The 56476-nt window shown below is 68.4% G+C and carries 49 protein-coding genes and 14 pseudogenes (1 of these 63 cut by a window edge); 28 read left to right on the top strand and 35 right to left on the bottom strand.

The features are described 5' to 3' along the window. From ACIF8T_RS34965 to ACIF8T_RS34945, 5 genes and pseudogenes are all read right to left on the bottom strand, one after another. Nucleotides 1–129, bottom strand: partial view of a hypothetical protein gene (locus tag ACIF8T_RS34965; protein WP_400040800.1) — the 5' end (the start) only. The gene continues 213 nt to the left of window position 1, outside the view; 129 of the gene's 342 nt are visible here — the first part of the coding sequence; the start codon lies at nucleotides 127–129; its stop codon lies beyond the left edge, outside the window. Nucleotides 130–786: 657 nt separating this feature from the next. After that, nucleotides 787–1056: a hypothetical protein gene (locus ACIF8T_RS34960; RefSeq protein WP_400040799.1), complete on the bottom strand. Its 270-nt coding sequence runs from the start codon at nucleotides 1054–1056 to the stop codon at nucleotides 787–789. Nucleotides 1057–1061: 5 nt separating this feature from the next. After that, nucleotides 1062–1649, bottom strand: coding sequence for a DUF5994 family protein (locus tag ACIF8T_RS34955; protein WP_400040797.1), 588 nt, complete (start codon nucleotides 1647–1649; stop codon nucleotides 1062–1064). A gap of 180 nt (nucleotides 1650–1829) precedes the next feature. Continuing rightward, complete coding sequence (locus ACIF8T_RS34950; RefSeq protein ID WP_400040796.1) at nucleotides 1830–1967, bottom strand: hypothetical protein; 138 nt, start codon at nucleotides 1965–1967, stop codon at nucleotides 1830–1832. Nucleotides 1968–1999: 32 nt separating this feature from the next. Beyond that, a pseudogene (locus ACIF8T_RS34945) lies at nucleotides 2000–2355 on the bottom strand (PRC-barrel domain-containing protein). A 525-nt stretch (nucleotides 2356–2880) separates the two neighbouring features. Here ACIF8T_RS34945 and ACIF8T_RS34940 point away from each other — a divergent pair. The 4 genes from ACIF8T_RS34940 to ACIF8T_RS34925 all read left to right on the top strand — a co-directional run bounded on the left by ACIF8T_RS34940 (nucleotide 2881) and on the right by ACIF8T_RS34925 (nucleotide 5699). Then, a complete protein-coding gene (locus ACIF8T_RS34940) occupies nucleotides 2881–4584 on the top strand; it encodes a SpoIIE family protein phosphatase (RefSeq protein ID WP_400040794.1) in 1704 nt (567 codons plus the stop codon). A gap of 252 nt (nucleotides 4585–4836) precedes the next feature. Then, nucleotides 4837–5298 (top strand): hypothetical protein, encoded by a 462-nt coding sequence (locus ACIF8T_RS34935; RefSeq protein ID WP_400040792.1) that lies wholly within the window; start codon nucleotides 4837–4839, stop codon nucleotides 5296–5298. 29 nt (nucleotides 5299–5327) lie between these two features. After that, entirely contained in the window at nucleotides 5328–5507 is a 180-nt protein-coding gene (locus ACIF8T_RS34930; protein ID WP_400040790.1) for a hypothetical protein, read from the top strand. A 42-nt stretch (nucleotides 5508–5549) separates the two neighbouring features. After that, complete coding sequence (locus ACIF8T_RS34925; protein WP_400040788.1) at nucleotides 5550–5699, top strand: ATP-dependent DNA ligase; 150 nt, start codon at nucleotides 5550–5552, stop codon at nucleotides 5697–5699. 285 nt (nucleotides 5700–5984) lie between these two features. Here ACIF8T_RS34925 and ACIF8T_RS34920 read toward each other — a convergent pair. Then, nucleotides 5985–6220 (bottom strand): annotated as a pseudogene (locus tag ACIF8T_RS34920) (hypothetical protein). Nucleotides 6221–6896: 676 nt separating this feature from the next. Here ACIF8T_RS34920 and ACIF8T_RS34915 point away from each other — a divergent pair. Further along, nucleotides 6897–7199, top strand: a complete 303-nt coding sequence (locus ACIF8T_RS34915; protein WP_400040786.1) for a hypothetical protein — start codon at nucleotides 6897–6899, stop codon at nucleotides 7197–7199. Between the two features lie 78 nt (nucleotides 7200–7277). Here ACIF8T_RS34915 and ACIF8T_RS34910 read toward each other — a convergent pair whose 3' ends face one another. The 6 genes and pseudogenes from ACIF8T_RS34910 to ACIF8T_RS34885 form a co-directional block, all read right to left on the bottom strand. Next, on the bottom strand, nucleotides 7278–7826 hold the full coding sequence (locus ACIF8T_RS34910) for a replication-relaxation family protein (RefSeq protein ID WP_400040784.1): 549 nt from the start codon (nucleotides 7824–7826) through the stop codon (nucleotides 7278–7280). Further along, on the bottom strand, nucleotides 7823–8032 hold the full coding sequence (locus ACIF8T_RS34905; RefSeq protein WP_400040783.1) for a hypothetical protein: 210 nt from the start codon (nucleotides 8030–8032) through the stop codon (nucleotides 7823–7825). Before ACIF8T_RS34905 ends, ACIF8T_RS34910 begins: the two co-directional genes overlap by 4 nt. A 516-nt stretch (nucleotides 8033–8548) precedes the next feature. Further along, nucleotides 8549–8920 (bottom strand): STAS domain-containing protein, encoded by a 372-nt coding sequence (locus ACIF8T_RS34900; RefSeq protein ID WP_400040781.1) that lies wholly within the window; start codon nucleotides 8918–8920, stop codon nucleotides 8549–8551. A 3-nt stretch (nucleotides 8921–8923) separates the two neighbouring features. Continuing rightward, on the bottom strand, nucleotides 8924–10393 hold the full coding sequence (locus ACIF8T_RS34895; RefSeq protein WP_400040780.1) for a PP2C family protein-serine/threonine phosphatase: 1470 nt from the start codon (nucleotides 10391–10393) through the stop codon (nucleotides 8924–8926). A gap of 209 nt (nucleotides 10394–10602) precedes the next feature. Next, nucleotides 10603–10998: a hypothetical protein gene (locus tag ACIF8T_RS34890; RefSeq protein WP_400040778.1), complete on the bottom strand. Its 396-nt coding sequence runs from the start codon at nucleotides 10996–10998 to the stop codon at nucleotides 10603–10605. 64 nt (nucleotides 10999–11062) lie between these two features. Beyond that, a pseudogene (locus tag ACIF8T_RS34885) lies at nucleotides 11063–12066 on the bottom strand (IS5 family transposase). A 201-nt stretch (nucleotides 12067–12267) separates the two neighbouring features. Here ACIF8T_RS34885 and ACIF8T_RS34880 point away from each other — a divergent pair. The 3 genes and pseudogenes from ACIF8T_RS34880 (at nucleotide 12268) to ACIF8T_RS34870 (ending at nucleotide 14426) form a co-directional block, all read left to right on the top strand. Beyond that, complete coding sequence (locus ACIF8T_RS34880) at nucleotides 12268–12972, top strand: Mu transposase domain-containing protein (RefSeq protein WP_400040776.1); 705 nt, start codon at nucleotides 12268–12270, stop codon at nucleotides 12970–12972. Between the two features lie 2 nt (nucleotides 12973–12974). Then, nucleotides 12975–13765: pseudogene (gene istB, locus ACIF8T_RS34875) on the top strand (IS21-like element helper ATPase IstB). A gap of 79 nt (nucleotides 13766–13844) precedes the next feature. Continuing rightward, nucleotides 13845–14426, top strand: coding sequence for a suppressor of fused domain protein (locus ACIF8T_RS34870; RefSeq protein WP_400040774.1), 582 nt, complete (start codon nucleotides 13845–13847; stop codon nucleotides 14424–14426). 277 nt (nucleotides 14427–14703) lie between these two features. Here ACIF8T_RS34870 and ACIF8T_RS34865 read toward each other — a convergent pair whose 3' ends face one another. Further along, nucleotides 14704–15204, bottom strand: coding sequence for a hypothetical protein (locus tag ACIF8T_RS34865; protein ID WP_400040772.1), 501 nt, complete (start codon nucleotides 15202–15204; stop codon nucleotides 14704–14706). A gap of 306 nt (nucleotides 15205–15510) precedes the next feature. On the opposite strand from ACIF8T_RS34865, the gene ACIF8T_RS34860 reads away from it, so the two are divergent. The 5 genes from ACIF8T_RS34860 (at nucleotide 15511) to ACIF8T_RS34840 (ending at nucleotide 19914) form a co-directional block, all read left to right on the top strand. Beyond that, nucleotides 15511–16107, top strand: coding sequence for a TetR/AcrR family transcriptional regulator (locus ACIF8T_RS34860; protein WP_400040770.1), 597 nt, complete (start codon nucleotides 15511–15513; stop codon nucleotides 16105–16107). Between the two features lie 85 nt (nucleotides 16108–16192). Continuing rightward, a complete protein-coding gene (locus tag ACIF8T_RS34855) occupies nucleotides 16193–17410 on the top strand; it encodes an MFS transporter (RefSeq protein ID WP_400040768.1) in 1218 nt (405 codons plus the stop codon). A gap of 622 nt (nucleotides 17411–18032) precedes the next feature. Continuing rightward, the gene (locus ACIF8T_RS34850; protein WP_400040766.1) at nucleotides 18033–18932 is read left to right on the top strand and encodes a macrolide 2'-phosphotransferase; all 900 of its coding nucleotides are present in this window, start codon (nucleotides 18033–18035) and stop codon (nucleotides 18930–18932) included. Between the two features lie 55 nt (nucleotides 18933–18987). Then, complete coding sequence (locus ACIF8T_RS34845) at nucleotides 18988–19299, top strand: hypothetical protein (protein WP_400040764.1); 312 nt, start codon at nucleotides 18988–18990, stop codon at nucleotides 19297–19299. Between the two features lie 264 nt (nucleotides 19300–19563). After that, nucleotides 19564–19914, top strand: a complete 351-nt coding sequence (locus ACIF8T_RS34840) for an HNH endonuclease (RefSeq protein WP_400040762.1) — start codon at nucleotides 19564–19566, stop codon at nucleotides 19912–19914. A gap of 560 nt (nucleotides 19915–20474) precedes the next feature. On the opposite strand, the gene car(A) is transcribed toward ACIF8T_RS34840, so the two are convergent. Beyond that, nucleotides 20475–22130: an ABC-F type ribosomal protection protein Car(A) gene (gene car(A), locus ACIF8T_RS34835; protein WP_400040760.1), complete on the bottom strand. Its 1656-nt coding sequence runs from the start codon at nucleotides 22128–22130 to the stop codon at nucleotides 20475–20477. 341 nt (nucleotides 22131–22471) lie between these two features. Beyond that, nucleotides 22472–23722 (bottom strand): annotated as a pseudogene (gene hflX / locus ACIF8T_RS34830) (GTPase HflX); the annotation flags it as partial. Between the two features lie 156 nt (nucleotides 23723–23878). On the opposite strand from hflX, the gene ACIF8T_RS34825 reads away from it, so the two are divergent. From ACIF8T_RS34825 to ACIF8T_RS34805, 5 genes and pseudogenes are all read left to right on the top strand, one after another. Next, nucleotides 23879–24514, top strand: a complete 636-nt coding sequence (locus ACIF8T_RS34825; RefSeq protein ID WP_400040759.1) for a helix-turn-helix domain-containing protein — start codon at nucleotides 23879–23881, stop codon at nucleotides 24512–24514. A gap of 71 nt (nucleotides 24515–24585) precedes the next feature. After that, nucleotides 24586–25402: pseudogene (locus ACIF8T_RS34820) on the top strand (IS5 family transposase). Nucleotides 25403–26046: 644 nt separating this feature from the next. Beyond that, entirely contained in the window at nucleotides 26047–26817 is a 771-nt protein-coding gene (locus ACIF8T_RS34815; protein ID WP_400040757.1) for a transposase, read from the top strand. Between the two features lie 175 nt (nucleotides 26818–26992). Beyond that, nucleotides 26993–27883: a hypothetical protein gene (locus tag ACIF8T_RS34810; RefSeq protein ID WP_400040755.1), complete on the top strand. Its 891-nt coding sequence runs from the start codon at nucleotides 26993–26995 to the stop codon at nucleotides 27881–27883. An 826-nt stretch (nucleotides 27884–28709) separates the two neighbouring features. Continuing rightward, nucleotides 28710–28871 (top strand): annotated as a pseudogene (locus ACIF8T_RS34805) (IS701 family transposase); the annotation flags it as partial. A 42-nt stretch (nucleotides 28872–28913) separates the two neighbouring features. Here the strand turns inward: ACIF8T_RS34805 and ACIF8T_RS34800 are convergent. The 3 genes from ACIF8T_RS34800 to ACIF8T_RS34790 are packed head-to-tail and all read right to left on the bottom strand — an operon-like array spanning nucleotide 28914 to nucleotide 32555. Beyond that, nucleotides 28914–31709, bottom strand: a complete 2796-nt coding sequence (locus ACIF8T_RS34800; protein ID WP_400040753.1) for a M48 family metalloprotease — start codon at nucleotides 31707–31709, stop codon at nucleotides 28914–28916. Next, nucleotides 31681–32214, bottom strand: a complete 534-nt coding sequence (locus ACIF8T_RS34795; RefSeq protein WP_400040751.1) for a hypothetical protein — start codon at nucleotides 32212–32214, stop codon at nucleotides 31681–31683. Before ACIF8T_RS34795 ends, ACIF8T_RS34800 begins: the two co-directional genes overlap by 29 nt. Next, on the bottom strand, nucleotides 32211–32555 hold the full coding sequence (locus tag ACIF8T_RS34790) for a hypothetical protein (RefSeq protein ID WP_400040749.1): 345 nt from the start codon (nucleotides 32553–32555) through the stop codon (nucleotides 32211–32213). The genes ACIF8T_RS34795 and ACIF8T_RS34790 overlap by 4 nt, the downstream gene beginning before the upstream one ends. A gap of 4 nt (nucleotides 32556–32559) precedes the next feature. Between ACIF8T_RS34790 and ACIF8T_RS34785 the strand changes: the two genes are divergently transcribed. Continuing rightward, the gene (locus ACIF8T_RS34785) at nucleotides 32560–32688 is read left to right on the top strand and encodes a hypothetical protein (RefSeq protein ID WP_400040747.1); all 129 of its coding nucleotides are present in this window, start codon (nucleotides 32560–32562) and stop codon (nucleotides 32686–32688) included. Nucleotides 32689–32767: 79 nt separating this feature from the next. On the opposite strand, the gene ACIF8T_RS34780 is transcribed toward ACIF8T_RS34785, so the two are convergent. After that, nucleotides 32768–33121 carry a hypothetical protein gene (locus ACIF8T_RS34780; RefSeq protein WP_400040745.1) on the bottom strand — a complete coding sequence of 118 codons (354 nt, stop codon included), beginning with the start codon at nucleotides 33119–33121 and terminating at the stop codon, nucleotides 32768–32770. Between the two features lie 810 nt (nucleotides 33122–33931). Here ACIF8T_RS34780 and ACIF8T_RS34775 point away from each other — a divergent pair. The 4 genes and pseudogenes from ACIF8T_RS34775 to ACIF8T_RS34760 form a co-directional block, all read left to right on the top strand. Next, nucleotides 33932–34357 (top strand): hypothetical protein, encoded by a 426-nt coding sequence (locus tag ACIF8T_RS34775; RefSeq protein ID WP_400040744.1) that lies wholly within the window; start codon nucleotides 33932–33934, stop codon nucleotides 34355–34357. Nucleotides 34358–34410: 53 nt separating this feature from the next. Next, nucleotides 34411–34785, top strand: a pseudogene (locus tag ACIF8T_RS34770) (transposase); the annotation flags it as partial. Nucleotides 34786–34837: 52 nt separating this feature from the next. Next, a pseudogene (locus ACIF8T_RS34765) lies at nucleotides 34838–36468 on the top strand (ISAzo13 family transposase). Nucleotides 36469–36519: 51 nt separating this feature from the next. Beyond that, nucleotides 36520–37332 (top strand): annotated as a pseudogene (locus ACIF8T_RS34760) (IS701 family transposase); the annotation flags it as partial. A gap of 173 nt (nucleotides 37333–37505) precedes the next feature. Here ACIF8T_RS34760 and ACIF8T_RS34755 read toward each other — a convergent pair. From ACIF8T_RS34755 to ACIF8T_RS34705, 11 genes and pseudogenes are all read right to left on the bottom strand, one after another. Next, nucleotides 37506–37817: pseudogene (locus ACIF8T_RS34755) on the bottom strand (transposase); the annotation flags it as partial. A gap of 462 nt (nucleotides 37818–38279) precedes the next feature. Continuing rightward, nucleotides 38280–39776 (bottom strand): FG-GAP-like repeat-containing protein, encoded by a 1497-nt coding sequence (locus tag ACIF8T_RS34750; RefSeq protein ID WP_400040742.1) that lies wholly within the window; start codon nucleotides 39774–39776, stop codon nucleotides 38280–38282. Between the two features lie 332 nt (nucleotides 39777–40108). After that, nucleotides 40109–40981, bottom strand: a pseudogene (locus tag ACIF8T_RS34745) (L-threonylcarbamoyladenylate synthase); the annotation flags it as partial. 708 nt (nucleotides 40982–41689) lie between these two features. Next, a complete protein-coding gene (locus ACIF8T_RS34740) occupies nucleotides 41690–42412 on the bottom strand; it encodes a cation transporter (protein WP_400040741.1) in 723 nt (240 codons plus the stop codon). Between the two features lie 2 nt (nucleotides 42413–42414). After that, entirely contained in the window at nucleotides 42415–42750 is a 336-nt protein-coding gene (locus tag ACIF8T_RS34735) for an ArsR/SmtB family transcription factor (RefSeq protein WP_400040740.1), read from the bottom strand. Between the two features lie 27 nt (nucleotides 42751–42777). Beyond that, nucleotides 42778–43047: a hypothetical protein gene (locus ACIF8T_RS34730; RefSeq protein ID WP_400040738.1), complete on the bottom strand. Its 270-nt coding sequence runs from the start codon at nucleotides 43045–43047 to the stop codon at nucleotides 42778–42780. Between the two features lie 746 nt (nucleotides 43048–43793). Beyond that, complete coding sequence (locus ACIF8T_RS34725; RefSeq protein WP_400040737.1) at nucleotides 43794–44075, bottom strand: STAS domain-containing protein; 282 nt, start codon at nucleotides 44073–44075, stop codon at nucleotides 43794–43796. 523 nt (nucleotides 44076–44598) lie between these two features. Beyond that, nucleotides 44599–46059 carry an aminotransferase class I/II-fold pyridoxal phosphate-dependent enzyme gene (locus ACIF8T_RS34720; RefSeq protein ID WP_400040735.1) on the bottom strand — a complete coding sequence of 487 codons (1461 nt, stop codon included), beginning with the start codon at nucleotides 46057–46059 and terminating at the stop codon, nucleotides 44599–44601. 434 nt (nucleotides 46060–46493) lie between these two features. Beyond that, nucleotides 46494–46946, bottom strand: coding sequence for a DUF6098 family protein (locus ACIF8T_RS34715; protein WP_400040734.1), 453 nt, complete (start codon nucleotides 46944–46946; stop codon nucleotides 46494–46496). Between the two features lie 26 nt (nucleotides 46947–46972). Next, entirely contained in the window at nucleotides 46973–47200 is a 228-nt protein-coding gene (locus ACIF8T_RS34710) for a DUF5133 domain-containing protein (protein WP_400040732.1), read from the bottom strand. A 121-nt stretch (nucleotides 47201–47321) separates the two neighbouring features. Then, complete coding sequence (locus ACIF8T_RS34705; RefSeq protein ID WP_400040730.1) at nucleotides 47322–47738, bottom strand: CBS domain-containing protein; 417 nt, start codon at nucleotides 47736–47738, stop codon at nucleotides 47322–47324. Between the two features lie 572 nt (nucleotides 47739–48310). Between ACIF8T_RS34705 and ACIF8T_RS34700 the strand changes: the two genes are divergently transcribed. The 3 genes from ACIF8T_RS34700 (at nucleotide 48311) to ACIF8T_RS34690 (ending at nucleotide 51301) form a co-directional block, all read left to right on the top strand. Beyond that, a complete protein-coding gene (locus ACIF8T_RS34700; protein WP_400040728.1) occupies nucleotides 48311–48889 on the top strand; it encodes a dienelactone hydrolase family protein in 579 nt (192 codons plus the stop codon). A 713-nt stretch (nucleotides 48890–49602) separates the two neighbouring features. Further along, entirely contained in the window at nucleotides 49603–50823 is a 1221-nt protein-coding gene (locus tag ACIF8T_RS34695) for a PP2C family protein-serine/threonine phosphatase (protein WP_400040727.1), read from the top strand. Between the two features lie 58 nt (nucleotides 50824–50881). Beyond that, on the top strand, nucleotides 50882–51301 hold the full coding sequence (locus tag ACIF8T_RS34690; protein ID WP_400040725.1) for an STAS domain-containing protein: 420 nt from the start codon (nucleotides 50882–50884) through the stop codon (nucleotides 51299–51301). 93 nt (nucleotides 51302–51394) lie between these two features. Here ACIF8T_RS34690 and ACIF8T_RS34685 read toward each other — a convergent pair whose 3' ends face one another. The 4 genes from ACIF8T_RS34685 to ACIF8T_RS34670 all read right to left on the bottom strand — a co-directional run bounded on the left by ACIF8T_RS34685 (nucleotide 51395) and on the right by ACIF8T_RS34670 (nucleotide 54621). Beyond that, complete coding sequence (locus tag ACIF8T_RS34685) at nucleotides 51395–51640, bottom strand: DUF5133 domain-containing protein (protein WP_400040723.1); 246 nt, start codon at nucleotides 51638–51640, stop codon at nucleotides 51395–51397. 740 nt (nucleotides 51641–52380) lie between these two features. After that, complete coding sequence (locus ACIF8T_RS34680; protein WP_400040832.1) at nucleotides 52381–53013, bottom strand: transposase; 633 nt, start codon at nucleotides 53011–53013, stop codon at nucleotides 52381–52383. Next, complete coding sequence (locus tag ACIF8T_RS34675) at nucleotides 53010–53549, bottom strand: winged helix-turn-helix domain-containing protein (protein ID WP_400040721.1); 540 nt, start codon at nucleotides 53547–53549, stop codon at nucleotides 53010–53012. The genes ACIF8T_RS34680 and ACIF8T_RS34675 overlap by 4 nt, the downstream gene beginning before the upstream one ends. 289 nt (nucleotides 53550–53838) lie before the next feature. Beyond that, nucleotides 53839–54621, bottom strand: coding sequence for a TetR/AcrR family transcriptional regulator (locus ACIF8T_RS34670; RefSeq protein WP_400040720.1), 783 nt, complete (start codon nucleotides 54619–54621; stop codon nucleotides 53839–53841). An 88-nt stretch (nucleotides 54622–54709) separates the two neighbouring features. On the opposite strand from ACIF8T_RS34670, the gene ACIF8T_RS34665 reads away from it, so the two are divergent. Together ACIF8T_RS34665 and ACIF8T_RS34660 are read left to right on the top strand one after the other, a co-directional pair. Continuing rightward, complete coding sequence (locus ACIF8T_RS34665; protein WP_400040719.1) at nucleotides 54710–55621, top strand: alpha/beta fold hydrolase; 912 nt, start codon at nucleotides 54710–54712, stop codon at nucleotides 55619–55621. Between the two features lie 382 nt (nucleotides 55622–56003). Beyond that, a pseudogene (locus ACIF8T_RS34660) lies at nucleotides 56004–56289 on the top strand (transposase family protein); the annotation flags it as partial. On the opposite strand, the pseudogene ACIF8T_RS34655 reads toward ACIF8T_RS34660, so the two are convergent. Further along, nucleotides 56269–56476: pseudogene (locus ACIF8T_RS34655) on the bottom strand (hypothetical protein); the annotation flags it as partial. The pseudogenes ACIF8T_RS34660 and ACIF8T_RS34655 overlap by 21 nt on opposite strands.

The following is a 56476-nucleotide window of genomic DNA, read 5'->3' as shown; positions in this document are numbered from 1 at the left end:
GATGCCGGCGAGCGCTCGGGGGCCGCTGTCCTTCAGCAGTTGGTCGGCGCGGCGTCGTGCGTCGGCGGCGACGCGGGGGTGGCGGGTCAGTTGGAGGGCGATCTGCTGGTAGTCGCGGGCCGTGAGCATGTCTGGGCCGGTCCACGCGAGGACGGCTTTGACGAGGCTCTCGCACAGTTCGCGCTCGAGCGTGAGTTCCCGCTTCGAGCAGGCCGTCGGGGTCGTGCCGGACCGTGTGCATGCTGATGTGCAGGGTGGGCCTCGCTGCTGGGCCGTCCTCGCGCGGGTGGCCAGCGGCCACCTCTGGGTTTCCTCAGCGCCGTCGGCCCCGTCGTCCTGGTCCTCGGCCCGCGTGGGCTGGCAAGGCCAGGAAAAAGGGAAGCGGTAGACAGGCGGCTGGAGGCCGCGGCCCTCAGGGCTGGGGCGGTGCTGTCAATGTATGGGCGCATGAGACCCCGCCAGTCCGGCTGTTGGTCCGCTGGAGCCTTCCTGCTGGGTATGCACGTCGGCATCGCGGTGCTGCTGGGCTTGCCGTCTTCTCAAGCGGCATGATCATCACGGACGTCGTGTTCCTGCCCGATCGCTTCTGCACCTCCCTGCTCCGCCTGGGACGACGTACGGCCCGACGGCTCGGCGTACGGCTGCCGAGGTCCCGCAAGCACGCGGGAGCCAGGTCCGCGCCCCGGGCTGCCGAACAGGCTGGCACCCGGGGCGAAGAGGCCTGTGGGAGGCGTCGCCGCATCCCGCTGCCTGGCGGTGGAGGTACGCGGTGCCGGTCGGCCGGGTTTACGTCGGGCTCTTGCGGGTGCGGCGAGGACGCAGCGGTCCGCATCCGCCGTCGCGGTGGTCCCGGCGTCCGTTGGTGTCGTTGGCTCCGTGCGCCCGGCTGCGGGCCTTGCGCTCGGTCGGCGGGGCCGGGCCCCGGGCGGCGGAGCCGGAACGGCCGTAGGGGAAGGCACTGATGCGCTCGCCGTGCTGCGCGTTAAGCCGGTGGATCAGGAACGCGCCCAGCACGATCAATGCCAGAAGCGCCATCACCGTCACGAAGGTGTCCATGGTCCTCACGCCCTTGGCGTCCGGTACGGCGGCACGGCCGTGGCCGCCCGGCTCCGAGCGGGCCCGACTGGTCTGGAGGTTTCGTGCCCTCCCTCGGAGTCCCAGGCCGCTTCCACGGTCCGGTCGGTCTCAGCGACGTCCCCCAGATGTGCGGCCTCCTCCATCAACGTGCTCGCGGTGGAGGTGCGCGTCGGGTCGCTCGCGGCGGCCATCAGCCATGCGGCCTCGGCGGGAGGTGTCTGCGGGGGCACCACCAGCAGGTTCCAGCGGCCCACGTGGTAGGAGAGCAGCAGCAGCTCGTGCGGGTCCTGCTCGGCGCGGAACCAGCCCACCTTCACCACGTGCCCGGTGAGGGGCACCTTGCGCGGTATGACTGGCCACTGGCCAGGATTGACGGTGATCCGGGTGATCCGTCCCCACAGCGGATCGAGAACGGCCGCGAGTGCGGGCAGTTCGGCGTCGAGGTCGCGCGAGCGCGGCCACCAGGCGCCGTCCAGCAAGGCCGGTGCGGAACCGGTGGGAGCGAACGAGAGGCGAGGTGAGGGCGCGAGCCCGTCTTCGGGTGTCACCGGGCGGGAGATGGTCGCAGTCATGACGCGAACCCTGCCTCGGGCCGATCGGAACCGGCCCGGCGTATTGGATCACCGAGGACGACACAGGCATGGAGGCCGGTGTTCGAAGGGTCCTCGGTAACTCCAGCATACTCCCCCCGAACGGAGTGTGGTCACGCCCTCGCTTCGTCAGCGGACGGGCCGTCGGCGCAAGTGCCGCGATCAGCGCACGGCGGCGACGGCGACAGCGGCCACGAAGACCGCGATGCCGATGATCAGCAAGTAGCCCAGCCCTTCCGCCATGGCGCCAATGATCCCGAGTACGACGGCCACGAGGACCAGGAAGAGAAAGATTGCCATCAGGGATTCGTCTCCTCGGTGGATGCCTGCGGTCAGCGGCGTGCCAGCTGGCGTTCACCGGCCGCGCCGGGCTGATACGGCATGCCGTAGTACTGGAAGATCGCCTCTTCCTGCTCAGCGGGCAGGACGTCGTCGGTGCCGACCGACGGGGCTTTTCGCACGAGTTTCCTGTCGTACGCGGTCCTGACGTAGCCGGGCCCGAGGACCACGTCCATGAGGGGCAGGAAGACCAGACGATGCCGGGTGGGCAGCCCAGTCTGGACGGTGGCCATGGCCGGTTCGTCGGTCGTGGTGTCGACATAGACCGCTTCGAGCCGGCCGATCTTGCCCCTTTCGGGTCCACGACGTCGTGATTACGCCACTCCTGGATGTCGGCGGGACGGATCATGTCTCTGCATCCTCTGCGGGCCACCGGACCGGTGCGATCCGCTCCCGGCATTCCCCGTCGGGAAACCGGCGGCCTCCCCACCCGCCTGCCCTGGATCGCCCGGCGCAGGCCCCGCCTCCGCTGTCACGAGCCGGTACCGTCCCGACGGGGGAACGAGCCGGGGGGCCGGTTCCGAAGAGCCCGGCTCCTGGCGGCTGCGCGTGGCGCGCACTGACAACCACAACAACCGTGAGGGGCCGAACGGTGAGCGAGCGGGATCACACCTCGACCCCGAAGCATGATCCGTCGGACAGCACACCTAGCGGGTGATGGCCGCCTCGCGCAGTGCCATGAAGCGGTAGGTCAGGACGACTTGGACCGGTCGAGGCCGACCCCGTTCCCTGCCGCTCGGACAGAGCGTTGAAGCAGGTCGTACGGATCGTTGTCAACTCCGGAGTCGTCGATCCGCTGGTGTGTCGGCCTGCCAACGCGTCCGCGGTTTCCGGCGAGGGTTTGCATGACTGGAAAGGCGGCATGGTGGAGGACATGGGAGATCAGGGGCGGTGCCGATCGGCGGCCGAGCCGGATTTCTGGCGGCAGGTCGTCCGACGGCTGGGCACGGCCCTCATCGTGGTGGACCCCACCGGACGAATTCTCGCGGTCAACCCGGCCGCCGAGCGCCTGCTGGGCCGTGCGGCCGCCGCCATGCAGGGCGAGGACGCACACGACCTGCTGCACCGGGACGCGGCCGGCGGCCCGGTTCCCCGGGGGCAGTGCCCGCTGCTGCGGTCCCTGGCCGAGAGAGCCGAGGCACGGGGGGAGGGTGAGATCTGTCTGCGCGGTGACGGCCGTCTGACCGCGATCTCCTGGTCCGCTTCCCCTCTGAGGGACGACGGCGCCTTCCAGGGCATGGCCGTGCTGTTGACCGACGCCGCCGGCGACCGCAGCACGCGCCGGGAGCGTGCGGCCTACACGCGTGCTCTGGAGGACCGCACCGAGCGGCTGACGCTGGTGGCGGAGATCACCGACGTGCTGGGGCAGACACTGGAGGTCGACGAGGCCCTCGCCCGGCTGGGCCGCCTGCTGGTTCCCCGCCTGGCCGACTGGGCGGCGGTGGACCTGCGGGTCGGTACCGGACAGGTCCACCGTGTGGCGGTGACGGGCCCGGGGGGCCGTCACGCCGCGCAGGAGGACTGGCGCGAGCGCCTGCCCCAGACGGAGGTGGGGGCCCGCTCTCCGCTGGTCCAGGTGCTGAACGGCGGTGATCCCGTCCTGCAGCGCGAAGCTGACGTCGCCGCGCCGGCCGGCTCTGCCCTGACCGCCGCCCACAGCGGCTTCCTGCGGGCGGTGGGCGCGACGTCCGCCATCACGGTGCCGCTGGGCTCCGCTCGTCAGGTCACCGGCGCCCTGACGCTGGTGCGCACCGACCCGGCGTCCCCCTTCGACACCGACGACCTGAAAGTGGTGGGCGACATCGGCCGCCGGGTCGGCCTGGTCATCGACAACGCCCGCCGGTTCGGCCGCCAGCGTGCCGTCGCCGAGGCCATGCAGCGCAACCTGCTCGCCCCGCTGCCCCGGCTCGGCCGCCTGCAACTGGCCGCCCGCTACCAGCCCGCCCCGGCCGGCTCCCAGGTCGGTGGCGACTGGTACGACGCCTTCGAGTTGAAGGACGGCACGCTCGCTCTGGTCATCGGCGACGTCGTGGGTCACGATCTCACCGCCGCGGCCGGAATGGCACAACTGCACGGCATCCTGCGGTCACTGGCCTGGGACCGTACCGGCCCGCCCGGTGTCGTCGTCGACCGCCTTGACGACGCCCTGCCCGCTATCACCACCGTTCCCATGGCCACCCTCGTTCTCGCCCTGCTCGAAGGCAGCCCGCACACCGGCCCATGGACGCTGCGGTGGACCAGTGCCGGGCATCCGCCGCCCCTCCTGCTGGCCCAGGACGGGCAGGCTCAGTACCTCGAAGCCGGGCAGGGGCTCCTCCTCGGCGCCGGTTCAGGCACCGTGGGCAGCCGGCCAAACGCCGCGCAGTCGCTGCCGCCGGGTTCCACCCTGCTGCTCTACACCGACGGCCTGATCGAAATCCCTGGCAGCGACCTCGACACCGGCCTTACCCGTCTGCGCCACCATGCCCTCGCTCTCGCCCACGAACCGCTCGACACCTTGTGCGATCAGCTGCTCGACCGCATGCCGCCCGGCAGCACCGACGACGTGGCCCTGCTCGCCCTGCGGCTGCCGTCCTAAAAGGCCATGACGTGCACGACTCTCGACGTGAGCGTTAGGTTTTGAGGATCGGTCGCGGAGCCTTACCCCACTGGTCGATGGGTAAGAGACGGGTTCGCGTGAGACCGCGCACACCGGCTCTTCTTGGTGAGAGGGATCCGGTGTGACGTGGACGCTGCACCGGAGCCGATGCTGAGCGCCCCCGTCTCACGCCGGATCTGAGGCCAGGGTGGGCGGGCGAGCCGAAGTGGGACGGGGTTCCGGGCGGCCGTCTTGGTCGACGCGGACCGGATAGTGCTGCGTTCCAGGCGCGGCACGGAAATGGGGCCGGCGTCTCCGGAGATCGCGGCCGGGGCCGTGCATCTGCCGGATGCGACCGTGATGGACGGCGAGCTGGTCGTATGGGACACGGCGGGTTGCCTCGCGTTCGAGCGGTTGCAGAACCGGCTGGCCCGGCGTGGTGCCGGGCCAGTGCGGGCAGCCGAGGAGTGGCCGGCCCACTTCGTGGCGTTCGATCTGCTCAGGTTGTCCGGGACGGAGACGACCGGGTGGCCGTATCGGCGGCGCCGGGCAGCGTTGGAGTCCGTGTTCGCCGCGCGCCGGGTCTTCGCGCCGTGGTCGCTGTGCCCGTCGACCACCGATCCGGCCGCCGTGCGCGAGTGGCTGTCGTGGGCGTCGGTCGGGATGGAGGGCGTGGTCTTCAAGCGGTTCACCGATCCCTATGGCCGTCGGTGAGGGTCTGGTAGAAGTACAAGATCCGCGAGATGAGCGAGGCGGTCGTCGGTGCGGTCACCGGCTCGCTGGCCGCTCCGCGGACGCTGCTGCTCGGCGGGTACGACGACGAAGGCCGCTTCCAGTACGTCGGCCGCACGACCACGCTGGCCCGGATGGCGGGCGCGGCTCTCGCCGACCTGCTCGCTGAGGAGCGAGGCGGGCATCCGTAGACGGGTTGGTCGTTCTCTGCCGGGTGGGGCAGCCGGGAGTAGTTGGACGTCACGCTGGTAAAGCCCGAGCTGGTGGTGGAAGTCGACGTCGTCCGCGACGCCCCCGGCCGGTGGCGTCACCCCGCCCGCTGGCACCGCACCCGCCCCGACCTGTCCCCCGCCAACGCTCTCTGGCTGACGTCGCCGGGCTGACGGTGGCGCGGTGTGGTGGCCCGGCCGACGCGCGACCGGCTGAGCGCGCCCCGGTCTCCGGCCGCAGCCGTGCCGCCCATCCCGCCCGTCCCTTATTCCTTCACTCAAGCCAGGGGACATGGGCGAAAGCGGTTGCAACGGAGATGTCAGCGCCCTGACCACAACGAAACTGCGTGGTGACTTGCACGGACACAGGAAGGGCTCTCTGGGGCGCGAAACAGTAGGCGTAACCCCAGTCGCAACAGATGGCGCAACCTCGTGCTCCTGGTCGACCGAGGCGTCCGGTCACGCGGCCCGGACATCTCCCCGGTCACGGGCCAGCTGGCGCAGCTCGGAGCGGGCCGCTGGCACCGAGGGGATCGTCTCCCAGTAGGGGTTCCACCACAGTCGCACGGACAGGAGCAGCAGGCGGCGGCGCAGGGTGGTGGTGTCGCGGGGGCGGGGTGCTGCGAGCGCTTGGTGGGGGCGTTCCAGACTGCTTGCGTCTGCACCAGGTCGTTGGGGAAGTCGCTCACATCCATACCAGCATGATTGCTTGTTCGATTTGCGTGTCACTTCGGACACGCTCCGGCCGGAGACGTGGCCGGGGTTGCGCCAGCTATGGCCGGCCTCACGATCGGGCCTGTGGCGTCCCACCATGGCGGCCCCGGCCTGCTCCGGATCGGCAGTCGATCGGGGGATTTTCCCTTCGCGTACGCGGGCGCAGCCCTAGCGATGCGCGACCAACTTGCCTATTTGAACACAATTTTGACAGCTTTCCAGGTGTTCTTCGGGTCCTGTGCGCTGCTTCCGGCGAACGAGCGAGAGGTGATCTCATGCGACGAACCGAGTACGACGCGGGGCAGGCCGCCAAGCGCCTGAAGGTGCTCGCAGCGGCCTTCCGGTGGGCCCGGCACACCGGCTTGATCCCCGCCCCGGACACGTCGTCCTGCCAGTGGTCCCGGGCCGCCGTGGAGGCGCTGGACGCCGACGCCATCCGGGCCGCGATGCCCTCCCCGCCGATCTCCGGCGGCGCGGCGGCGGACCGAATCGCCGGCGCGCTCGGCACCCCGAACGTAATCGGCGTGAAGGCGAACGTGACGGCGTTCGTGGTGCGCCGGTTCGTGGACCGCGGACTGCTGGTCGATCTGAGCGCGAACCCCAACGGGACGCCGCACCCGTCCCGGCCAGGTCGGCCAGGTCTGCTGGCGCGAGGACTTGGCGGACCTGGTCGCCGCCGACACCCCGCTCGGGCCCGAGCAGGCCGCCGCCCGGCTTGGGGTGCGCAGGGTCGAGTTCGATTGGATGATGCGGCTCGGCCGGGTCCGCTCGCCGCAGTCGATCGAGGTCCGCTTCGGCACGAGCCGGGCCGGGGCCATCGACGTCGCGCTCTACACCACCGCGTCCGTCGACGCGGTCGTCCCCGCATACCCGGAGGTCGGCAGGGAGCAGCTGCGCGCGGTGGAGAAAGGCCGGCGCTCCCCACTCGCCGTGCTGGCGAAGCAGGCCGCCCCGGCCTGACCGGCGCGGCGTGGTCAACGAGGGCGCTCCCCCACGGCTGCGGTGTTGGGGAGTGTCGCCGTCTCCGGCAGCTCTGTCTCAGCGGCCGGGCGGTTTGGGGTAGCGGGCGCGGCGCCGGTCCGGGTCGTCGACGCCGATCTCGTAGCAGGCATCGCCGCGCTTCAGCCGGGGCAGGTTGTTCACCCAGACCGCGACGTTGATGCCCTCCACGTCGTCGGCGAGCGCCTTCAGCCGGTTGTCGAGCAGGTGCTCCGCCTCGCCCGCCAGGGCGACGTGCAGCCGGGGGAAGGCCTTCGAGCGGGTGCAGCGGTGGCGCTGCCAGAACGGGAGCGTCGTGCCGATCGTACCGCGGGCGCCTTCCCAGACGCGGTGCCCGGCGTAGCGCTCGTAGTCCCAGACCTCACGTGCGAGGCGGGCCTGGGACATGGTGCCGTTGTCGAGCTCGAAGAGGCGCACCTCGCTGGTCTTGGTCGACCACGCAAGGACGGCATCGGTGTTGAAGCTCAGGCCGGTCTCCTTGATGGCGTGGTTGACCTCCGCCTGCCAGTCGGTCAGGTGCTTGCGGCCGCTGTAGGCGAGGATCATGTCCGTCACCGCGAAGCCGTGCGGACCGAGCCCGGCCTTCACCCCTTCGCTCCGGTGTCGGCCTTCGGGCGGAAAGGCAGCTCGTTGCCGTCGGCCAGAGCCTTCTGCTCCGCCGGGGTCAGGTTCCAGGTCGGGTGCCTGCCCGCTTTGCCGTTCGTCTCCGCCAGTCCGAGCTCCACCGGCTTGTTCATCGCCCTGCGCACGTACGACCGGCCGTCGGCATCCTCCGCCGTGATCACCCGGGCCATCTGCCTCACCGTGGCTATCCGCACACATCCCAGCATCCGCAGCACATCGGCCCGCACCTTGGCCGCGAGTGGACTTCTTCCCGTTCGCCGCCGTCTCAGGGGAAGGGAGAAAGGTGTCAGCGTGCCGGGAGGCCCCCTGGCGGGCGATGTGAGCTGCGGTGATCGGGACGACGTGGAATCGTTCGCGGCACTGGTCACGGCACTGGATTTCGGGCCGCCCGAGGGCCGATCGGCACCCCTTGACCGGGCCGGGCGCGGCTCCGGGTCGGGCTGCCGGGCGCTGCTGGTATAGGTCATGGCAAGGCTCCTCACGCAGGTGGCGCGGGGGTTCGAATGGAATCCTCCCGTCACCTGCTAGAGGTGCGGCGAAAGGCGGGGGTGTGACACTTGCCTGAGCGCCGTTACCGCTCCGTGATCGTCAGGCGGGCGCGGCTGTCCTGTGTCGTTGATCTTGGACGGTTTGTCACTGAAGTTGGATCGGGCCGCTGGGGCGGTGTGGCCGCTGGATTGGCCGGGTCACGCGGGCTCCGGCGTGGCAGTGAGGCGGGCGTTCATCGCGGCCTCGGTGCTGGGATAGGACGGCATGAGGGTGCTCAGGCCGGTGAGATCGAGCATTCGGGACAGGCGGTCGGGGACTGCGGCCAGGGTCAGGGAGCCGTTTGCGGCCGTCGCGCAGCGCATGATGCCGATCAGGGCGTTGAAGCCGGAGGAGTCGCAGAAGGTGATCCCGGTCAGGTCCAGGATCAGGTGCGGGTGTCCTTGGGCGATGACGTCCAGTGCTTCTTTGCGCAAGGCGGGAGCGGTGTGTGTGTCGATCTCTCCGCCGACGCACAGGACCGCCAGGTGTCCGTCGGTGTGGGTGGTGGTGAGGGTGAGGTTGTCGATCACGCGTCAGCGCTCCTGGTCGGCGCAGACGGCGCCAGCGACGGGCGTGGCCAGGTTGCGGGCCGTGGATGCGGCGGCCGTCTGCTCGGTGGCCGGTGCCAGGGGTACGGACAGCGCGAGTAGGGCGACGTCGTCACCGGTCCCGGTGGGCAGATCGGTGATCCCGGTGGGCAGATCGGTGATGAGGGCGATGGTGTCTTCGATCAGGCGGCCGGCGTCCGGGGTGGTGCGGGTGGCGAGAAAAGCGGCCACGCCTTCCTCACCCAGCATGGTCCCGTCCGGCAGGCGGGCCTCGGTGAGCCCGTCGGTGTAGAGCAGCAGGCCGTGGCCCGGGGCAAGGTGGAAAGTGTGGGAGGCGAAGCGGGCGCCTTCCAGTGCGCCCACGAGCATGCCGCCCCTGGGCCGTATCCCGTTCACCACCATCGCGCCGTCATCCCCGTGCTGCATGTGGAAGACGGGGGGATGGCCTCCCGTGGCCACACTCACGGTGAAACCGCCGCCCGGGGCGGGCTGCAGGGTGCCGAAGACACAGGTGCAGAACCGGCTGCCCATCGACGGATCGAGCAGCAGGGCGCTGTTGAGGGTGTCGAGGACTTCGGTGGGATCGTCGTGGTGCTGGGCGGCTGCGCGCAGGGTGTAGCGAGTCAGCGAGGTGACGGCGGCGGCTTCGGCGCCCTTGCCGCACACGTCCCCGAGGAAGAACGCCCAGCGCTGTCCGCCCAAGGAGAAGACGTCGTAGAAGTCACCGCCGACGTCCCGGGGCGAGTCGGTCTGGTAATGGCAGGCCAGCTCCAGCCCCGGAACCGGCGGCAGCGCGGGAGGCAGCAAGGTGCGCTGGAGGGTGGTGGCGAACGCGGTGATCGCCTCCGTGTCCCGCTCGGCCCGCGCCCGCGCCTCCTCCTCCGCCTTGCGGCGTTCCTGCTCCTCGCGCAGCAGCCGCAGACCCGAAAGTCGCAGCTCCATGGCGTCCAGAACCACAGCGGCCAGGTCGGCCAGTGTCGCGGTGTCGGCCTCGGTGATCAGACGCGGTTTGGTGTCCAGGATGTTGACCGTGCCCAGCCGGTGGCCGTCGGCGGTGATGATCGGCGCCCCCGCGTAGAACCGCACCCCCAAAGGACCGGTGACCAACGGATTGGTGCAGGCGGTCGGATCGGTAAGGGTGTCGGGGATCACCAGCGCGTCATCGCGCAGGATCGCCGACCCGCACAGTCCCGGGTCCCGGCCGATCTGCCCGACCCCTTCCAGGCCGTGAATGGCCTTGAACCAGATCCGGTCGGCATCGACGATCGTCACGCTGGCCACAGGGACATCGAACAGGCGGGCAGCCATCGCCGCGACCCGGTCGAACGCCCCGTCGGGCGGCGTGTCGAGGATGTCGTAGCGGCGCACCGCCTCCATCCGCGCCGCCTCCACCTCGGCCGGCGGTACCCGCCCCAACCGCGACTCACCCGGCAAAGCCTCAGGCGCACCTGCCATCGCTCAGCTCCTGTCTTCTAAGACGGAACCGGCCCCAGCGCCCAGTCCTCGACCACCGACCCTACGACAGCAGGCAAATACCGAAACGCCTCTGCCTCCCGCGCATCACCCACTCATCCACGCTGTATCTCTACATGAACACGCCAAAATCCAGCAATCTTCAAGATTTTACCGGCCCGACTTCAACGGCAATCGGACCACGTCCGATGTCACAGGACAGCGGCGCAGAGCTCGGAGACGATCGCGAACGAGGTGGTCACCATCTCCGCCGCCATGGCCGGCGGCATCACCGCGTGCGTGGTCTGGCCGTGCGCCATGCCGTTGCGGATCTTCCGGCTGTAGCCGAGGTGCTTCGCCTGCCGTTCCGTCAGGATGCCCACATCGGTGCCCTGCTTGATGAGCTGGAACAGCGGCTTGGTGCCCGCGTCCGGGATCCGGTCGCGCAGCACGGTCTCCACCGCGATCAGGGAGTGCATGACCGCCACGGTGGAGAACTCGTAGCAGTAGTACGACTGGCGCAGCAGCTCGCGGGCCGCATGCAGGGCGGTCGCTGCGGCCTCGGGCACGCCGGTGGGCACGACCAGGTCCCAGGCGAGGTCGTGCATGCCGACGTAGCTACTTCCGCCGCAACCACTTCGTCCCCGTCCTAGGCCCTGTGTGATGTCGTGATCAATCGGCTGCTCGCAGGAGGTACTCGAGCCAGATCATTGAGGCGCGGAGTTCGAGACCGGCGAGGTAGCTCTCGGGTGTCTTGTCGAAGCGGGTGGCGATGCCGCGCCAGTCCTTCAGCCGGTTGATCAAGCGCTCGACGGTGTTGCGTTCCTTGTAGAGGTCGGTGTCGTGGCGGACGGGCCGCCCGCCCCGGCTGCCTCTCTTCTTGCGGTTGGCGGCCTGGTCCTTCTTCTCCGGAATGACCGCCTTGATGTGGCGTTTCCGCAGGTGGGCGCGGTTGGCGCGGGACGAGTAGGCCTTGTCCGCGGCGACCGCGTCCGGGCGGGTGCGGGGCCGGCCGACCGGCAGGCGGACGCGAACCTTGTTCAGCACGGGGATGAACTGCGGGCTGTCCGCGGCCTGCCCGGCGGTCAGGACGAACGCCAGCGGCCGGCGTCTGCGGTCGGCGGCGAGGTGAATTTTGCTGGTCAGCCCGCCACGGGATCGGCCGAGCAGGGCTTCCTTCAGGCGGAGCCGGTGTCGCCGGCGGACGCGTCGGCGTTCTTCCCGCTCCGGCCCGTTTCCGCCCCGCTGCCCGTTGTGTTCCGCCTCGCCGCCCCTTTTTGCCGGGCCTGTTCCTGCTCGGCGGCGGCTTCTTCCAGAGCCTCCATGACGTCCTCGCCGACGAGCATCCCGGCGGCGTCGTGATGGGCGCGGACGGTCGTGGAGTCCACGCTGACCAGGGACAAGTCCGTCCTGCCCCGGCGGGCGGCCTCAGCGATCAGGCCCTCCAGCAGGGCGGTGAAGACACCGGCGTTCCGCCAGACCCGGAAGCGTCCATAGACGGTCGGCCACGGCCCGAACTCGCCCGGCATCTCACGCCACTGCGCGCTGGTCCTGAACCGCCAGATCATTCCCTCGAACTGCTCCCGCAGCCGCTCGGGGTACGGGCCGTACTCGCCTATCGGCAGGTACGGCTCGATCAACTTCCACTGCTCGTCGGTAAGTTGCCTGCGCGTCACGACCGTCTTCCTACCGGATCCGTCCTCCAGACGGACCCGGATCGGTGAGACTGATCACAACATCACACAGGCCCTAGGTCTCCTCGCTCGCCGAGCTGAACGGGATGGTCGAGCAGTGGGACCGATAGTGATGACGCCCGCCGGATCGGCTCCAGGTCCCGGACCATCGCCGAGGACTTCACGCTCGAACAACCGCTGCTGATGCCATTGCCGGAGGAGCCGTTCGAGACCGGGCTGCTGTTCACCCCGCGAGTCGACCGCTACGGCCAGATCCCGGTCCGCACGAACCGCTACTCGGTCTCCATCCGGCTGATCGGCAAACGGGTTCGAGTAATCCTTCACGCCTCTCACCTGGTGACTTACGACCAGAACGTGGATGTGGCACGGCACGAGCGGTTGATCGCCAAAGGCGCCGTCCGCTTGGAGATGGACCACTACCTGGAGGTCCTGGTCCGCAAGCCCGGAGCCTTCCCCGGCTCGACCGCTCTCGAACAGGCCCGTTCGGCCGGCAAGTTCACCCCGGTCCACGACGCCTGGTGGGCCCAGGCCATGAAGATCCACGGCGAGCGGGACGGCACCCGCGTGCTGATCGAGGTGCTGCTTCTTGGACGCCACATGACGCACGAACATGTCGCCGCCGGCCTGGCCGCAGCCCTGCGGGCCGGGGCCATGACCGCGGATGCAGTCGCTCTGGAGGTCCGCAAGGCCGCCCAGGCCGAGACCGAGCCCACACTGGACGCCCGGCCCCTCGGCCAGCTGCCGGCGACGGTGACTTCCCTGCACGAGTGGCGCCTGGCGCATCTTCCGCCGGACACCAGGCCGCTGCCCTCGGTGTCCCACTACGACCAGTTGGTCCGACGCCGCCGCACCAGCGGCAGCGGCCACAGTGAGGGAGAAGCGCAGTAACCATGCCCCGCCAGCGAGGCTTGACCGAGCAGGCCGCCGACGCCTCGATCGACTCCGCCTGCCGCTTGCTGCGGCTGCCGTCGATCCGCAACGAGTTCTCCGACATCGCCGACCGGGTGATCAAGGACCAGATGACCTACCGCGGCTTCCTCGCCGAACTGCTGATGGCCGAGTGCGACGACCGGACCCGCCGCAGGTCGGAGAGGCGGATCAAGGCAGCCGGCTTCCCGCGGGAGAAGTCCCTGCGGTCCTTCGACTTCGACGCCAACCCGAACATCGACCCGGCCACCATCCACACCCTCGCCAGCTGCGAATGGATCAAGAAGAGCCAGCCCCTCTGCCTCATCGGCGACTCGGGCACCGGCAAGTCCCACATGCTCATCGCGCTGGGCACCGAGGCCGCGATAAGGGTTACCGCGTCCGCTACACGCTCGCGACGAAGCTGGTCAACGAGCTGGTCGAGGCCGCGGACGAGAAGCAGCTGAACAAGCCCATCGCCCGCTACGGCCGCGTCAATCTCCTCTGCATCGACGAACTCGGCTACATGGAACTCGACCGCCACGGCGCCGAACTCCTCTTCCAAGTCCTGACCGAACGCGAGGAGAAGAACAGCGTGGCCATCGCCTCCAACGAGTCGTTCGGCGGCTGGACCAACACGTTCACCGCCCCCCGCCTCTGCGCGGCCATCGTCGACCGGCTCACGTTCAACGGCACCCTCATCGAGACCGGCCCCGACTCCTACCGCCTCGCCAGCACCCGAGCCCGAGCCGAGGAGCCGGTCAATGCCAGCTGAACCATCCGAGTCCGCCCTGCCTGCAGCGGGGCGGACTCACAGCCAGGACACCTGGGCCAGCCGTGAGATCCTCTCCATCATGTTCGAGAACGAGCGCAACCAGCGGGCGATAGCAGGCGTAGAGGCCCACGTTCGCGAGTTCTTCACCGGCCACATGATCACGGTCAGCGACTACGACCTGGGACCTGGACGCAGGGAAGCTGTTCCCGACCTGCGGATTCTCACCGTCAGCCCAGGACCGCGCGCCGACAGCTGGGCCTACATCACCGCCGGCTGCTGGTCCACGGTTGAGACGGACGGCCACGGACTCGAATTCGTCCTCACCGCTCCCGTCCGCGACGAACGCTTCGCTGCTCTCCTGGCCATGACCGCCTACTACCACTCCGATCACCACCTCGATCTCGAGCACAGCCTGCCCATCGGGGAGCCGTGGCTGCCCGGGTCCCGCTGCGACCACCTGCTGGTCAGCCTTCCCTACCTCCACGGACCTGACCTCGAGCAGTGCCCACTGCCGGACGGCGATGCCCGCATCCTCTGGGTTCTGCCGGTCACCGCAGCCGAGATGGCATACCGCCGCGAGCACGGCCACGAAGCCCTTGAACAACTTTTCGACGAGCACGCGATCGTCCCGACCGATCCAAGGCGTCCATCCGTCGTCTGACCTAGTGAGCTTCTGGGACGCAAGCGGCAGCCACGGAGTCTTCCAGTGCCGTCAAAACTCGTCGACATGTCGAGGCGCAGTGATCACCGACTGCCGCCCAAAGCCATCGACAATCGCTGTCCGTTTTCATCAGCGAAGCCAGTAGTGGTTGTTGACGGTCTCGGGAGGAAGCCGAACCGCTTCGGGGCCGGTGCTCGTGAGAACGGCAGGCGCCTGGCAGCCCGCCTTGCTCCCGGACGTCGCGGCGATCCTTTCGGTGACGGAGCCACGGTGCACCTCAGGTTGTTCGCCAGCGCGGGGCCTGGTCATCGGGGGTGTCCGGGGAGGCGAAGTGGAACGGCACCTTAAGGGAGTCGGCCAGGGCCCGGCCCGCGGCTGCGGCAGCAAGGCCCGGTGGGTGTCCGCCAGGGTAGTGGTGGACGGTCGCCAGATGGCCTTCCCCAGCCGGGTCTTCCAGGACCGCAATCAGTACCACGAACCAGTCATGGACGGTGTCGCCGTCCCACAGGGCCTCGATGGCGGCCACCTGGCCTGGGAGTGCCGTGGTGCGGGCTGTGAGTGTAGGGAGGTCGAGCGGATCGGGTGGCCTGTGCCGTACACGGTCTGCGAGGGCCTCGTAGCGCGCGTGGACCACCTGCTCAGCCTCACGCAGGCCCGGTCCCAGTGGTCGCAGGGCCTCCCACACGGTCTTGACTGCCATCAAGCGGCGATCACGCAGCACACTCGCGTCGGCCTCCCGGCGGGTCTGCTCCTCCAGATAGGCCCACCAGCCGCTCATCCGGCGTCCGGGTGGGATTGCGTGGCGCGTGTCATGGCCCGACCGTACGGCAGCACACCACGAACGCCCCAGCCGGCTCCGGGAACACAGAATGCTGCCGGTACCCGTGAACATCCCGCCCCGGTTCCGGGTGCCTTGTGTCTTTCGAGCCGGTGTCGAAGCGCTGTCCGTCCTCATGGACGAAGCCGACTCTGCTTCTCTTTTCCGGACTACGCGCCCCACACCAGTAAGGCTTCAAGGTCGCGGTAGGAGCGGGCTTCCAAAAGAGTATTGCAACGTGCGGTCCAAAACGGCTAAGGTCGCGCCATGGCCCGACCGAGGACGTTCGACGAGGAAGGTGCCCTGGATGCGGCGATGCGCACGTTCTGGGAGAAGGGCTACGAGGCCACCTCCACGCAGGACTTGTGTGACGCCACAGGGCTGGGGCGCAGCAGCATCTACAACACGTTCAAGAGCAAGCATCACCTCTTCGAGCGTGCACTTGCCCGCTACATCGACTCCATGACGGCCGCCCAGCTGGCCGTCCTGGAGGACACGCAGCTCAGCGCCGCTGACCGGCTGCGCGCCTTGTTCGCCATGGTCGTCGACGGCGAGACGGTGCACCGGACGGGCGGACGCGGCCTTGGCTGTCTGACGGTGAACACCACGGTCGAGCTGGTCGCCCGGGACCCGCAGGCAGCGGAAATGCTGGAGCGCGATACGCGACGTCGGCTGACGGCGCTGCGCGGGGTGCTCGAGGAGGGGCAGCGGGACGGCAGCATCACATCCCCCCACGACGCCGGGGCGCTTGCCCACTTCGTCAACGCGGCGATCGGCGGCATGCGCATCTCCAGTCAGGGCGGTGCCGACCGGGCTGTGCTGGAGGCGATCGCCGAGATCACCTTGGACGCACTCGCCGGCTGATGGCACTCGCCGCCGGAGGCCGCGTCCACGCGTACTCAAGTTTTGTACTGATCAATCCACAACGGACTTCGAAGGAGAACGAGCCGTGCCTCGTGCCGTATATGTCCTGGGACTGGGCATCTTCGCCATGGTGACCAGTGAGTTCGTGGTCGCTGGGCTGATGCCGCAGATGGCCGAAGGACTGGACGCAACCATCCCCCAGATCGGCTACCTCATCACCGCCTTCGCGGTGGCCATGGCCGCCGGCGGCCCCTTCCTGACCGTGGCCCTGATGAAGTTCCCACCGCGCACGGCGCTGATGGTCCTGTTCGGCATCTTCCTCGCCGGCAACGTACTGGCCGCCACCGCGACCGGCTACAGCACAATGATGGCCGCGCGGATCATCACCGGCATCGCCTCCCAGGCGTTCTTCGGCGTGGGCATCTCGCTGTGCGCCCAGATCACCCGCCCCGAAATCCGTGGCCGTGCAATCGCCGTCGCGATGAACGGCCTCATGCTCGGCACCCTGCTCGGACTGCCCATCTCCACCCTGGTCGGCGAGCGTTTCGGCTGGCGCGCCGCGTTCTGGACCATCACCCTGATCACCGTGATCGCGGCCGTGGCCACCCTGTTCGGCGTGCCCCGCATCGAACGGGCGGAAGGCGGCGGCGGCTTCCGCCAGGAGATCGGCGTCTTCAAGAGGCCCAGGATGTGGCTGGTGCTGTCCAGTAGCACACTGATCATCGGCGCCACCTTCTCCGCCTTCAGCTACTTCAACCCCATTCTCACCGACGTCACCGGCTTCTCCACCGGCACCGTCCCCCTGCTGCTCGTCGCCTACGGCGCCGCCACCGTCATCGGCAACAACGTGGTCGGCCGCTTCGCCGACAGGCACACCCTCCCGGTGCTCACCGTCGGGCTCGTCCTCAACACGGTGTTCCTGACCGGCTTCGCCCTCCTCGCCGACGCGCCCGCCCCAGCCGTCATCTGCATGATGGGCATCGGCCTGGCCGGCGTCACCATGAACCCGGCCATGGTGACCCGCGTCCAGCGCACCGGCAACGCCGGACCGCTGGTCAACACCGTGCACTCCTCCTTCATCACCCTCGGCATCATCCTCGGTTCCTCCATCGGCGCCGTGGCGATCGAAACCTGGGGCCTGCGCGCTCCGCTCTGGCTCGGCGCAGTCTTGGCGCTGGTCGGCCTTGCCACCGTCCTGCCCGACCTCGCCCGCCGCACCACCCTGTCCGGCGGCCCCGCCCCCTTGTCCGACCTGCCCGGCGAAGAGACCGAGTTTGCCCCCGTTGATCAGTCGGCAAGGTAGCGATCACAGATGACGGCTGCGGCAATGTCAGTGAAAGCAACGAAGTGCTCGGTCTTGCACTCGTAACGACCTCCTGGGCATGAGGGTGGAAGTCTTCCAGGTCGAGGACGTCGCGGGCGGCGGCCGGATCGGGGGCGGCGGTGTCGCATCGTGACCGTGGTCGGGCCTTCGTGGTCGACGGTCCGGGCGGGGCCGGCTGCTGACCTGTGCGTACCTGCGACGCCGGACAAGGGCGGCGCCCTGTACCCGAGGGAGCCGACGATGGCAGACGTCGACACCGCCAGCCGGGACCGGTTGGCACTGGCGGTGCTGGTCCAGTACCGGATGTTTGGTCAGGTAACCACCGCCTACAACCACACCGCGGTACGGCTGCGGGTCGGGTACAGGCTGACCGAGACCGCGTTCGCCTTCCTTCAAGACGCCCGCCCAGGTGCCCAGCAACGTGACAGCTCCCTTTCACAGCCTCGTCCCCATTCAGGCCGAGCTGGTTCGCCAGTCCGTCCCACGAGGTGGCCGCCGCGATCCGGTTGGCCGCCGTAGTAGTGGACAGCTGCGCCGCCGACATGGCTGGTGAAGGGAAAAGAGCTGGAGGTGGTGCAGGCGCAGGTGAGAGCGTGGCCCTATGAGCATGATCGATGACGTCATCGCCCTGGCCGCTGCCCACGGCCCGCGCCTGTCCGCGCAGGGCGCTACCGTGAACGAGGCGGGTCTGGACTACCGCGTCGTCATGGCCTCCGACGCGACCGGCCAGAGGTGGGTGCTGCGCATACCGCGCCGCGTCGACGTCTCCGAGGGCATGGCCGCCGAGGCGCGCGTCCTCGACCTGGTCGCTCCCGTCCTGGCCGAGGACGGTGTCGCGGTCCCCGACTGGCAGATCCGCTCCCCCGAGCTGATCGCCTACCCGGCCCTGCCTGGCTCCCCGGGCCTGATCCTGACCGACGCCGGGGAGCCCGACTGGCACATGGACCCTGCCAGCCCGGACTACGCCGAGCGCCTAGGGCGCCTGCTGGCCCGTCTGCACTCCATCACCCCGGAGCAGGCCGAAGCCGCGGGCGTCGAGGTCCGCACCCCGGCCCAGGTGCGTCAGGCGTGGCAGGACGACATCGCCCGCGTGAGCGAGGCCTTCACCGTCCTCCCCGCCCTGACCGAAGCCTGGCAGGCCTGGCTCGAGGACGACACCTGCTGGCCCGAGCAAACCGTGATGACCCACGGCGAGATCTACCCCGCGCACGTACTGTTCGACGAGGAGGGCACGATCACCGGGGTCCTAGACTGGACCACCGCCCGCGTGGACGACCCCGCCCGTGACCTGTCCGCCCAGTACGGCGCCGCGGGCGAGGAGATGCTCCAGGCCACCCTCACCGCGTACGAGCAGGCAGGCGGGCACGTCCACCCCGGCCTGGCAACCCAGACGAAGCACCTGTGGAACGCCTCCCCCATCGGGTATGCCCTGTACGCGCTGACCACCGGCGCCGAGACCGACCTGGCCACCGCGGCGGCAATGCTGAACCCCAAGGCCTGATCCTCAGCCGCGGGCCCGACCCGCTTCACCTGGCCGTCATCAGTACACACCGCAGGTGATGGTCACCGACGACTTCCGCTCCCACGGCGCAGCCCACCACCAAGCCATGCCGGGCGTGGAGCACCGCACCTCGAAATACCCGAACAACCGGGCCGAGAACTCGCACCAGCCGACCCGCCAGCGCGAACGGGCGATAAAACGCTTGTCCTCGCCCGGCCACGCGCAGCGGCTCCTGTTCTCGTTCAGCGGCATCTCACCCCACTTCCGCCCTCGACGCCACCGCCTGGCCGCAGCCCAGTACCGCGCCGAGATGAACCAGCGCCTCACTGGCCAGCGGCCGGCTACCGGCGCCACCGCGGCGGCCTGACAACGGAGATCCGCGCGGGCGAGCCATTACCCCGACGAGCCGTCAACACCGCCCGACCCAACAACGTGACAGTGCCACCTGCGGGAATGCAGGGCGGTGCGGAGACGGCAGCGAACAAATACGGGAGGGAATGTCGGCCGGGCCCACGGCGATGTTGTCGCATCATGACCGTGGTCGGGCCCGCGTGGTCGGTGGTCCGGTCGGGGCCGGCTGCTGCCGTGATCGGTAAGCGCGGCATCGGGTCAGGCGGTGCCGCGCCCACGGATGCGGAAGCAGATCGGCAATGCGGAATGTGGACGCGGGCGGCACGGACCGCCTGGCTTTGGCGGTGCCAGCGAAGCCGTCATCCCCGACGCACCCCTCTACTACCAACGCCACCACGCGGACGGCGCGAACTGCCCTCTCTGCAAGCAGGCACTGATCGTCGGAGCCGAGTACGAGCCGGACAGTCCACGCGAGTGGATCAACTGGCTCGCGGCCTCGAAGAAGATGCTCCACAAGCATCACTTCACCTACCGACGGGCCGGCGGCACGGACGAACGGAACAACCTTCGCCTCGTCCACTCCGAATGCCACCGCCAGCACCACGCTGGCGACGGGGAACGGCCCACATAGCCCTGCTGACCTACGAAGCCCTCGTGGCTTGCTTGAGCCGGATGCGCTGAAAGGTGCACGTCCGGTTCTGAGGGGGCCGAGTCGCCGCAACGTGATCCGGCTACCCGACCACACTGATACGGTCCGGGGCGCGCCGCCCACGGCGGCCCGCTGCAGGATGGCGCTCCCGTTCCTCAGCCTGGTTGACTGCGCCGAGGGGACGCTCTGGCACCGGTCCTTCGGGCTCGGACGGTCAGCGCATCACACAGGATGCCGTCGAACGCGCGCGCCGCGTGTGACAGTTCGAATTTTCGCCGATGCGAATCCCTGCCGCTGACATCGTTCGAAAAACGGTGGCTACTCAGGCTGAGCAGGGTTCGGAAGGCAGCCCTGCCGGGTCCTCCGGGACACCAGTCCCGGAGGACCCGTCGCATAGTCACGTGTGCCCATTGGACGGATGCCGAAAGGAAAGACAGCCCTTTCCGAACGCCTGGTGTCTGAAAAGCCTGCCGGTCCGCCTCTGACACTTCGGAGGAACGGCCTCCCTTGCGTGCCGCCCCTCCCCTACACGGCTCCGGCAATCAGGCGGTGGTGAACTCGGCGACGTGCCCGTTCTGCAACCTTAGATGGGCGCCGTTGAAGCGGGACCGCATGCGCCGGTCGTGGGTGACGATGACGACCGTGCCCTGATAGCCGGTCAGCGCTTCCTCCAGTTCCTCGACGAGCGCGGGCGAGAGGTGGTTGGTGGGTTCGTCCAGCAGCAGCAGGTCGACCGGCTCGGTCACCAGCCGGGCGAGCTCGATGCGACGCCGCTGCCCATACGACAGGTCCTGCACACGCTGCCGAAGATCGTCCGGGCTGAACAGCCCCAGGGAGAGCAGCGCCTCGGTGTGTTCGCCGATGTCGCCGGCCCGTCCGCTGCTGAACGCCTGAAGGACCGTCGTCCCCTTTTGCCATGGAGTTTGTTCCTGTCGTAGGTGTCCCACCCGGCCCGACACTCGCACCGATCCGCTGTCGGGTGGCAGCTCCCCGGAGAGCACCCGCAGCAGCGTCGTCTTGCCCGCCCCGTTGGGACCGGTGATCAGCAGCCGTTCACCGGGCCCGAGGCGCAGGAAGTCGACGCTGAGCCGGTCGCCGACCCGGATGCCGGTGAGTTCGGCCACCGTCTCCTGAAACTGCGCGGCCTCGGTGGTGATCTCCGCTGTGAAGGTGAGCGGCTCGGGCGGTGGCGCGACTGGGTTCTCGGTCAGCCGCGCGACCCGTTCCTTGGCGTTGCGGATCCGCACCATCGCCCCGTGGCCCCGCCCGCGCATCCGGAATTGTCCGGCGCCGAAGACGGCGAAAGGCAATTTGCGCGGGATGGCGTCCAAGCGCGCCACGTTGGACGCAATCAGCTCGCGGCTGCGGTCCAGTTCGGCGCGCCACTGCTCGTACTCCAGCAGCCTGCGCTGCCGTTCCGCCGCCTTGGCCGCCAGGTAGCCCTCGTAGCCGTTGCCGTAGCGCATCACCTTGCCGGAGTCGACCTCCAGAATCGTGGTGGTGAGCCGGTCGAGGAAGAGCCGGTCATGGGTGACTGCCACAACCGTGCCGCGGTGCTTGCGCAGATGTTCCTCCAGCCAGCTCACCGCCCGGTCGTCCAGGTCGTTGGTCGGCTCGTCCAGCAGGAGCAGCTCGGGTTCCGAGGCCAGCGTGGCAGCCAGAGCGAGGCGCGAGCGCTCGCCGCCGGACAGGGTACTCAGCCGCCGGCCGCGTTCCAGCCCGGGCAGCCCGAGCCCGTGCAGCGCGATTTCCACGCGGGAGTCGGCCTCGTAGCCGCCGCGGGCCTGGTATCGGTCCACCAGTGTGGCGTAACTTTCCAGGAGGCTGGCGAGTTCGGGGTCCTGGCCCGCTTGGTAGGGCCGTTCGGCCAGCTCGGCCTCGGTCCGGCGCATGTCCTGCTCTAACTCCCGCAGGTCGGCCAGGGCCAGATCGACGGCGTCCTGGACCGTGGCGTCCAGCGGCAGTTCCAGTGTCTGGGCCAGATAGCCGACGCCGCCGGGTGCGACCACCGTCAGCGCACCGTTGTCCGGCTGTTCCTGCCCGGCGATGAGTTTGATCAGCGTGGACTTGCCGGATCCGTTGTCCCCGATAACACCGACCTTCTCGCCCGGCTTGATGGTGAAGCCGATCCGGTCGAGTACGACGTGGTCCTGGTAACGCTTGGTGATGTCATGCAGAGCGAGTTGCGCTGTCGACATGCAGGAGTCCTCCTGATCTGGGGTGAGTGATGTCGCCGCGCACACAGCAGACCGTTGAAAACGCAGTCGGTTGAAAACCCGCACCGTCAGGGTGGTTCCGTCCGGCGGAAACAGCGCAGGACGAAGAAATCGCAGCGCGTCCGTCTTCTCAGGCGTGCACGGCCGGGTGCGGTGACGGAGCCAGGCTCGACGTCCCACACCCTCGCGGACCACACGTATCGATCACAGGGAACCCATAAAGCCATCGTAGATGGTATGAAGCTGCACCGGCAACTGGTCCGGCCGGGACAGATGGGAGGACGGGTTCGTCCTGCGGCCCTCCCGCCAGGGTCACGGCTGGGATAGGCCCGCGGCGTGGCCGCCGGTTCCGGCCCCGCCCTCGCCTTCAGGAGGGGGCTTGCTCGGTGTGCTCGGCGGACAACACCTCGCCCTCCCTGGGGGTCCGGAAAACCAGGCTGTCCTGGGGGTAGGGCGCCATGGCCTCGTTTTTCACCTCGGGACGCGGCAGCAGGACGTCGATGAAGTCCCGCAGTGCCTCGATACCGTCTCCGGTGCGCGCGAAGACCGCGATCGAGCCCGGTTCCGCGGTCAGCCGCCGGAACAGCACGTCTGGGTCGGCGCCGTCCGCCTTGTTGACGACCACGACCTTCCTGATCTCGTCCGCGCCGACCCCGTCAGGGCTCCCGGACGGAGACGAGTTGCGCCTCTGGGTCCGAGTGCGAGCCGTCCACCGCGTGCAGCACCAAGTGCGCGTTCGTCACCTCGTCGATGGTCGAGCGGAACGCTTCGACGAGGTGGTGCGGAAGGTGCCGTACGAAGCCGACGGTGTCGGCGATGGTGCAGGGACGGTCGCTCGAGGTTTGCGCGCGGCGCACGGTCGTCTCCGGGGTGGCGAACAGCGTACTTCTCCAGCAGCACTCCGGCGCCGGTGAGCCGGTTCAGCAGGAAGGAGTTGCCGGCGTCGGCGTACCCTGCGAGCGCGATCGACAGCACTCTGTTGCGCCCCCGTTTCTCGCGCTTGGTGTCCCGTCCGGTCTTCAACTGGGGAATTTTGCGGCGTAGTCTGGCCACCCGTTCGCGGATCTGCCGCCTGTCGGTTTCGATCTTCGTCTCGCCGGGTCTGCGGGTCGCCATGCCGCCCCTGCCACCGCCGTCCATCTGCCGGGACATCGACTGGCCCCAGCCGCACAGCTGGGCAGCATGTACTGCATCTGGGCCAACGACACTTGAGCGTTATTCTCCCGGAACTTGGTGTGCTGCGCGAAGATGTCCAGGATCAGCGTGGTACGGTCCACGACCTTGACGCGTACGACGTCCTCCAAGTGGACCAGCTGGCTCGGGCTGAGTTCGCCGTCGCAGAGGACCGTGTCGGCGCCGGCCTCCTCGACGATCTCCCGCAGCTCTTCGGCCTTGCCTGATCCGATGGAGCTCGCCGGGTCGGGCTTCTGCCACTTTTGGATGACCCCATCGCACACCAGAGCGCCCGCCAGTTCTTCCAGCGCGGCCAGTTCGGCGAGTGAGGCCTCGGCGTCGTCAGCGCTGCCGGATGTCCCGACTCCGACGAGTACGCCGTCGCCCACGTGCAGACCCCGTCCCCGCCGCATGACCGCGCACACCCGAACACCGCTTCGGCCCGCGTGATCACGGCCCTGCGCAACACGCTTTAATATGCGCGGTGCGGAGGTGGACGGCACGTGAGGAGTTATACAACACAACGGGGTGTCCGAACCGGCGCGACGATGTGGCGGGTGCTCTCGGACGGCCCCGAAAAACGCATAATCCCCGACGGCGTGATGGACCTGATGTGGTTCCGGGAACGTTTGGTCGTAGCAGGCGCCGACACTCGGACGTTCACCGCGCGGACGCATGCCGGCGAGGTGACCTGGGGTCTCCGACTCGCTCCGGGCGTGGCCTACGCACTTCTCGGTGTGCCCGCACACGAACTGACAGACCAACGCGTTGAGTTGTCGGAACTGGTCACGCTCCCCGGGCACGATGGCTGGTCATTCGAAGACAATGCGGCCGATGCCCTCGAAAAGGTCTTCATCGCCCTGTGGACGCGGGCCGACCCGGAGCGTTCCATTCTTCGTGTGGCGGCTTCTCTTGACCGTGCCGCTCGTGCAGGTCTGAGCGTGCGGGAGACAGCAGAGCTCCACGGCCTGTCGGAACGGTCGTTGCGTCGGCTCAGCAACCGGCTCTTTGGCTACGGCCCCAAGACGCTCATGCAGATTCACCGTTTCCAGCATGCACTCCACTTGGCACGAGCGGGCCTGTCGTTGCGTGATGCCGCGGCCACAGCAGGCTACGTCGACCAAGCCCACTTCAACCGTGAGAGCAAACGGCTCACCGGCCAGACACCCGTCACGCTCACATGTGTCGCTTAGCTGTTCCTAAGAGTTCCTAACAGAAGTTGTTGATCAAGTAACCATCGGTCTGTCTGCTCGTTGGTCGGGTCGTGGGGAAGCGTCAGTCGCGGCCGTGGATCGTGTCGGACGAACTGTGGTCGCTCGTCGAGCCGTTGCTGCCCGGGCCGGGTCCGAAGCTGGTGGCGGGCCGGCCTCGGGTGCCGGACCGGCAGGCCTTGTGCGGGGTCCTGTTCGTGCTGCACACCGGCATTCAGTGGGAGTACCTGCCCCAGGAGCTGGGCTTGGCTCCGGCGTGACCTGCTGGCGGCGGCTGGCCGCCTGGAACGAGGCCGGCGTGTGGGAGAAGCTGCACCTGGTGCTGCTGAAGAAGCTGCGGTCGGCGAAGCAGCTGGACTGGTCGCGGGCGGTGATCGACTCCTCCCACGTCAGGGCGGCCCGCCGGGGCCCAAAAGCGGTCCCGGCCCGGTCGACCGCACACGACCGGGCAGCAAGCACCACGTCCTCACCGATGGGCAGGGCATCCCGCTCGCGGTATCGCTGACCGACGGAAACCGCAACGACGTCACCCAGCTCCTGCCCCTGCTCGACAAGGTCCCACCCGTGGCCGGTGTGGTCGGGCGGCCACGCAGACGGCCGGACATGCTGTTCGCCGACCGCGGCTACGACCACGACAAGTACCGGCGCCTGCTGTGGCAGTGAGACATCCGGCCTGTGATCGCCGAACGCGGCCAACCGCACGGCTCCGGCCTGGGCATCTTCCGATGGGTCGTCGAACGCACCATCTCCTGGCTCCACGGCTTCCGCCGCCTGCGCATCCGCTGGGAAAGACGCGACGACATTCATGAAGCCCTCCTCGGCCTCGCCACCTGCCTCATCACCCACCGACACGCCCAACGCCTTTGTTAGGACCTCTAAGGGCTGTCCCGCTACTCCACCTCGGACAGCCTGCGAGGTTGAATCCTGCGGGGTGGGTCGCTGCACGTGCGGCTTCCTGGCTGTCGACGACCGTAGGCTGGCATGATGATGTTCATGTCCACGTACCGAAAGGCCTATGCCGCGTAAGCGGCCCGGCGCGCTGCGCGCTGAACAGTCCCTCCGTGCCGTGTGGAGCTTGCCTCTGGAGCGGATCCACGGCCTCTCTGCTCGAACCAGCGTCGCGATAGATCGAGCAGAGAGACTCTCGGGCGACTACTACGTCTACCCCGGCGCCACCGACCGTGCGCTGCGGCGGTATCGAGCGTTTCTGCAACCACCGGGCCGACGGCCCCTTTATCCGCAGGACGCGGAGTGTTCGTGCCGCGGTTGTTCCTTCGACGACGTGCGGCACGCCCGCGACGTGCTTGAGAAGGTCCTGCGGCAGTTGCCTCGCAGGCCTCGCGCCGAGCTTGAACGCCGAGTGCATCTCCTGGATGCCAGGTACGTCAAGCGTACGCTGCCGGATCCATTTGCCACTCATCGGCAGTGGCGTTCTGACCTCTGGTGGCGGCGCCGTCTGGCCGGCGGCCGGGAAGCCGGCTGAAGGGCCCAAGCTGCGGTGAAATGATCAATGCGTGGCTGGTGTGATCACGGCGTCGCAGCCGTCCTGGATAGGCCCGTTCACTGGGCTGAGCCCGCGCTGCTTCGCCAAGCTGGTGACCGTCCTGCGCCGTGAGGGAGCGGACGCGGTCCGCCGAGGCCGACCGTGGAGCCTGCCCCTGGAAGACCGCATGCTGCTGGTCACGGCTTACTGGCGCACGAACTTGACACTGCGCCAGCTCGCGCCGCTGTTCGGAATTTCGAAGTCTGCAGCCGACCGCATCATCAACCGCCTCGCACCGCTGCTCGCGCTGCGGCCGCGCCGACGGTTCCGCAAGGGCACCGTGCTCATCGTGGACGGCACCTTGATCCCCACGCGTGACCATGCAGTGGCCGAGCAGTCGAAGAACTACCGGTACTCCACCAACCACCAGGTCGTCATCAACGCCGATACGCGACTGGTCGTCGCGGTTGGCCAGCCTCTGCCGGGCAACCGCAACGACTGCAGGGCATGGGAGCTGTCCGGGGCGAAGGCTATCGTCGGCAACATCACGGTGATCGCTGATGGCGGCTACCGCGGCACTGGCCTGGTAATCCCGCACCGCCGCGAACCCGGTCAGGCCGGACTCCCCGCATGGAAAGAGGAGCACAACCGCTCTCACCGCAAGGTCCGTGCCCGCGTCGAGCACACCTTCGCCCGCATGAAGAGCTGGAAGATCCTCCGCGACTGCCGCTTGAAGAAAGACGGCGTCTATCACGCCATGCTTGGCACAGCCCGCCTCCACAACCTCGCGCTGGCCGGATAGACCGGCCCAAGGCGGGCATCCCCATGCTGGTCATGCCAAGACAGCTGATCATTGCGGGACAACCTTAGCAAGATGGCGCCCTTTCAATGCTCGCTCTTCACGGCTTCAGGTTCCTTCCCCTCGTCTGGCCGTTTCGTCCAAGCCTGACGTAGCCGACGGATGGCAGGGTCCTCGTATGAGCATCAACCTAGGTCGCGCGAAAGCGTTCATGGCCTCGCACGCGCGAGTCCTCGATCGGCGGCGCTTCGAGGCCGTCATGACCGACAGCGACGCGGCTCGTCAGGCCATCATTCACGGACTCGACGCCTACCGAAACCCCGATGGCGGCTACGGGTGGGGACTCGAACCAGATCTTCGTGCACCGGAGAGCCAGCCGGCAGGCGCCCAGCACGCGCTCGAGGCGCTCGCCGACGCCGGCCCTGCGACCTCGCCGCACACTGCAGCCCTCCTCGACTGGCTGGACTCGGTGACTTTGCCCGATGGCGGGCTGCCGTTCGCGCTCCCGATCAGCGACCCCGTGGCGTGCGCCCCGTTTTGGGGGCAAGCGGATCCCATGGAGTCATCGCTGCAAATCACGGCCGCGGTGGCGACGCAGGCGTATCGCGCCGCGCGCTGGGATGTGACCGTACGAGACCATCCATGGCTGGCAACGGCGACGCGGTACTGTTTCGACGCGATCCGTCGGATCGACGAAGTTCCCTTCGCGTACGTGCTCTCCTTCGCGCTCCAGTTCCTCGACATCGCATCCGACACCCACCCGGAGGCACGTGATCTGCTCGACCACCTCGGACAGTTCATCCCAAAGGACGGGGCACTCGCCGTCGTCGGCGGGGCCGAGGGCGAGATGCTTCATCTTCTCGACTACGCGCCCGAGCCCGGGCGGCCAATCCGCGGCCTGCTCGATCCTCATGCCGTGTCGGACGACCTCGACCGCCTGGAACGCGGGCAGCAGCAGGACGGCGGATGGGCAGTCGACTTCACCAGCTATTCGGCCGCCGCATCACTCGAATGGCGCGGCTACATGACGGTCGGCGCCGTCACTGTGCTGCGCATGAACGGGCGCTGATCCCAGCTCGCTCCGGCCGCGGAGCACGATTCGACCCCTGTTTCCCACAGTTGCCGCTACCTGACAAGTAACTGTCGGTGGTCGTCGCTGCAATGTGACGCCCATGTTTTCGAAGAGGTGCCGTAGTAAATTTCGGATTCACTGCGGCAGCACCGGAACGGCCCCAGCACCTCGCCGGCACCTCGCGTGTCCGATCGAGCATGTCACCAGCGGCGGAGACAAAGCATGCGCACCTACTGCGGCAGAGCCGAAAGGGGTGAACAGGCGGCCATCGACCAGCCGACCGGCCGCGCTGAAGAAGACGGACACAGTGCGGATGCCGAGTCCGGGCCGTGCCGCCACCGACGTACGCCGCGGCGGCCGAACGTCCCTCACCGGTGCGGGCATCGCACAGTTCTTTCCCTGGACCCACCGGATCTCGCTCGCCATCCGGGGCGGACGCTGCACGGCGAGCCGGCGCCGATCAAACCGGCTCGCCGTCGCGCCGGATCAACCGGCACCCTCGGTGCCAGCGGCCTTCGAAAGCCACCCCCGTCCCGTTCGGCCACACCTGAGTTCTTTACACCGCGCCCACCCAGGACGTCGAAGAGAATCTCCTCGAACAGCCCCTCTGACACCAGTGGCAGAGATCGAAGTCCCGCTGCTTTGCGGTGATCTCACAAGGTCACAACCGGTATCCGTATTGGGTTCGAGATGGCTGGTGCGCCGCAACGGCAAGCCGTCCGTTGGCCTCCGGTAGGTTGCGGCGCGAACTCGACTCCCTGCGAACGAGATCCGATGTGAGCACGTAGAAGCAGACGAGGCCCCGCAGCACCTGGCGGCGTCGTACCAGGTCCGTCGCTACCCCGGCTGGCACCGCCACATGGCCCTCGCCCTGGCCGCCCACGTCTGCCTGACCGTTCTGCGCGCCCGCTAGCTGGACACCTGGAAAGCAGAAACGGACCCTTCCAGCTCATCCACTCCAGCCTCGCCGAGATCCGACGGCTGATCACCCACCAGGCGACTGTTCATGTGTGAGGCCCGGAAGACGTCATCCCCTCCGCCTGCCCTGGATCTCCAGGAGCCGCGCGTCCAGTTGCGGATGCATCTCTCCCGTCGACAGCAGGAGGTCGGTCCCCTCCGTGAGCGCGTGAGACGACTCTCCGGCTCCCCGCACGCACAGGGCCGCTCCCTTCCTGGTGCGGGACAGGATGTCCTGCCACAGTGACTGGGCGCGCTCGTCCGGAATCGGGATAAACCGCTCAGCCGTCCGCGCCTGCCGCTCCAGCGCCGAGCAATTACGCTTTACCGTGGGCACCTCTTCCGGGTGAGCGTTGATGATGTTTCCCAGGTCGGCGTCCTCCGGGGCCCTGTTCGCCATAGCCTCCCGGACCAGCGGCGTGAGGTGCTTGGCGTATGCCTGGACCCTCTCCTCGAATCCCAGCAGCAGTTCGTTTCCACCCGCTTCCAGCCACGACTGGGTGCGCAGTCTTGTGCCACTGGAGGAGTCGATCGTGCTGGTCTGTCCGCTGTCGTCGACGGCGTCCGCCACCGCGTACCCACTCAGGACGCACGTCGCGAGCACCATCGCGGCGAGGACGATCGTGGGGGTCTTACTGGGGGAACGGCCCGCCGTACGAGGCGCGGGGACGGGGATACGGCCGCGCACCCGGCGCCGGGGCGCGGTGAGCACGCTCAGCAGCTCCCTTCCGCATGCCGCCCAGGCGGCGACCGCCGCCACGACGAACACGCCGAAGGAGAGGACGGGCCGACTCGCCGAGCCCAGCACGAGCAACGAGCCGGCCCAAGCCGGGGTGCAGGTGTCGCCCCAGACAGCCAGGGGTGTCACGCACCCGTCGAGTGCCGTCAGCGCCCACACTCCCGCGAGGCCACCGAGTAGCGCCCCGCCGCCGGCCACGAGGCCGTCGAGCAGGCCGGAAAACGGCCGGGCGGCGGCCGCTGTCGCTGCCACGAGGGCCGCGGGCACGAGGAGGGCAACGGTCAGCCAGCCGTAGAAGGTGGCCAGTTCGAGCTCGTCCCAGGAGGCCGGCGGCGGCTGCACCCTGTGCACCACGACGTGGACCCACGCCGCCCAGAGCGTGCCGGCCACGCCTCCCACGGCCGCGAGCAGGAGCGGCCGCCGGGGGACGGAACCGCGCGGACGGCTGCGGAGGGACCGCCACAGCACCGCCGCCGCCGGGGCGAGCCACAGCAGCGTGGCACCGACGACGGCGACCGGGTCGTCCCGGACCCGGTCGGCCAGCGGCAGCCAGAAGACCAGTTCCGGAGGCAGCGGCACCCAACTACCGTCCGGAGCGGGGACTTCCCCCAGGAGCGGGATCACAGCCATCCGGTCGGCCGACAGGGCTATGTGGCCCCATTTCATCCAGTAGGCGAGCCACGTTCCGAACGCCGTCACAGCGGTGGCCAGCGCGAGCGCGAGCGCGGCCGGGCGCCGCGGCAGGACCTGGGTGATCTGCGCGGTCCACACGCCCAGCGGCAGCGCGCCCACCAGAAGCAACAGCAGCAGCCACGGCCGCTGCGGCAGCACCGAGTTTCCGATGTTCCGGCCGATGACCAGCTCCCCCGCGATGAGGCCGGAGCCGAACCACAGGCCCTCCCTGAAACCCTTCGGCACCGGCTGGCCATGACGCACAGCGTGCCGTACGGACCGCCAGATCATGATGACGACGAGGCCGACGGCGAGCGTGGTGACCGTCCATGCCACGACGGTCTGCCGGAAACCGGTGATGAGGAACGTCGGAACGCGGCTGGAGGCCGCCACGGCAAGGACACCTGTGGTGAAGAAGGGAACGGCATTAGTGCGGAACAGGATGGACGGCTCCGCCAGCGCACGCAGCCGGTCCGCGTCACTGGGATGGCTCCGCCAGATCCGGCCACGTCGGTGCTCACCCGTAAGGGATGGTGCGACGTCCGCTCCCCAAGGCTCCGGAAGGGCGTCCGCATGGAACTCGCGGGTGCGCAGGATGTCGGCGCGTACGAGGTACATGATTGCCGCGATCACCCCGACCAGGACCATCGAGGGGATCATGTAGGACAGGTTGGCGCGCCAGTAGGCCATGCTGTCGGCGAACGACCCGATACCCAGATACGGATGGAAATCGACGACGGTCACGGGGAGCAGGATGGCGGCGAGGAAGGCGCGCCACAGAGCGATCGTGGCGTACGTCAGGCTCACGTCCCGGTTGACCACGTGGTTCAGCTCGTGCAGCACTACGCCCCGGAACATCCCCGGTTCCGCCTGCCGGCGGCTGACCAGCCCGGAGTGGAGGCTGACGGTGCAGCGTCCGAACCGTCCGAAGACGACGGCACTGCTGCGCACGTTATAGGGGTCGAGCATGAACCGCACACTGTGCGCTGGAAGGCCCGCCGTCCGGCGCAGGTCGCCCAGCTCCTCCTCCAGCGTCACCGTCCCGGAGGAGCGGAGTGGAGGGTCGGCGGGGACGTCGAGTGCGACGAGACCGCGGCGGATCCGCTTCCAGGTCGGCAGGAAGGCGTAAATGGCCAGTGCCAGAGCGAGGACAGCGAGCACCCCGAGGAGCGTCCACATCCGGTTGGGCGGCTCGACCGAGCCCATGCAGCGCCGGTAGGCCGCCGTCGGGTCGCCGTCCACGTCCGGCAGCAGCAGGCCGGAGGCGACCTTGCAGTAGCCGTCCTTCTTCACGGCGGCCTGCGACCAGTGGGTGACAAGGTTGTCGAGCCAGAAGAGGCCAGTGATGACGATCAGCGTGACCAGCAGCGCGAAGCGGAGCGTGGTGCTGACCGGCAGACGACCCCGGGACGCCTCGGCCGTCGGCTCACGACCGACCGTTACCGGCGCGGTCATCCGCCTCCCCGCCCTCATCTCGAGACCCGGACTCCACTTCGGCCGGCGTCCCCAGCGCGAGCCGCCCCGCGACCCGCTCGGCCAGCCGCTGAGCCTGCTCTGGGGAGAGCCCAATCTCGGTGAGCTGCTCGACCACCACCTGCGCCACGGCGTTCAACTGCTCCCGGGTCAACGCGGGAAGCTCCGGTTGGGGATCAGGACGCCGGAACAACCTGCGCAGCAAGCTCCGAAGCCGCTCGGACAGCGACTGAACCGCCTGCCCTGTCGCACTGCGCACTGCTTCGTCGACCGCCAGCCACAGTACAGCCGCCAGGACGCCGACGATCTCTCCGGTGCCGAAGCCGAGCGGTTCGCCGCGGGTACGACGGCGCCGGAGCCTGCGCAGGACCCGGCGGTCGTCGGGCTCCTCGGCCAGGGCCTTGAGAATGAGCAGCTCATCCGGGGTGACGTACTCCTCGCCTACCGCGAACTCCACGCAGTCCTGGACGACTTCCCGGATCCTCACAGCGAGCCACCTCCGTAGGCGCCCTTGTGCAGGAGATCCACCTGTCCTCCGGTCCACTTGATCATGAGCAGCTCCCTGCCGTACTCCTCGAGAGACTTGGGGACTTCGCTCACCACATCCACGAGTCCCTTGTACTCGGGCAGTTTCAGGTCTCCGGCTCCGGGTGGGGGGGACTCCGTCAGCTCTCCGGTGTCGAGGCAGCTGAGCTTCACCGTGGTCGGCAAGGACAGGGAGGCAAGCTCCCCGCTGCAGACCACCATGCTGTCCTGCGTCACACGCCTCGCCACAGGCTCACCGAACGTGCTGACGTCGCCGTTCTTCTTCACCTCGAAGATGAACATGTCGGTGTCGGAGAGAAAGAGCGGGGTCCAGGAACCGACTGCCGAGTACTTCTTCGTGGGCGTCGGGGAGGGCGACATGGACGCGGTCCTGGTCGCGGCCGACTTCTTCGGAGCCGGGTCCGACTTGCCGTGACCCGCCGAGCATCCCGCGCACAGGGCCGTCCCGACGGCGACGGCAAGAGCTCGTCCCAAGTGGTTGACCATGCTTCCCCCTAGATGTTGCCAGGGAATAGGTAGTCCGTCTTCCCGTTGGCCCAGTCGATGATCAGTGCCTCGTCCCCGTACTCCTCAAGGATCGACGGCGGTTGTCCCAGGTGGAGCATGCCGGCGTGCCGCCGCACGTGGAGGTACCGGCCGTCTTCGTCCGTCTTCGCGTCCGCGCAGGTCAGCGTCATCTCCACTGGTGTGGACTTGAGATGGGCCGTCCCGCCGCAGATGCGGAACACCTCCATGGAGTCCCGGACGGCGAGCGGCTCGCCGACCGTGCTGGCCGCTCCGTCCTTCTCGATCTCCAGTGAGTAGTAGTTGTCGCTGGCGGATCCCGGCGAGATTTCCCAGGTTCCCACCAACTTGCTGGTATCCAGCGGTTGTTGTCTCCTGAAGCTCGACGAGGGAACCGGCTCCTCGGGCAATTCAGTTGCTGGCGCGGTGGACTCACCGGTCTCCGAGGCCCGAACGGTGGCGGCGACAGTCGGCTCGTCCGCCTTGAACGATTGCCCCGGGCTGCACGCCAGGAGGGCAAGGAAGCAACTCACAGCAGTGGCCGCGCTACTGAGAACACGCCCCCTGCGCCGATCCGTGACCTGGCACCCTTTTAACCGCATGGCTTCGTCGGACACCTCCCCCGTTGTACAACGCCTGCCACCCGTGGACGTTACGACTTCTGGGAATACTCCACGCGCGACTTCATCCCAACACACCAATGGGCCGGCCTCCGATCCCGACGGGTACGCTGGCTGTGGGACCAGGCTCGCACTTCGCCCACGCCACGGACAGCTCCGCGGCAGTCACACAGCGCTGCACTCCGCCCTGCGGTGGCTATACGAGAGCAGGGCCCTCACGTCTGCCTTCCCGTACTCGATCTGCTGCGGCCCCGAGTTGGCCAGCGCACTGGCGAGGGCGCGGAGCATGTTGCTGCTGCGGGGTCACGTCGTGGCCTGTGGCGCCGACAGGGAGGCGGCGATGGCTGGCATCGTCCTGGCCATCACGTCCCTGGAGGACGTCACTGCGGACCGGGTGATCGGTGCGCTCAACGAGCTTGGGGCGCCGGTGGTCCGTGCGGACCCGGCCGACATCGGCTCTGCTCTGGCTTTCGGTGCACGCATGAGGCCGGGGCACCGGTCCGGGGCGGTCAGCTGCGGACGGCCAGCTGCGAGGTGGAGCTGGGGGAGGTGGCGGCGGTCCACTACCGCCGCCCCACCCCTCATGCAGCCCGCTACGAGCATCTGCCAGCTCAGCAGCGCGCCTTCGCCGCCGCCAAGGCCCGCCACGGGCTCGGCGGGGTGCTCAACCACTTGCACGGCGTCCGCTACGTCAACCACCCCGACGCGATCGCCGCCGCCGACTTCAAGCCCGCCCAGCTTCAGACTGCCGCCCAGCTCGGCCTGACCATTCCGCCGACCCTGGTCACCAACGACGTCGAGGCTGCACGGAAGTTCGCCGCCGAGTATGGGGCCGTAATTTATAAGCCGTTCCGCGGCCTGCCCAGGGGCGAGGACGGGCACACCGGCGCGATCTGGGCCCAGCGTGTCGACCCCGGCACCTTCGACGAATCCCTGGCTGTAACCGCACACCTGTTCTAGTACTGCAACGGTGCTTGCCGTGACTGCTGGCCAGGTCGGTCGTTGGTGTGGTCATGGGTGGGGACCTTGCTGATGTCAGGCTGTGGGCGAGCGAACTGGACGCTCTACATGAGCGGTTCGTACACCGGTTCAACCGGGAGGAGCCGCGTCAGTCGGCGCTGGCGTACATGCGGGGACTGATCGCGCCACTGGAGCGGAAGAACGGCTGGACGCTTGCGGAGGAGGCCGGGCACGCGGGCCCCGACCGCATCCACCGGCTGCTGAACCGCATCGAGTGGGGCGCCGACGAGGTCCTGGATGACGTACGCGACTACGTCGTGGAACACCTCGGAGACCGGGATGCCGTCCTGATCGTCGACGACACCGGGTTCCTGAAGAAGGGCGTCCGTTCGGCTGGGGTGCAAAGGCAATACTCCGGTACCGCCGGGGCTTGTATTTCAATTACTGCTTGCTCTGGTGGAGTTGGTGGGATGGTGGACCATGCCTGTGCGTCCTCCGGTCACCGCCTTGCGGGCCAAGTTCGATCGGATCCTGCCGCATCTCGACGAGCGTCGTCGTCGGCTCTACCTGGCCAGCGAAGCCGCAGCGATCGGCCACGGTGGAATCGCCCTGGTGGCTGCCGCATCCGGGACCAGTACCATCACCGTCGCGCGCGGCGTGACCGAGCTGGCCGGGGACCCGGCGCCCACACGGAGGGTTCGGGCTGCGGGAGCCGGCCGTAAGCCGTTGACGGTCACCGACCCCGGCCTGCTGCCGGCACTCGAGGCGTTGATCGAGCCGCACACCCGAGGTGATCCCGTCTCGCCGCTGCGATGGACCACCTTGTCGCTGCGTGCTCTGGCCTCGACCCTCACGTCGCAGGGCCATCGGGTCAGTGCCGCAACCGTCGGGCGTCTGCTGCACGGCCTGGGCTACAGCCTGCAGGGCACCGTCAAGACCACCGAGGGCGCCGGCCATCCGGACCGCGACGCCCAGTTCGCCCACCTCAACGCCACGGCTAGCGTCTTCCTCGACGACCGGCAGCCGGTGATCAGCGTCGACACCAAGGCCAAGGAATGGCTCGGCAACCGCGACCGGCCCGGTCGCACCTGGCGGCCGGGCAAGGAGCCGATCAAGGTCGACTGCCACACCTTCACCACCAGCGACCAGCCCGTCGCCATCCCGTATGGGATCTACGACATCGCCACCAACACCGGTTGGGTCAACGTCGGGACCGACCACGACACTGCCGAGTTCGCGGTGGAGTCCATACGTCGCTGGTGGCAGCGCCGCGGACGGGTGCACCACTCAAACGCCACCCGGTTGCTGATCACCGCCGACGCTGGCGGCTCGAACGATCCACGCCGCTGGACCTGGAAGAAGCACCTGGCCGCCTTCGCCCTGGAAAGCGGCCTGGAGATCACGGTCTGCCACTTCCCGCCGGGCACGTCGAAGTGGAACAAGATCGAACACCGGATGTTCTGTCACATCACCGCGAACTGGCGCGGCCGACCGCTGACCAGCTACGAGGTCGTCATCGAGACCATCGCTGCGACGACCACCCGGACCGGGCTGACCATCGGCGCCGAGCTGGACACCGGTAGCTACCGCCTGGGCTCCACGGTTACCGCTGCCGAGTTCCAAGCCTTGCCGATCACGCCCGATGCGTTCCACGGCAACTGGAACTACACCCTCGCCCCGGTTCCACCGCGACCTCCACAGGCGCCGACGGCCGCCCGGCGGATCGACCCCGCCCTGACCGAGATGCTCAGCGATCCGGCCCTGACCGGCATGCCACGGTCCGACTTCGAGCGCCTGGTGGCAGTCTCGGAGCCGTACTGGGACGTCCTGGCCGAGGCGGCCTTCCAGCGGCGCTTCCATCGTCCGCGCAGCTACCTCCACCCACAGACCAGCAGCCTCGACCACTACCACCGCCTCCTGGCAGCGCTCTTACGTCGACGCAGGGCAATCACCAGCACTCTCCTGGCCCAGCTGCTGGGCGTCACCCGCACCAACCTCTCCAACCAGTTCCAAGACGGCCACCGGCTTCTGGACCTGCACCGCATCGTCGTCACACCACTGCCCGGGGCGCCCGCCCGGACTCTCGAACAGCTCCGAGCCCGCCTTTCTGACGAAAACCACCAGAAAGATCAAACCTGACAGTTATTCAGATACAAGCCCCCGGACGCACGGAGAACTGCCAGATCGGTGTCTTCCTCGCCTACGCCACGAGCCGTGGACGCACGCTGATCGACCGGCGGTTGTATCTGCCCACTTCCTGGACGGACGACCGGGACCGCTGCCGCCGGGCGGGCATCGACGACAGCGTCGCATTCGAGACGAAGGTGGCCATGGCCAAGACGATGGTCCGCCGGGCCATTGCCGACAAGGTTCCGTTCGGCTGGGTGACGGCGGACGCCGCCTACGGCTACAGCAAGGGCTGGCGGTTCGAACTGGAACAGGCCGATGTCTTCCATGTCATGGCCACCACCCGCCACGACACGGTCGTCACCCGCTGGTCCATCGACCACCCCGTGCACGAGCTGTTCCCCGGCCTGCCGCGGCAGAAGTGGAAACGCCGTTCCTGCGGCGAAGGCGCGCATGGTCGGCGGATCTATGACTGGGCCCGTGTCGAGGTCCGGCCCTGGCACCGGCCGGATCGTCGGCACTGGGTGTTGGCCCGCCGCAGCGTGAGCAGGCCCGAGGAGATCTCCTACTACATCGCCTACTGCCCCGCCGGCACCACGCTGGATGAGCTGATCCGCGTCGCGGGCAGCCGCTGGGCGGTGGAGGAGTGCTTTCAGAGCGCGAAGCAGGAGTGCGGCCTGGACGACTACCAGGTCCGCCGTTATCCGGGCTGGCACCGCCACATGACCCTGGCCATGGCCGCCCACGCCTGCCTGACCGTCTTGCGCGCCCGCCAGCTGGACGCGGACAAAGCAGAAACGGATCCTCCCAGCTCATCCACCTCAGCCTCGCCGAGATCCGACGCCTGATCCACCGCCTTACCGACCGCCAACCAGCACCGATCGACCACATCCTGCACTGGTCGACATGGCGCCGCAGACGACAACGCCAGGCCCGCGTCAGTCACTACAAGCGACGCGGACACAGCCCTTGAAACTGGTCAGCAATCAGCACAAGCACCGTTGCAGTATTAGACGTCGTCTCATTTGGCGAGTCTGCGGTAGCAGATGAGGGTGCAGGCGAGGGCGGTGAAGGTCAGGAAGTGGTCGACTTTTCGTTCGTAGCGGCGGTGCAGGCGGCGGCAGCCGGCCAGCCAGGACATCGTCCGTTCGATGGTCCAGCGGTGCCGGCCGAGCCGGGTAGAGGACTCGATGCCCTTGCGGGCGATGCGGTGCCGGACGCCCCGCTTGCGCAGCCATCGTCGCAGGTCGTCGTAGTCGTAGCCCTTGTCGCCGTGGAGTTTGGCGGGCCGCCGCCTGCGCGGGCCCCGGCGGGAGCGGATCGGTGGGATGCCATCCGGCCCGTCGTGGCTGGCGGTGGCGTGGCGGTGACATGTCGGGCCGCACGGATCCGCCAGGCCGCATGGGACAGGCCGCCGCCAGGCCAGGCGCGACAAGCTCACCCAGGAGCGGTTGGACGCGCTCGCGGCATAGGCGTGACGCGGCGCCGCCCGACCGTTGAGCCGGACCGTAGGAGACCCCGGGGCGCGATCGCCCCGGGGTCTCGTGTCCCAGGAACCTCCTGCGACGGTCCGGGCCCGTTGAGGGTCCCTGCGATGCCTCATGCCGATGCGCTGCACGTTCTCAGCGGGTGTCGCCTTGGTTCTCGCGTGATGCCAACGGATCAAGATGGTGACCGGTGACAATGTCCGGCACGCAGTGAGAGTCGGGCTGGGCGATGAAGTGGGACGTCACACTCGCCGTCGCCCCTGGGACAGGCCGTTGCCGGGCGCGTCCGGCAGGTGATCGGTCCGGGGTCAGCGAGCGAAACCCGAGCCGAGGGAGGAGCCGTTCCCGACCGTGCCGAGGGTTCCCGCGCCGAAGCTGACCGAGCCGGTGGCGGTGGGGGTGTTCACCGGGTTGGGAAACGCCCAGACTCCCCCGTCGCGGTTCTCGCCGGTGGCGCCGGCGAACAGCTCGGCCCGGCCGTCGCCGTTGACGTCGAGCAGCTTGGTGTCGGCGCCGAAGAAGTCGTTCTGTTCCGCCGTGCCCGGGACGTTCCTGGTGTTCTGGCTCAGGCTGTAGGCACCGGCGCCGGTCAGCCCCGAGGCGCCGCCGCGCAGGACGGTGACCTGGCCGGCCGCGTACACGTTCCCGAGGTCCTCGCTCGCGCTGCCGGTGGAGACGTCCGCGAAGCCGTCGGCATTGACGTCGGCGACGGAGACGCCCCCGCCGAACCCGTCCGCCCACTCCGCGCTGCCGGGCACACCCGGGGTGTTCTGCGTGATGATCGTCGTACGGGAAGTGTCGGGTCCGTCGGCCGAGCCGTGCACTACCCCGATCTGGCCGCCCTTGAGCAGCGGGTCGTCCAGCGGGACTTCGCCGAAGCCGTCGTTCGGGCGGCCGATCACCAGGTCGGCGTACCCGTCCTTGTCCACGTCCCCGATGCCCAGGCTCTCGCCGCCGCGCATCCGCGTGCCGTCGGCGTTGCGCACCGGGGCCGGGGCGCTCAGGCCGTCCGGGGTGCCGCGCAGGTAGACCGCGCGGCGGTGCTTGTAGTCGGGGTCGTGCATGTCGTCGTCGCTGCGGTCGTGGATGAGCGCGACCAGGTCGGTGATGCCGTCGTGGTCGATGTCGCCGGCGGCCACGTCGTTCGTGGCGTACTCGGCCTCCAAGGCGAGCGTTCGGCTGCTCGCTGCGCCCGTGGTGCGGTCGAACGGCCCGTACAGCAGCCGGTTGCCGGTGGCGAGGTCGAGACTGCCGTCCCCGTCGAAGTCGCCGAGCGCCTGGTGCAGCGCGTCGGCCCGGTCCTCCTCGGTGCCGGTGGCGACGGCCGTGCCGCCGGACAGGCCCTTCGGTCCGCCCCACAGCACGGCGAGCGTGCCGGCGTCGACGACGTCCCCGACGTCCTCGCCCTGCGCGCCCACGACCAGGTCGGCATAGCCGTCGCCGTCCAGGTCACCGGCGGCGAGGCCGTCGCCGTAGGCGTCCCCGGCCTCGGCGGCACCCGGTACGCCCGGGGTGTTCTGGCTGATCACCTGCTTGCGGGCGAGGTCGAGGCCCTTGGCCGAGCCGTACACGACGGCCACACGACCGGCCCGGGCCTTGCCGTCGACCTGACCGTGCGGGGCGGCGACGGCCAGGTCCTGGTAGCCGTCGCCGTTGAAGTCGTCATGGAGCTTCGAGGCGGCGGCCGGGGCGGCGGGGGTGCCGACGCTGGCGTGTGCGGCCCCCGGGGTGGTGACCGCCGCGACGACGGCGACGGCCACCGCGACCCCTCGGCCGATGTTCCGCTTACGCATGGACTGGGGCATGTCGACTCCACTGATTGCGTCGGGCAGTTGCCGCGCGGAAAAGACCAAGATCCTCATCCGCGCCGCCCCGTACGACTCACCGGAGAACGGCTTGGTTGCCCTATGCTCCACTGCCGTTTGTTTCGCGTTGACCACAAAGACTCGAAGTCGTCCACCCCCTACTGCGTTTCGTCTCGCTTGGCCTACTGGTTCTTGCGACGCTGCGCGGCCGGCCGCGCCCCCTCGAAACAGTGCTCCTCGCCATGCCGGCCGAGCATCTCCGGCCCAGCGACGCGCAGGGGCACGCAGCGCGGAGGCCCCGCCGATGCGCAAGACCCGCCCACCCCCCGGCCTGCGCGGCAGAGTCGGTTGGCGATCGCCAACCCCAGCCCTTCCTCCATCGGCAAGGATGCGATGATGAAGTCGCACCCTTGCTGGTCAAGCTCGCGCAGGAACCCGTACAGACCGCGCGCATAGGCGGCCATCAAGCTGGGGAGGGCCACCACGGCGTGCACCTTCGCCGGAGCGTCGGCGAAGGAGGCAGGCAGAAGAATGCCCACCTGGTGCCCCATCTGCTGCGCAAGCTCCGCTTCAGAGACAACCTTCTCCGGCTCGACCAGGACGACCCGCGCACGCGGCGCGTAGTGCGACGGATACTGGCCGGGCACCCGCACCCGACTCGTCGCGGGAACCGCAAGCGGGCACTCCAGTACCGCTTCGAGGTCCTCGCGCGTCACCCCGCCCGGCCGAAGGATGCTCGGGGCGTCGCCCGTGACGTCGACGATGGTCGATTCGACGCCGACCTCGCAAGGGCCGCCGTCCAGCACGAGGTCAACCGTCTCACCGAACTCGGCACGGACATGGTCCGCCGTGGGGCTGACCGAGCCGAAGCGGTTCGCGGACGGTGCCGTGACACCGCCGCCGAAGGCCGACAGCAGCGCAAGTGCGACGGGATGACCGGGCACGCGCACGGCCACCGTCTCCAGACCACCGGTCGCTTCGAGCGGCACCCGAGAACCGCGCCGCAGAACCAGCGTGAGGGGCCCCGGCCGGAAGCATTCGGCCAGCAGGCGCGCCGTCACCGGCACGTCCTGGACCCAGTCGTCCAACTGCTCCGCGCCGCCGATGTGGATGATCAGCGTATGAGAGGGCGGACGCCCCTTGACCTGGAAGATGTGCGCGACGGCAGCAGGATCCTCAGCGTTGGCGCCCGGACCATAGACACTCGGCCATGCCCGGTATGGAACGCGAGTACCTCCGTTCGGTCCTCACCAAGTGGTGGTCCTGAAGATCCAGGAGGTTCTCCTGCGTGAGCTTGTCGTGCTGGTTGTCCAGGCGGGTCAGCTTCCACAACTGATCAGGCGTAGCCCTCTGGAAGATCCCCAGCGCTTGCAGCAGCTCCCTCCGCCGAGGCTCTGTCGAGTTCTTCCTGTGAGTAGGACGCCTTGACATGAGGGTTGTCGAATCTGCGGCGGCCCCCTCCCCGCCGGGGCTGACCTGCGGAAACTCCCGGACCTTGGCGACGGGGCGCGGGGGGGGGATGATGGAGGGGTCCACGGAGGGACCCCTCCGGTCCGGTCAAGGGGCTGCTCGGGCTCGTCTGCGGTGCTCGCCACAGGGTGCTCCTGGAAGGTGGGGCGGGCCCATCCCGCCGTTCACCTTCTACAGGTGCGGTCTTCGGCTCTCGTGTGACGCCAATCTTGAAGAACCTCTCCGCCGTGACCGCATCGTGATCAATTGTGACATTGGGCGGAAGTTGGCCAGGATGCCGTTAAGGGCCGCAGGTCACGAGCTGTCGTTGCGTCGTAGCTGGCCATTACGTTGCGGAATGGTTGGCCAGTTCAGGAGCCGTGTCCGTAGCGCCGCGTTACGTCTCTGGATGCGGAGAAGGCCCCGACGATCGACACCGGGGCCCGGCTCCATGCTGGGGGTGATCAGTTGCAGCAGTCACATCCAGGACGGCAGCCGCATGCGTCTGCGGCGGTGTCGCTGAGCAAGGGGGCCGTGGCGGCGGAGGGTGCGCAGCAGCCCTTGCCATGCCAGGCGTCGCGGCCTTCCTTGACTGCGATGGCGGCGATGACGAGGGCGGCGATGGGGTCGGCCCAGGACCAGCCGAGGGTGGCGTTGAGGAGCAGGCCGACGAGGAGCACGGCGGACAGGTAGGTGCATAGCAGGGTTTGCTTGGAGTCGGCGACCGCGGAGGCGGAGCCAAGTTCGCGGCCGGCCTTGCGTTGGGCGAAGGAGAGGAACGGCATGATCGCCAGCGACAGGGTGGCAATGACGATGCCGGGGAAGGAGCGTTCGGCTTCGCCGGTGCCAGTGAGGGCGCGGACGGCGTCGAAGGTAACGTAGGCGGCGAGCGTGAAGAAGGAGACGGCGATGATCCGCAGGGTGCGCTGCTCGCGGGCTTCGCGGGCAGCGTGGTCGGAGGCGGAGAACTGCCAGGCGACGGCGGCGGCGGAGGAGACCTCGATGATCGAGTCGAGGCCGAAGCCGATCAGGGCGGTGGAGGAGGCGATGGTGCCGGCGGTGAGGGCGACGATCGCCTCGATCACGTTGTAGGTGATGGTGGCGGCGACCAGTAGGCGTATGCGCTTGGCGAGCGCGTCGCGGCGGGCCGAGGATGGTCCGAGGGATATAGATATCTCGGCGGTCATGGTCAGCAGCACCCCTTGTCGACGGCGTCCGGGCAGGTGCGGTCGGTCTCGACGGCGACCACGGCGGTGCGCAGGTCGTCCAGGGCATGGCCGAGGCGGTCGTCGGCAAGTTCGTAGCGGGTGCGGCGACCGTCCGGGACGGTGACGACCAGGCCGCAGTCCCGCAGACAGGCCAGGTGGTTCGACAGGCGCGTGCGCGAGACGCCGAGGGCGTCGGCGAGATCGGCGGGATAGGCGGGGGCATCGCGCAGGGCGAGCAGGATGCGGCAGCGGATCGGGTCGGCGAGCGCGCGGCCGAACCGGGCCAGCACCTCGATGTCGGAGGCAACAGTCAGCACACCACGACTGTACACGCTTCCCTGAATTCAGATTGTCTTGAATTCTGGACACAACGCCGCGGCGTGACGGACGTCAGGCGGCGCTGAACTGGTGGGCCTGGCCGCCGCGCCACTCCACCCACTGGGGGCGTCCAAGATGACCTCGGGATCGGCCACGCCGGCGCCCTCAAGGAACACGACCAGGTCGTGGTCGCTGTAGGCGGTACCGAGGATCTCGTCCTGGCCGTGACTGTGCACGGTGACCCTTCGGCCGCCCGAGAGGGAGGGCCAGCACACGACGATCGGCGCACTGCTCACGCCTCCCAGCGTGCCCCGGGCCGGGCCGTCGGGCGAGTCGACCCGGCGCGGTCAGAAGTGAAGCCGGACCGATGGCACCGTCAGGCTGCGGTACGGACGGTGGTGTCGGTGTCGTCGCTGATGGCTTGGCGCACGGAATCTTCCTCCTCCAGAACATCGGAGGTCACTGCCGCCAGCGCTCTCTCTGCTGCTTCCGTGTGCTGCGGCCAGCCTAAGTCAGCTTCCGTGCTCGGGGCGTTGTGGTCCGCACTCACCCCGGACGCGGGTGCGGCTGCGGACAGTCGTCACGGCCGGTCATGATGTTCTCCCCTGTCCATGACACCTGGTGGTCCATGCCAGGTACTCGGCGTGGTGAGCTTCACGACTGCGGAGAGCGAAGGGCGCTCAATCTGCGCCGGATCGCTCCTGCTCGTGTATTGCCCGGCGATGCCGTCTGGTCGGGCCACCCGGTCAGGTCGGGCGGCCCGCACTAGATGAGTGCCACACAAGCCGCTGTCCATACCTGCGGGCGTCAGCTGCGCCAGTCGAGGTGATGAGTACGCCAGCGGCCAGGCCGCTGGTCAGGTAATCGAGGGCTTTACTTGTGATGACTTGCCCCGGAGCAACGGAAGGGCAACACCAAATGGGAGGCTGACGGTCCTCGCGGTGACGCCTCCGATGGCCGCAATACATGGGGCTCCGAGACTTGACTCGCTCGCACACCCGACCCGGCGTGAGTCACCTCCGCTGGCGTCACTTCAGCCTCGTCAGAAGTGATCGGGCAGTCCATCGGGGACGGCGTCCACGGCGGGATAGCTGTGCAGTACCTGATCTGTGCCGGTCAGGGCCAGCATGTGCCGTACGCGTTCGCTGGGTGCGATCAGCACCAGGCCGGCGCCGGTGTGCCGGGCCGTACGGTAGGCCGCTATCAGACAGGTCAGCCCGGTGGAGTCCAGGAACGTGACGCCCGACAGGTCCGCAAGCGCGCTGTGGCTGCTGATGCGCAGGAGCGGCTGCAGGACGTCGGTGAGTCGCGAGGCGGTGTGCACCGGTATCGCGGCACGGGTCAGGAGAAGGTGCGGCAGCTGGTCAAGGCCAAGTCCGAAGAGCGAGTAGATCGAGCCGGCGCAAGGAGGCGCCGACGGCCACCAACATCGTCGATCTCATGTCGGTTCTGCAGGGCAGCACCGACCCAGCCGGCAGCACGGGCCGCGGCACGGCGGCCGGGACACGGCAAAAGAAGCCAGCCCCGGTCCGGAAGGCGGCGCGTACGCTCGCTGAGAAAGCAGCAAAGAAAACATAGGAACGCCGCCGAAGACGGCCCGGGCATCAGCCACAGCCCGCGGCCAGCGCGGCAACAGGAAAAACAAGCTGCGGCAACTGAACGAAGCAGAACTGTCCCAGCGGGCCACCGAACAGGACATCACCAACCGCTCCGAGCTGAGCCGAGACGTGCTCGAACGCGAGAGCCGGACGTGGAGAAGCCGGTAGGGGGCCGTCGAAAGGTGCTTCGCGCAGGGGCGACGAGACGATCCGAAGCCCGTGACGCAGGTGTCGACAGGCCCAACGCCGCTACCGAGCCGTCACCCGCAGGGTTTCGACGGTGGGGTCGGCGGCGTCGGGGACAAGCATCCCGGCGGCCACGCCGGTCCTCAGGTAATCAACGACCTCCTCGGTAATGACCTCGCCGGGGGCCACGACGGGCACGCCGGGCGGATAAGGGCTGAGCATCTCCGCGGCGACGCGCCCGACGGCCTTGTCGGCCGGGACGTGCTCGGCCTGCGCGAAGAAGGCCTCCCGCGGAAGCATGGCCTGCTCCAGTTCCAGCGCGTGCGGTGCAGGCAATTGGACAGGAGGCTGGGGTTCGATCGTGTCGGCGTGGCCGACGAGACGGTGCAGGGAGTCGATGAACAGGTTCTCGGTGCGCTCGTTGTCAGCGTGGGTGATCTGCCCGCCGATCCGACAGGTGTCGGAGGAGCCGAAGTCCACATGGCAATGGGTGCGCAGCCATTCGGCGGCCTGCATACCGCTGATGCCCAGCTCCCGCACGTCGATGGTGATCCTCAGCAGGTCCAGCTCCGCCGTCAGGCCCGCCTCGACGACTTCCGGCCCCATCAGACGCAGCCCGGGCATGTCGGCGACGGCCCGGCGGATGCGTGTGGCGCGGCGCAGCGCCGCGTCCAGCAGGTCGTGCCCGTGCTGGGCCATCTGGCGGCGCCAGCCGTCGAGTGTGGCGTAGACCAGGGAGGAGGAACTGGTGGTGCCCAGCAAATCCTCGCGCTGCTTGAGCACATTGGGGGAGACCCGGTCGCCTTGGAGGTGGAAGACGGAGCTCTGCTCGACCGCGCTGCCCATCTTGTGGACGCTGGTGACGACCAGGTCCGCGCCGGCGTCCATGCCCCAGGACGGCAGGTCGGGATGGAAGGGCAGATGAGCCCCCCACGCTTCATCGACGATCAGGGGGACGTCCTGGTCGTGGCAGACCTTGGCGACACCGTGGATGTCCGCGCACGAGCCCCAGTCCGTCGGGGTGATCAGCAGCATGCCCTTGGCGTCCGGGTGCGCCTGCAGCGCGTGGCGTACGTCGTCCGGCTCCGGCGGGTGAGCCAAGTGCCGTTCGGCGTCGAATTTCGGATGCACCCACACCGGCTCGACACCGTTGACGATCACCGCGGCGATCACGGACTTGTGGGCGTTGCGCGAGATAAGGAGCTTCTCGCCCGGCCCGGCCACCGCCAGCATCGCAGTCTTCACCGACAGGGAACTGCCACAGGTGGAGAAGAAGGCATGCTCGGCGCCGACCGCGTCGGCCATCAGCTCCTCCGCCTGCGTGAGCACACCCTGCGACTCGCGGCGGTCGTCGAGACCGTTCAGCGAGAGCACGTCCGAGGCGAAGACCCCCTCCCCGACGATGTCGAGAACCCGGGGATCAGCTCCCAGCCCCTGCTTGTGCCCGGGAGGCCCGTAGACCACGTCGCCGCGACGCCGGAACTCCTGCAATGCCTCCAGTACAGGGACACGGGAATGATCCATCTTCGCCCTCCTCAAGGCCGTCTTTTTGCGGCACCTTCACCCAGGTCGTGCGCCAGGTCGGCCGCCGGGGCCGGGTTGCACGGACACCGGAGTCGAAACGGCGAAGCGGCGACAGATCATCTGAAGTCCGCGGCGCAAGCATTTGCACCGCTCACGCGCGCAGGCGTTTCGGAGAAGTCCTCCAGCAGGTAGGCGAGCGTCCCTCGCGTCTGGCAGCAGAGCCTGAACAGCTGAACGTTCCTTGGCCGAACCCAAGCTGGTGGGCGCCTGTGGCCGGGTAACGTCACCACCACGCCCGCTGGCACTGCGCCCAATCCGACCTCCCCCTCCCCTGCCGACGTTGCCCGCCCAACGTCGCCGCCACACTGACCGCGCCCGGCGCGGACATCCCAGACCGACGCGCAACCGGCTGAGCGGCGCACCGGCTGTGGCGCTCAGGCGGTTTCGTCACGGTCGAGAGAGCCCCAGTGGCCAGGCTGCTCGGCGACGATATGGCGGGCCTCGTCGATGACGTAGTCCGAGATCCAGCCGAGGGGCTCCACGTCTGTCACCAGAGGTTCGTTGTCCGGTCCGCGGGCCGTCTCAGACCCCTGCAGAACCCACGGCCGCGTGCGAGGGTCTTTCACACCTGGGAGATGGCAGTAGTCGTACAGCCGCCGGGCGACCCAGATGGGTGCGGGCCGGTTCCCCCACCAGTTCTCGATGTCCAGCAGGCTGGCCGACAGCCCCGGCAATTTCATACCGGTCAGGTCGTCCGTGCTGGTCGCATCGGGCAGGTCGTGTTGCGGGCCACGGGACCATCGCACGTACAACCCTCGGCGGCTGGTGACTAGCCGGGTCAGCTCATTGAGACTGGTGAAGGTCGGCAGGCTCGCTGTCGTGCTCATAGGGCTGGCGGATCAGTGCAACGTGGTCAGGCGATGAGGAGGGAGTCATCTTCGGTGCGGGCACCGGCCAGCTGATGACGGGCAGTGCTGAGGGCGGCGTCGATGTCGCGTGTGCCGGTCGACACGCACAGCGTGTAGGTGACATCGTCCATGCGCCGGCGTACCTCCTCGCTGCTGTCCTCGGCGTGCAGGATGCGCAGCGCTTCGTACTGGTCGATCAGGTTTCGCAGTACTGCGGGGTGCGCCATGAGCATCGAAACTCTCCCTGCTGCCGCCATTTACATGGGTGATACACCAAGCCGTATGCCCCGGACCCGGGGCGCCATGCCGACGCCATCTCGGATGGCGGCGCGGGTCCGGGGCGCCAACCGGAGATCAGTCGGTGGACAGGGCCTGAAGGAGCTCGCCGACCTTGGGATCCGGCAGGGAACGGGCGACATCGGCCTGGGCAACCATGCCGACCAGATCGTGGCCGTCGATCACCGGCAGGCGGCGGACCTTGTGCTCGGTCATCGTGCGCAAGATCTCTTCCACGTCGTCATCGGCGCCGATGGTGACGGCCTCGCCCTGGGCCAGGTCACCGGCCTGACAGGTAACGGGATCCTTGCCCGCGCCCAGCACCTTCACCACGATGTCCCGGTCAGTCAGCATCCCCTTGAGCTTGTTGTCGGTGCCGCAGATCGGCAGGGCACCGACTCCGAGATCCTTCATCTTGCGGGCCGCGTCCAGCACCGTCTCCTCGGCGCCGATGCACTCGGCTCCACCGGTCATGATGTCTCGCGCCTTCGTCATCAGATCCCTTCCTATAGCTGGATGCTCCATACCTTCACCGTCACGTCGGCGGGCAAGGCCACGCGATCTCGACGGGTGTGGCATGTGTTCCCGAACGGCACCAGCAGTAACTGGCTTCGTTCACTTCAGGCGACAGCGTTTGTCTGCCGGTTTCGACAGCAGTTGCGGATCTTGGGGCCCGTGGATGCTCACGGGAAATAGCAGCACGGTCACCGAGGGAAGACTGTCGTTGCGCCTGAGTCGACAGGCAACGGTGCCAACTCTTGGGCCGGACCCGTGACTCGCAGGCCGAATGGATCCGGGAAGCCATCCAACGGATCGCCACCGAGGACACCACATGCAAGCAACGCGTCCTCCCGCTCACCCCTGACAACTGCACTCTCGACGAGCGGCTGAAGGCCGCCCGCTCGAACCTGCGCTTCCGAGACCGGCGAGTCGCCGCCCTCGAAGTCCGCCTCACCGAACAGGGACCACCGGCCTGGTCCTGTTCGGCCGAGGCCCGTGGATGTCAGTGCTGCGGTCCATACTCGTGCCGCGGCGCTACCCGGGTACCGCAGTACGAGGGGAGCAACATGGCTGAGGTGCTGGTCTTCCACCATGGACACGGGCTGACCGCCGGCGTTCGCAGTTTCGCCGCGCAGTTGCGACGGGCCGGACACACAGTCCACGCTCCAGATCTGTACGAAGGGCAGGTATGCGACAGCCTCGAGGAGGGCGCCGCCTATGCCGAGAGCGTCGGGTTCGACACGATCATCGCGCGCGGAGCCGCCGCCGCCGAGGGGCTGCCTGCGGAGCTCATCTATGTTGGCTTCTCGCTTGGCGTCCTGCCGGCGCAGAAGCTGGCCCAGACTCGCCCCGGAGCAAAGGGTGCACTGTTGCTCGAGGCGTGCGTCCCGGTCTCGGAGTTCGGCGCCGCCTGGCCCCAAGACGTCCCGGTTCAGATTCACGGCATGGACGCAGATCCGTTCTTCGCCGGGGAGGGCGATGCGGACGCCGCCCGCGCGGTCGTCGAGAGGGTGACGGATGCCGAGCTGTTCCTCTACCTCGGCGACAGGCACCTGTTCACCGACAGCAGCCTGCCGTCCTACGATGAACAGGCCGCGATGCAGGTCAACCATCGGGTGCTCGGCTTCCTCGACCGCATTAAGTAGGGAATCAACGACCTGATCCTGTCGGAGGCAAGGCGGCCGTTCGCATGGGTCGATGACGAAGTCACGGACACGGATCGTGCCTGGGTCGCGTCGCCCACCATAGGCGGGACACGCCCTACTCCACCGGGTTGATGCCCACCTTGGTCTCATAGATGGCGACTATGCGGTTCTTGGCTCGTGGCCGTAACAGCCGCCCGGGGCGGATGACCGTCAGCAGTGCATGGTGGCGGCCCGCCGCCCTCCGGGCGTCGGGCCGTCCATCGGGAACCTGGAGTAATCAGCTGGCCTTGGCCAACTTCTCGGCTCGGGCTCGGGTGCTGGCGAGGCGGTAGGAATCGGTGCCGGGTCCAGCCTTCTACCGGCCGAGCCACAACGGGGCGCTGCGCCGGGCCTTTCCCTCGGACGACGGCCAGGGCACAGTCACCGGCACGGCGGTCAGCCCACCGTCTGAGTGGCACGGATACCGGCGGGATTTGGGACGTCTTCTTCTGTGCACCCCTGACCGTCCTAAACTCCGCTGCCGTGGTCGTCGCCCGCATGGTAGGGCAGTGAATCGGCCGGGTGGCCGATCGACCGGCCGACACGCATTTCTGGCAGGCACGCCCCGGTCCTTAGGTGGTGAGGCGGTCTGTTGCGTGTGTGCGGGTAGTCGGTAGGTCTGCCGTCCTCCCAGCGAGTCGCCGGGAGGCAGAGCGGAAAGGGGAACGGGTCCTGTGATCGAGCCCGCGAAGGTGAGCAGGACGCTGACCGATCTGATGATGGCCAGCCATGCGGCAACGCTGGAGGAGCTGCCGCGGATGGTGGCCGATCACGCCGGGACAGTGGGCTTGCACGACGTGGCGTTCTTCGTCGTCGATCTGCAGGGCCAGGTGCTGCGCCAGGTCACCGGCCAGGGCATCGACGCCGGTGCGGGTGGCATGGAGCTGACCGTCGACGCAACCGTTCCCGGGCTCGCATTCCAGCGGGTGGACCTGATCGCTGAGCCGGACCGCTCATCCGAGCGGGAGGGCCGCCGGTGGTGGGTGCCCGTCACCGACGGTGTCGAAGGCTTGGGGGTGCTATGTGCGGACACCGAACAGGACGGCGAGGCCACGCGGGACGCGCTGCGTGCGCTGGCGTCGATGGTGGCGTTGCTGTTGTTGAGCAAGAGAGCCTTCAGTGACTCCTACGCCCGATTGATCCGGACCGCGCCGATGAGTGTGGCCGCCGAGATGCAGTGGCATCTCACCCCGCCGTCGGCGTTCGCCGGCCGCACCACCACCATTGCCGCGGTATCGGAGCCGGCCTACGAAGTTGGTGGCGACGCCTTCGACTATGCCGTGTCTGGCCACGTGCTGCACCTGTCGATGTTCGATGCAATGGGTCACGACGCCACAGCGGGCCTGACCGCCAACATGGCAATCGCCACCTGCCGCAACGCCCGCCGCCAGGGCGCTGATCTCGTCCAGACCTCCCAAGCCGTGGAAGACGCCTTGATCGAGCAGTTCGGCACCAGCCGCTACGTCACCGGCATCCTCGCCGACCTCGACCTAAGAACCGGGCGGCTGACATGGATCAACCGCGGCCATCACCTGCCGGTCCTCCTGCGTTCAGGACGCTGGCCCAGCGAACTGCAGTGCCCTCCTGCCGGGCCCATGGGGGTCGCCCTGGGACTGCCCGTCACCGTCTGCCATGGACAGCTGCAACCCCGCGACCGGCTCGTCCTCTACACCGACGGCATCGTCGAAGCCCGCGACGCGGACGGCCGGCAGTTCGGCCTTGAGCGCTTCACCGACTACCTCGTACGCCATCACGCCGACCGCCTCACCGTCCACGAGACACTGCGCCGCCTCGTTCATGCCGTTCTTGACCACCACGACGGACACCTCGACGACGACGCCACCGTCCTGCTCGCCGAATGGCTCGATCCTGACCAGGACAACCTCACCCCTTGACGTTCCTGCCGCGCTCCAGACAGAGCGCAGACGACACCGAACTGCTACAGGAGAGTCCATGCCCGACTACCGGGACGACCAGCCGGCCACCTCTGACACGTTCACCGTGCACACCGAACCGCTGCCCGGCGGTTTTCTACTGACCCTGGCCGGCGCACTTGATCATCACACCAGTGGCCAACTCACCGACACTCTGCAGCCGGTGCTGCAGACCGCCGCCCCGACCGTATGGCTGGACCTGGCCGGTCTTTCCTTCATCGACTCCACTGGCTTGACCTGCTTGCTTTACACCAATCGAGCAGTTGCCGCCGCAGGCGGACATACGGTCCTAATCGCCCCTAGCCCGCCGGTCCAGCGCATGCTGGACATCACCGGCATCGGTCAGATCTTCCCCATCCATCCTGACCACCGCACGGCAGGGGCTGCACACGGTAGGCAGAACAACAAGAAGCACGGTGTTGCTGAAGAAGCGGAATGATTTCCGTACGGCCACGGCGGGTCGGAGAATTACGGACCGAGAAACCCTGCCGCATACCGTCGCCTGACAATGGCGAGCAGCGGAAATTCAGCCTTACGCAGCCAGCGTCTCGTCCTTTGGGGAGACTCTCACACAGCCCGCCCCGTACTGCTCAAGCAGTGCATCTGCCGCCAATAGGGCCTGCTCGACGGTACGGGCTCCGGTCATCACGCACAGCGTGTACGTGGAGTCCTCGAGATCCCGGCTGGTGCGGCCGGTGGGGCGCACGTCGTGTTCGATGCGTGCCTGAGCGAACCGGGCCAGCACAGCGCGCAGCTCCTTCTCCGCCGGAAGAATCATGATGGCACCTCTCCCCCAGAACCCGTCCCACAGGACAGCCAGCCGCACCACAAGGAACTTGACTGTTCCATGGCGTCCGACGCTGCAGCTCACTAACGAACAACGTCCAGCAGGCCTTCGACTGCCCCGCACCGAGAGATCCATGCCCGTGCTTACTGAAGTTCCTGTAAATCGTCGAGCAGCCTGCGGGAGCGGTTTGCGGGTTCGAATCGCGTGGGACAAGTGGCGTGGACCTCGCGGACCGCGAATCATTCAGGCAGCGGACGATGCCCTTCTTGACCATGCCTCCAGCGGTTCGCCTGGCGACGTGGTTCCGGGTGCGCCGGCCGTATCCCGTATGGAGCGGCACGTTGGTGTACAGGGCGTTGTCGACGTGGTCGCCGCCGCGGTCGGGGCGGTGGCGGTTGGTGTGTCCGGATAAGGCCGGGACCGGCGCGGCTCCGCAGAGGTGGGCGAAGGGGCTTCCGAACGGAGCAGGCCGGGGCTGTCGTCCACGCTGGTCGGCCGGGCGGTGGAGGGCCTGTAAGCGGTCCTGACGGTTCTGAAGGGAAGGAGTGGGCGAGACCCGTAGCGGGCCTTCGTCACCGGCAGGTGCCGGTGACGAAGGCCCCGCGCAATGGTCGCAGGTCCTTGGCCGGTAGACAGGGACGGGAGCCGTCCTTCGGATCGGGTACTCGGCCGTGGAACGGGGCATATGTGCCATCGGCTTGCGGAGGTATCGGCCATGCGCACCGGACTGCTCAGAGCATTCCGAGCGGCAACGTGCGCTTACGGGGGCGCCGCCACATACCGGCCGGGCCTGCTGGCTCGGCCCCTGGGGCTGGTCGATCCGCACAGTTGTGTCGATCCGCACAGTGCGCCCTCGTGGCACGTCCCATGGCGTGGCGGGACGCCGCCACCGGCCTGGCGATGCTCGTCGCTTCCGAGGGCCCGGCTCTGGCCACGGCGACCGTCGTGCGCATCGCCTCCGAGTTGGCCATCGCCCTGCGGATGAGCGACCAGACGGCCTCGACAGGGTTCAGATCGGGTGCATACGGCGGGAGGCGGATGGTGGTGAGCCAGTCGTGCTCGGCCTCGTACCGCTTCAGCCCGGCGGCCAGGTGGGTGTTGAGATTGTCCCAGATCACCACGATCGACCCGCCGAGCTGGATGTGCGCGCGGACCAGCAGGTCACGGTGGTCCTGCCAGGAGAAGCTCCTGCGTGCGCCCTTAAGGCGGAGGTGAGCGCGGGACCGGTGGATGAGGCGGCTCTTCTCGCCGGATTTGTAGCAACACAATACGGCGGCCGAGGTCCGGCGGCGGGACCTGCCACGGACGCGGATGACGGGGGTCTGCCCGCGCCGGCCCCAGGTGCGGGCCCGGGGAGGAGTCATCGAGAATCCGGCCTCGTCTTCGAAGACGATCCAGGCACCGGACGTCGCCGCGAGTCTTTTCCCTGCGGCCACACCTCCCTCTTCCACAGCTCCACCGCATGCTCGTCGCGCTCGAGTGCTCTGCGGGCGGGTGCCTGCCAGGACCAGCCGTGCCGTTTCAGCAGCCGCCAGACCGTCGCCACCGACAGGCTCACCCGCAGACGCCGGCGGATCACCGTCTGCACCCGCGTCAGGGTCCAGCGTTCGTCTTCGAAGCCGTGAGCTGCCGGTCTTTTACCGAGTTCTTCCTCGAGCACAGCGAACTGGGCGTCTGTGACGGTCGGGGAGTTCGCCGGACCCGCCGAGCACAACGCCTCCATGCCGCCCTCGCGCCAGGCACGACGCCAGCGTTCCACCGACCGCACACTCACCCGCAGATCCTTCGCGATCACCGCCGTCTTCTCGCCCGCCGCGAACCTCTGCCCGGCCTGAAGCGGGATCCCCTCACGAAACGCCCGACGCTCAGCAGTCAGGCCCCCGCCCTCTGGATACCTCACCTCACCGGCATACCGCAGGGATCATGAACCGTCACCACCCGACGACGACCCGAAAACCTCAGTAAGCGGTCGAGGCTCGAAGTCCTTCGGAGGGTTGACTCCCGCTGTTGTTGTGTGTCAAGTCAGGTCAGATCGCAGACAGTGCCAGGTAGAGGCCGCAGGCGCAGTCTGGGTATATCTTCCGGGGTGCCGCCGAAAATGCATGTCGCCACTCTCACAGATGGTCATTTGCAAGGGGGCGGAGCGTCGCGGCAAGTGAGAGCTCGGGCATGACTCTCCCGATGAAACATCAGGAAGCTGTGCTCGATCCCGGACTGGCCGCGGGGGGCTCTGCCTCCGCGCGACCGCGCACGGAGGTCGCTCCGATGTCGTCGGGCTGAAGGAGCCCGGTGAGCACGCGGGTGAGGACGCGGTCGAAGAGCGATTCCGACGAATCTTCGTCCTCGGGTGGCTGCCCGGTCAGGGCGGTGGCGAGGTGCGGGTGGTGGCCCGCCATGGCGACCTGGGTGAGATATTCCGCCTGGGCCTGCTGCCACTGCGGGGTGGTCTGCCCGGCGAGACGCTGGATCACCTCGGCGCGGGTCAGGGTGGAGACGACGGCATTGAGGATCGCGATGGCCTCCAGCTTGGTCCGGGGACGGACGTCGAGGTCAGCCAGCGCGGCTAGGGCGTGCTCCAGGTAAGTAACCGCGTGCGGCCCCACCGGGGTCCTCGTCGCGGTCGCGTCGAGCAGCCAGGGGTGCGCGAGGTAGACGCCCCTGCTCTGCCAGGCCAGGACAAGCAGGTCGTCGAGCCAGTGTCCGGAGCCGAGCTCGGCGTAGGAGATCTCGCCGTAGACCTGGTCGATCATCAGTTCCAGCAGTTCGTCGCGGGTGGCCACATAGCGGTAGAGGGAGGCCGGTCCGGCCCCGAGAGCGACCGCCACGGCCCGCATGGTGACGGCGGGCAGACCGTGCGCATCGGCCAGGGCGATCCCTGCGGCGGCGATGCCATCGCGGTCGAACGTGGGCGTCGGGCCGCGTCCGGCGCGTTCGGGGCGGAGCCAGATGCTGTGGGTGGGCGGCTCGGTCATGACCCCTCCTGTTCTGCGAACGCTGTATGCAGTACCTTAGGCCGCATTAACTGCGAACATCGATCGCAGTAGATGAAAGAGAGCCGACATGCCCCAGATGCAGCCGCAGCAGGAGTGGACGCCGACCCGGTACGCGCACAACGGCGACGTGCAGGTCGCCTTCGACCAACTGAAGGGCTCCAAGGGCGAACCGCTGCTGCTCATCATGGGCTTGGCCACCGCCCGGTTCTGGTGGCCAGCCGGACTGTGCCAGGCCTTCGCCGACGCCGGGTTCACCGTGGCCCGCTACGACCAGCGCGACGCCGGCCAGTCGACCCGGATGCCGGACACCGCCACCACCAATCCCTTCAAGGCCCTGTTCGCCAAGCGCGGGGACGCCTATACCTCCGAGGACATGACCGACGACGCCGTCGCGGTGATGGACGAACTCGGCTGGGAGCGAACCCATGTCTTCGGCCACTCCCTGGGCGGCACGATCGCCCAGCGGATCGCGCTGCGACACCCCGACCGGGTGCTCAGCGTTACCTCCTCGGCGGCCCTGCCCAGCGACGTCTCCGGCCTAGGGGTCCTGCGCCACCTGCGGTTCGGCCTGCTCGCCAAGCTCGCCCGGACCAAGTTCCCCGAGGGCCGTGAGGGCGACATCAAAGCCGCCCTCACCGTCTGGCGTGGCATCGCCTCCCCTGGCTACCCCTTCGACGAGGCCGCAGCCCGCGCCTGGGTCGAGGCCGACGTCGACAGTGGCCCGCGTGACACCAAGGCGCAGAGCCGTCAGATCGGCGCCCAGTGGCACGGACCCAGGCTCAAGAACCTGCGCCGACCCACCCTGGTCCTGCACGGCGAGCAGGACCCGATCCTGCGCGTCAGCGCGGGGCGCGCCACCGCCCGGGCCATCGACGGCGCCCGCCTAGTGACCTACCCGGGCGTCGGCCACGATCTTCCCGCCGCCCTGTGGACCGACATCGCCCGCCAGGTCAGCGACACAGCGGCCCGTCAGTTGTAGTCAGGCGGTGCGGGCAGTTCGGACAGCCGCTGAGCGAATGACAGCCGGGCGCACTCCGGCATCGTGGTCACGTGGCCATCTTGCCGAATCGTTGAGGCGCCGGACGCGGCAGACTGCCACCCGTCTGATCCACTTCTCCCGATCGGCCCGCTGTCATGCCCGTTGCCCTGGCCCGCCCGATAGTCGCGACCGCCGCCGAGCGCGAACGGTTGAAGAAGATGGCCTACAGCCACAAGACCCCGTACCGATTACGGCGGCGGGCGGAGATCGTCCTGCACGTAGCACGGGGGGCGCTCCAACGCGCGCATCGCCCGCGAGACGTGCCTGCACCTGGACACGGTCCGCGCCTGGTACGACCGGTTCGCCTACGGCCGGCTGGGACCTGGTCGAGGAGCTGGCCGTGCCGTGGCAGGCTGGCATCGAGGGCCACCACCATGCTGCGCGGAGCGGGGCCAGGGAGCGAGCCACAGGTGCCGGCGCCCGCCATCAGCTGGTGTTCATCGATCGGCTGGTGGCCACGCTGATCCATCTGCGGCACGACCTGCCGCACTCGGTGCTGGGGCTGCTGTTCGGCGTCGACCGTTCCACCATCACCCGCGATCGCACAGACACGTCCGCTCCTGACCGAGCGGGGATGCACGGTCCCCGACCGCCCCGGCCTGCGCCTCGATCACCGTGGCTCCCGCCACATCCAGCCCGGTCATCCCCATGACGATCGCCCCGGAAAACCGAGCATGGACAGGAAACCGGCGATCACTGACAGCGACAGCAGCCCATCGAGCAGGCCGTCCACGACGGAGATCCCGTCGAACAGCCCCTCCAGCACGCCGTCGAGGACGAACGACAGGGCAAGGA

The organism is Streptomyces sp. NPDC085946 (assembly GCF_044540485.1).
Classification (GTDB): domain Bacteria; phylum Actinomycetota; class Actinomycetes; order Streptomycetales; family Streptomycetaceae; genus Streptomyces.
This window is presented reverse-complemented; position numbering and strand designations above follow the sequence as displayed.

What these genes read in the sequence shown, in the direction of transcription:
- ACIF8T_RS34690 (WP_400040725.1), top strand. Translation starts at nt 50,882, where the DNA reads ATGCCCGACTACCGGGACGACCAGCCGGCCACCTCTGACACGTTCACC.
- ACIF8T_RS34670 (WP_400040720.1), bottom strand. Translation starts at nt 54,621, where the DNA reads ATGACCGAGCCGCCCACCCACAGCATCTGGCTCCGCCCCGAACGCGCC.
- ACIF8T_RS34685 (WP_400040723.1), bottom strand. Translation starts at nt 51,640, where the DNA reads ATGATTCTTCCGGCGGAGAAGGAGCTGCGCGCTGTGCTGGCCCGGTTC.
- ACIF8T_RS34750 (WP_400040742.1), bottom strand. Translation starts at nt 39,776, where the DNA reads ATGCCCCAGTCCATGCGTAAGCGGAACATCGGCCGAGGGGTCGCGGTG.
- ACIF8T_RS34715 (WP_400040734.1), bottom strand. Translation starts at nt 46,946, where the DNA reads ATGAGCACGACAGCGAGCCTGCCGACCTTCACCAGTCTCAATGAGCTG.
- ACIF8T_RS34865 (WP_400040772.1), bottom strand. Translation starts at nt 15,204, where the DNA reads ATGAGCGGCTGGTGGGCCTATCTGGAGGAGCAGACCCGCCGGGAGGCC.
- ACIF8T_RS34840 (WP_400040762.1), top strand. Translation starts at nt 19,564, where the DNA reads ATGCGGAAGCAGATCGGCAATGCGGAATGTGGACGCGGGCGGCACGGA.
- ACIF8T_RS34700 (WP_400040728.1), top strand. Translation starts at nt 48,311, where the DNA reads ATGGCTGAGGTGCTGGTCTTCCACCATGGACACGGGCTGACCGCCGGC.
- ACIF8T_RS34790 (WP_400040749.1), bottom strand. Translation starts at nt 32,555, where the DNA reads ATGTTCATCTTCGAGGTGAAGAAGAACGGCGACGTCAGCACGTTCGGT.
- ACIF8T_RS34940 (WP_400040794.1), top strand. Translation starts at nt 2,881, where the DNA reads ATGGGAGATCAGGGGCGGTGCCGATCGGCGGCCGAGCCGGATTTCTGG.
- ACIF8T_RS34860 (WP_400040770.1), top strand. Translation starts at nt 15,511, where the DNA reads ATGGCCCGACCGAGGACGTTCGACGAGGAAGGTGCCCTGGATGCGGCG.
- ACIF8T_RS34905 (WP_400040783.1), bottom strand. Translation starts at nt 8,032, where the DNA reads ATGGCCCGGGTGATCACGGCGGAGGATGCCGACGGCCGGTCGTACGTG.
- ACIF8T_RS34720 (WP_400040735.1), bottom strand. Translation starts at nt 46,059, where the DNA reads ATGGATCATTCCCGTGTCCCTGTACTGGAGGCATTGCAGGAGTTCCGG.
- ACIF8T_RS34930 (WP_400040790.1), top strand. Translation starts at nt 5,328, where the DNA reads ATGAGCGAGGCGGTCGTCGGTGCGGTCACCGGCTCGCTGGCCGCTCCG.
- ACIF8T_RS34955 (WP_400040797.1), bottom strand. Translation starts at nt 1,649, where the DNA reads ATGACTGCGACCATCTCCCGCCCGGTGACACCCGAAGACGGGCTCGCG.
- ACIF8T_RS34680 (WP_400040832.1), bottom strand. Translation starts at nt 53,013, where the DNA reads ATGACTCCTCCCCGGGCCCGCACCTGGGGCCGGCGCGGGCAGACCCCC.
- ACIF8T_RS34870 (WP_400040774.1), top strand. Translation starts at nt 13,845, where the DNA reads ATGTTCGAGAACGAGCGCAACCAGCGGGCGATAGCAGGCGTAGAGGCC.
- ACIF8T_RS34705 (WP_400040730.1), bottom strand. Translation starts at nt 47,738, where the DNA reads ATGACGAAGGCGCGAGACATCATGACCGGTGGAGCCGAGTGCATCGGC.
- ACIF8T_RS34800 (WP_400040753.1), bottom strand. Translation starts at nt 31,709, where the DNA reads ATGACCGCGCCGGTAACGGTCGGTCGTGAGCCGACGGCCGAGGCGTCC.
- ACIF8T_RS34710 (WP_400040732.1), bottom strand. Translation starts at nt 47,200, where the DNA reads ATGCTCATGGCGCACCCCGCAGTACTGCGAAACCTGATCGACCAGTAC.
- ACIF8T_RS34960 (WP_400040799.1), bottom strand. Translation starts at nt 1,056, where the DNA reads ATGGACACCTTCGTGACGGTGATGGCGCTTCTGGCATTGATCGTGCTG.
- ACIF8T_RS34665 (WP_400040719.1), top strand. Translation starts at nt 54,710, where the DNA reads ATGCCCCAGATGCAGCCGCAGCAGGAGTGGACGCCGACCCGGTACGCG.
- ACIF8T_RS34740 (WP_400040741.1), bottom strand. Translation starts at nt 42,412, where the DNA reads ATGACCGCCGAGATATCTATATCCCTCGGACCATCCTCGGCCCGCCGC.
- ACIF8T_RS34850 (WP_400040766.1), top strand. Translation starts at nt 18,033, where the DNA reads ATGAGCATGATCGATGACGTCATCGCCCTGGCCGCTGCCCACGGCCCG.
- ACIF8T_RS34880 (WP_400040776.1), top strand. Translation starts at nt 12,268, where the DNA reads ATGCCATTGCCGGAGGAGCCGTTCGAGACCGGGCTGCTGTTCACCCCG.
- ACIF8T_RS34950 (WP_400040796.1), bottom strand. Translation starts at nt 1,967, where the DNA reads ATGGCAATCTTTCTCTTCCTGGTCCTCGTGGCCGTCGTACTCGGGATC.
- ACIF8T_RS34890 (WP_400040778.1), bottom strand. Translation starts at nt 10,998, where the DNA reads ATGCACGACCTCGCCTGGGACCTGGTCGTGCCCACCGGCGTGCCCGAG.
- ACIF8T_RS34810 (WP_400040755.1), top strand. Translation starts at nt 26,993, where the DNA reads ATGAGCATCAACCTAGGTCGCGCGAAAGCGTTCATGGCCTCGCACGCG.
- ACIF8T_RS34895 (WP_400040780.1), bottom strand. Translation starts at nt 10,393, where the DNA reads ATGGCAGGTGCGCCTGAGGCTTTGCCGGGTGAGTCGCGGTTGGGGCGG.